Here is a 54,860-nt window from a genome sequence, read left to right as displayed (position 1 = left end):
ATCGCACAGCAGCACGAACGACTTCTCGTAGAGATCCAGGGTTGACACGCGATGGCCGTCCCGGCCGAGCCACATGTGCGGTGCCCGCGTGCCGGGTTCGCCCGTCAGGCCCATGCCCTCGGGCACCACCGGAAGCGCCGGATCGACGCCCAGGACGGCGCCCCGTACATACCGGTAACCGAGGGCGACCGTGAGCATGCCGCCCTTGCGGCCGCCGCCGGCGGGGCCGGGCGAGCCGGCGTAGCCCGGATGGCTGTGCTCTCCGGAACGGGCCGACGCACGCGCACTCGTCGCCCTGGCCACCGGCAGCCGCTCCGCCTCGTACGTCCCGAGAAGCCCCGGCCCCGCAGCCTCGCCGATCACGGCGGCCAGCTTCCACGCCAGGTTGTGCGCGTCCTGGATGCCGGTGTTGGAGCCGAAGGCCCCGGTGGGGGACATCTCGTGAGCCGAGTCACCGGCAAGGAAGACCCGGCCGGAACCGTACCGTTCGGCGACCCGCTCGGCGGCGTGCCACGGGGCCTTGCCCGTGATCTCGACGTCCAGGTCCGGTGATCCGACCGCCCTGCGGATGTGCTCCGCGCACCGCTCGTCGGTGAAGTCCTCCAGCGTCTCGCCCCGGTCGGGCTGCCACGGCGCGTGGAACACCCACTGCTCCTCGTTGTCCACGGGCAGCAGGGCCCCGTCCGCCTCGGGGTTCGTCAGATAGCAGACGATGAAGCGCCGGTCACCCACCACGGAGGCGAGCCGCCGGGAGCGGAACGTGATACTCACGTTGTGGAACAGGTCGCCCGGACCCGTCCGGCCGATGCCCAGCTGCTCCCGGACGGGACTGCGGGGCCCGTCGGCCGCGACGAGGTAGTCGGCGCGCACCGAGGTGTGCTCCCCGGTCTCCCGGTCCTTCACCACGGCGGTGACCCCGCCCTCGTCCTGCTCGAACGTGAGCAGCTCGGTGGAGAACCGCAGCTCGCTGCCCTGCGCCCGCGCATGGGAGACGAGCACGGGTTCCAGGTCGTTCTGGCTGCACAGGCACCAGCCGCTCGGGCTGAACCGGGCGAGCCCGCCGCCCGGGTCGATCTCCTTGAACAGCCACTCCTGGTCGTCGCCGGTCAGCGACCCGGCCTGGAGGATGCCGTGATTGTCCGCCAGCACGGATGCGGCTTCCCTGATCAGCTGTTCCGCGCCCGCGGTCCTGAACACCTCCATCGTGCGGACGTTGTTGCCGCGTCCCCGCGGGTGGGTCGAGGTGCTGCTGTGCTTCTCCACGAGCAGGTGGCGGACCCCGAGCCGGCTCAGGAAGAGGGAAGCGGAGAGGCCCACCAGGGAGCCGCCCACGATGAGGACCGGTACGCGGAGATCGACGTTCTCGTTCATCAGTTGCTCCAGCTCGGACGCGTGACGGATGCAGTGTCCATGCCCTCGTAGGCGGGCTTCGGCCGGGCTTGTGCCGACGCCTCACCTGAACGGTTCATAAATCTCGCGCCGCCCGTTCCGGCGTTCCACGATCAGTCGCGGGAGCGATGCTCGCGCCGAGGGGGCGGACGTCACGCGCCGGCAGGCAGGGAACTGCGCCGCTTCCACCGAAACCGACGGATGACGAGGGGCCACAGGACGTGGCCGCCACACTGTCTCGAAGGAGAGCGCAAGATGGCAAACGTCTCGGAACGGATATCTCAGTCCGCCTTCGACGGTTCGAGGCTCCGGGTCATATTGATGATGGACCTGTACGACGGCGCCCAGAACGAGTTCCTCGAGGCGTACGAGCACATGCGCAACCAGGTGGCCTCGATCCCCGGACACATCAGCGACCAGCTGTGCCAGTCCATCGAGAACCCTTCGCAGTGGCTCATCACCAGCGAGTGGGAGAGCGCGCCGCCGTTCCTCGCCTGGGTGAACAGCGAGGAGCACGTGGCGACGGTGCAGCCGCTGCACAGCTGCGTACGCGACACCCGCTCCCTCCGCTTCAGCGTCCTCCGGGAGACCGGCGTCGCCTTCGAGAACACCTCGGGGAAGGCCAAGGGCGGCCTCCAGTCCGCCCCGCGCCTCGGCGACGGCGTCGTGCGTCACGCACTCACCTTCACCGTGAAGCCCGGCACGGAGGAGATGGTCGCGAAGATCCTCGCCGACTACGACTCACCGCAGCCCCGCGTCGACGAGAACACCCGGCTGCGTCGCACCTCGCTCTTCATGCACGGAAACCGTGTCGTGCGAGCGGTCGAGGTCGAGGGCGACCTCATGGCAGCGCTGCGCCACGTCTCCCGTCAGCCCGAGGTCCGGGCCGTCGAGGAGGCCATCAACCCCTACCTGGAGCAGCACCGCGACCTCAGTGACCCCGACTCCGCCCGGATGTTCTTCACCCGGGCCGCGCTTCCGACCGTCCACCACGTGACGGCCGGCCGCCACGCCCCCGAGGACGTCCAGCGGCACTCGCTGTTCTACCAGGCCAAGGAAGGCTGCGGAATGGCACTGGCCCGGCTGCTCGCCGGCCAGGACGAGGAAGCGGCGAACGACGCGTCGAGCCCCATCGAGAGCAGCACCATCTTCCAGCGCGACGACATCGTGGTGCGGCTCCTCGAGGTGCACGGCCCGCTCGGCGCACAGCCCACGCAGGCACTCGGCATCGGCGGCCACCGCAAGGCGGCCATGCTCGGCCGGCTGCTCGACGGCGGCGCCAACGGCATGCCGACGACCGACCAGGAGGCCGCGCGCTTCCTCGCGCAGGCCGAGATGAACCTGATCACCGACCGTCGGGCCACCGAGTCCTGACGCGCCACCGGCAACCGGGCCCCCACCCCGCACCGCCGACACACCGCACGAAGTGCCTGGAGGAGACCAGCCATGACCACCCACCGGCCTCGCATCGTGGACCTCAGCGAGACTCAGCCCAACCGCAGGCGCGGAGGCGACCTGCGCGCCCTGCTCACACCCACGGCGGTGGGCGCCACCAGCGGCTTCATGGGGCTGGCCATCGTCGACCCCGGTGACCGCATCGGCGAGCACTACCACCCGTACTCCGAGGAGTTCGTGTACGTCGTGGACGGGCTCCTCGAAGTGGACCTCGACGGCGAGACGCTCGCCATGCGGCCCGACCAGGGCCTGCTCATCCCGCCGCACGTCCGTCACCGCTTCCGCAACGTGGGCGACGTGGAAGCGCGCATGGTCTTCCACCTCGGTCCGCTCGCCCCGCGCCCGGAACTCGGGCACGTGGACACCGAGGTCACGGAAACCGCGGACCCCAGTGACGGCTACGCTCCGCCAGAACGAACGGGGGCAGCCTCATGACCCGGCGGCGCGTGGCCGTCACAGGGGTCGGCGTCGTCGCCCCCGGTGGCATCGGAGCCCCCGCCTTCTGGGACCTGCTCGCCAACGGCCGTACGGCGACACGAGGCATCACGCTGTTCGACCCGTCCGAGTTCCGCTCGCGCATCGCCGCAGAGTGCGACTTCGACCCCGTCGCCCACGGCCTGGACGCCGAACAGATCGCCCGTTCGGACCGGTACATCCAGTTCGCCCTGGTGGCGGCCAGGGAGGCGCTGGGCGACGCCGGACTCGACCTCGAGAAGGAGGACCCCTGGCGCATCGGGGTGTCCCTCGGAACCGCGGTCGGCGGCACCACCCGTCTGGAGCACGACTACGTCGCCGTCAGCGGCAGCGGGGCGCGCTGGGACGTCGACCCCCGGCCCGCGGGCGCCCACCTCGAGCGGGCGTTCGCTCCCAGCACCCTCGCCTCCGCGGTCGCGGAGGAGGTCGGCGCCCACGGGCCCGTGCAGACGGTCTCGACGGGCTGCACCTCCGGCCTCGACGCGATCGGGTACGCCTTCCACTCCGTCGAGGAGGGCCGGGTCGACATCTGTGTCGCCGGCGCCTCCGACACGCCGATCACCCCCATCACGGTGGCGTGCTTCGACGCGATCAAGGCGACCTCGGCGAACAACGACGACCCGGAGCACGCCTCCAGGCCGTTCGACGCCCGCAGGGACGGTTTCGTCATGGGCGAGGGCGGCGCCGTCCTCATCCTCGAGGACCTGGAGCACGCCCGGGCCCGCGGCGCGACCGTCTACTGCGAGATATCGGGCTACGCCACATTCGGCAACGCGTACCACATGACCGGGCTCACCACGGAAGGGCTGGAGATGGCCGAGGCCATCAACACCGCCCTCGCGCACGCCCGCCTCGACGGCTCGCAGGTCGACTACGTCAACGCGCACGGCTCGGGCACCAAACAGAACGACCGGCACGAGACGGCAGCGGTGAAGCGGGCGCTCGGCGCGCACGCGTACGAAGTGCCGATGAGTTCGATCAAGTCGATGGTCGGTCACTCCCTCGGCGCCATCGGAGCGATCGAGATCGCCGCCTGCGTCCTGGCCCTCAAACACCAGACGGTGCCGCCGACGGCCAACTACGAGACCGCGGACCCCGAATGCGATCTCGACTACGTACCCCGCACCGCGCGGCCGCTCAAGCTGCGCAGCGTGCTCTCGGTCGGCAGTGGCTTCGGCGGATTCCAGTCCGCCGTCGCCATGACCCGATCAGGCGGGAGGACTCCATGAACAACCCGGCAACCCCGGCACGCCGCAGTTCCGTCATCACGGGGATCGGTGTCGTCGCCCCCAACGGGACCGGCGCCGGCGCCTTCTGGAAGCAGACCCAGGAAGGCGTCAGCGTCCTCGACCTGGTATCCCGCGAGGGCTGCGAGAACCTCCCGCTACGGGTCGCGGGGGAGGTCAGGGACTTCGACCCGGTGGCGTTCATCGAGGAGCGCTACCTCGTCCAGACCGACCGCTTCACGCACTACGCGATGGCGGCGGCCGACCTCGCCCTGGACGACGCCCGGCTCGGGCGCGCCGACTACGAGGGTGCGCCGTTCAAGGTGGGCGTGGTCACCGCCGCCGGATCCGGCGGCGGTGAGTTCGGCCAGCGCGAGCTGCAGCGGCTCTGGGGGCAGGGCTCCCGCTTCGTCGGTCCCTACCAGTCCATCGCCTGGTTCTACGCGGCCAGCACCGGCCAGATCTCGATCCGGGGCGGCTTCAAGGGGCCGTGCGCCGTTGTCGCCAGCGACGAGGCCGGCGGCCTGGACGCGCTCATGCACGCGGCGCGCTCCATCCGCGGCGGCACCGACGCCGTCGTCGTCGGCGCGGCCGAAGCGCCTCTCGCGCCGTACTCCGTCGTCTGCCAGCTCGGTTACGACGAACTCAGTCTGAGCGACGAACCCACGCGCGCCTACCGGCCGTTCACCGCGGACGCCTGCGGGTTCGTGCCGGCCGAGGGCGGCGCCATGCTGGTGGTGGAGGAGGAGACGGCGGCCCGCGACCGAGGCGCCAGGATCCGGGCCGAACTGGCCGGACACGCCGCCACCTTCACCGGAGCCGCACGGTGGGAGGAATCCCGTGCGGGGCTGGCCAAGGCGATCGAGGGCGCTCTGCGCGAAGCCGGCTGCGCGCCCGAGGAGGTCGACGTGGTCTTCGCGGACGCACTGGGTGTGCCCTCGGCGGACCGTGCCGAGGCACTGGCGATCGCCGACGCCCTCGGCCCGCACGGACGGCGCGTACCCGTCACGGCGCCCAAGACCGGCATCGGGCGGGCCTACTGCGGAGCGCCCGTGCTGGACACGTCCGCCGCCGTACTCGCCATGGAACACGGCCTCATCCCCCCGACGCCCAACGTCTTCGACGTGTGCCACGACCTCGACGTGGTCACCGATCGCGCGCGTCCCGCAGAACTGCGCACGGCGCTCGTGCTGAGCCGCGGGCTGATGGGCTCGAACTCGGCTCTGGTGCTGCGGCACCGCACCGACACCCCGCTGTGAGAAGGAGTACTCCCACATGACCGCTCAGCTGACGTACGAAGAGCTGGCCACGCTGATGAAGAACGGCGCCGGCCTCACCGTGGACCCGTCGGAGATGTCGAGCCGTCCCGGCTCGGCCTTCGACGAGTACGGCCTGGACTCGCTCGGCCTCCTCGGCATCGTCGCCGCGCTCGAGAACCGGTACGGCCACCCGCTGCCCGTCGACGCCGACCGGTGCAAGACGCCCGGCGAGTTCCTCGACCTCGTGAACAACACCCTCGTGACAGGAGCCTGAAGTGTCCGGACACACCGAGAACGAGATCACCATCGCCGCACCCCTGGACCTCGTGTGGGACATGACGAACGATCTCGAGAACTGGCCGCAGCTGTTCAGCGAGTACGCGGCCGTCGAGGTGATGAAGCGGGAGGGCCAGAAGACGACCTTCCGCCTCACCATGAAGCCCGACGACAACGGCAAGGTCTGGAGCTGGGTCTCGGAGCGCACCACGGACCGTCAGGGCCGCAACGTGCGCGCCCGGCGGGTCGAGCCCGGCCCCTTCCAGCACATGGACATCCGGTGGGAGTACTCGGAGGTCCCCGGCGGCACGCGGATGCACTGGCGCCAGGACTTCGCGATGCGCCCCGACGCACCGGTCGACGACGCGTGGATGACGGACAACATCAACCGCAACTCGCGCGTCCAGCTGGAGCTCATCCGCGACAAGATCGAGCAGCGCGACCGGGAACGCCGCTCCGCCTCGGTCCCCGCCAACTGATGCCCCGAAAGGCAGCCAGATGCACCACGCACTGATCGTCGCCCGGATGGCACCCGAATCCGCGCCCGACATCGCGAAGCTGTTCGCGGCCTCGGACGACACCGACCTGCCGCACCTCGTCGGCGTGAACAGGCGCACCCTGTTCCAGTTCGGCGACGTGTACCTGCACCTGATCGAGTCCGACCGGCCCCCGGGCCCGGAGATCGCCAAGGTGATGGAGCACCCGGAGTTCAAGGCCATCAGCGACCGGCTCACCGCGTTCGTCAGCCCTTACGACCCGCAGACCTGGCGCGGTCCGAAGGACGCGATGGCGCAGCAGTTCTACCGGTGGCAGAGCGACGGCGCCGCCTGACACACGGACGAGCGCCCCGGGTCCGGCACCTGAGTGCCGGACCCGGGGCGATCTCTGTGCGGGCCGTACTACGGCACGACACACTCGAAGGCGTGCAGGTACGCGTTGACGGGGTGGATCTCACCCACCCGCAGGCCGGCGTCGGACATCCGCCCGACCAGGCTCTCCCTGGTGTGCTTGGCGCCCCCGACGTTGAGCAGGAGCAGCAGGTCCATGGCGGTGGTGAACCTCATCGACGGGGTGTCGTCCACGAGATTCTCGATGATCACCACACGCGCGCCCGGGCGGGCCGCGGCGACCACGTTGGCGAGGGTCCTGCGGGTGCTCTCGTCGTCCCATTCGAGGATGTTCTTGATGATGTACAGATCCACCTCGAACGGGATGTCCTCGCGGCAGTCCCCGGGCACGATCCGGACCCGGTCGGCGAACCGGCCGCCCTCCCGCAGCCGCGCGTCCGCGCGTGCCACGACGCCCGGCAGGTCCAGGAGGGTTCCGCGCACCGAGGGGTGCTTCTCCAGCAGACTCGCGAGAACGTGCCCCTGGCCGCCGCCGATGTCGGCTACCGAGGACACCCCGGTGAGATCCAGCAGATCGGCCACATCCTGCGCGGACTGCACGCTGGAGGTGGTCATCGCCCGGTTGAACACCTGGGCGGAGTCACCCGCGTCCTGGTGGAGGTAGTCGAAGAAGCCCTTGCCGAACGTCTCCGGGAAGACGCTCGTGCCGGAGCGCACCGCGTCGTCGAGACGCGGCCAGACCTCCCAGGTCCAGGGCTCCGTGCACCACAGGGAGATGTACTTCAGGCTGTTCGGGTCGTCCTCACGCAGCAGCCGGGACATGTCCGAGTGCACGAACTTCCCCTCGGCCGTCTCGCTGAAGATCCCGTAGCAGCACAGTGCGCGCAGCAGCCGTTGCAGAGGCACCGGCTCGGCGTCCACGACCAGCGCGAGCTCCGCTGCCGATGCCGGTGTCCCGCCCAGCGCGTCGGCGACGCCCAGCCTGGCCGCCGCGCGTACGGCCGCGGCACACGCCGCCCCGAACGCGAGCTCCCGGAGCCGCATGGACGGAGGCGGGTTCTGGTCGGCGGAAACCTGAGGCGTGGTGGCAGGGGGTGTGACGGGTGTCGTGTCGGGGGTGGGGCTCACGGTGGTCATACCGTCTCGATTCTCCTCGTGCGACTGGCGCGGCGCTGAGCCGTCATCGGGCACACATCCCGGCCGGGACGGAAGTCCCGCACGTGTTGCTGACGAACGTGTTGCCGGTGCCAGAGGTGTCGCGGTTGGCGAGGTCTGCCGGCTTGTTTCCGCGCACGAGGTTGTCGCTGATGGTGTTGTCGGTGTTCAGCGCGCCCACGAAGCTCTTGAACAGCAGGATTCCGCCGGAGAGCGGCGTGGAGCCCACGTTGCCCCGGATGATGTTGGAATGTACGTTCGTGGCCTCGCTGCCGGTGAGGACGATGCCGGATCCCTGGATCGCGGACAGGCGCGGTGTCGCCGGGCAGAACTTGTTGTTCCGGACGATCCGGTTGCCGCTGATCGTCATCGCCCCGGCCGCGGGCTTCGACTCGTCACCCACGACGAACACGCCGCTGCAGTTGCCCGTCAGGGTGTTGCCGTCGATCACGAGGTTCCTGACCCGCCGGGCGGTGACGCCGATGCGGTTCCCGCGCACGGAGTTGTCCACGACCAGGGTCCCGCCGGTGTCGGTCGCTCCGCCCTCCTCGCTGACCGAGTTGGCGACGAAGATGCCCGCGTCGCCGTTGCCGGTAGCGGTGTTGTGCCGGAAGTCGCCGCGGGTGGACCGCTCCTGGGCGATGCCCCAGGTGCCGTTCTTCAGGGCGGACACCCCGCGGACGGAGAGCCCGTCGGTCCAGGACGCCCAGATACCGCTCTTGTCGAAGCCGGAGACGGTCAGCGAGCGGACGCGGACATCGTCGACCGTGCGGCCCTTCGTCCCGATGACGCAGAGGCCGTTCCCGCCCGTGGCGCAGGCGTTGGCGGCCCTGGCGCCCTTCGCGGCCGCCGGTGTGATCACCGTCCGCTCGCCCGTTCCGCGCAGGGTCAGGCCGGGCTTGGTGATCAGGACGCTCTCACGGTACGTGCCGGGCAGCACGACGACGGTGTCGCCGGGTCGCGCGGCGTCGACCGCGCGCTGGATCGATTCGCCCGGGTGCACCACAAGATCACGGTGTCCGGACGCGGCGGAGGGAACCGCCGCGAGGCCCAGGGTGGTGGCCGTGGCGAGAGTGATGCCCGCCAGGCTTTTCATGTGTTTTCTTCTCATGAGCCGAAGCTAGGGGCGATCAACCGCCGGTGCCACGCACGGTGAGCGTATGGATACATGGCGTGCCTGAATGGCTTACTGATGCCTGTGCCCCGCCGCGTCCGCCCTCCGCGTGGCCGTAGCGTGGCCGCATGACGGGTGAGCGCGATCTTCGAACACTGCTGCACGGCATGCGGCCGGAGCTGAAGCCTGGCCGCTACGTCTATACGACCCTGCCCGGCGGTGAGGTCCCCGCCGGCGTCACTCCAGTGGTCACCGTCTCCGAGCAGGAAGGACTGACCCTCGTCGTCCCCGAGGCGCAAGCCGTGGCGTCAGGGCTCGGCTACCACTTCGTAGCCGGCTGGATCACACTCCGTGTGCACTCGGCACTGGACGCCGTCGGACTGACCGCGGCGGTCGCCCTGGCCCTCACCGACGCGGGGATCAGCTGCAACGTCGTCGCCGGATTCCACCACGACCACCTGTTCGTGCCGCACGAGCGCGCGGCCGGCGCGGTCCGGGTGCTCGAAGCGCTTGCCGCGGAGTCCGGGTAGCCGTGCCCGGCTCCGCGACGTGAGCCGGGACACGTACCATGGCCTTCATGTCCTTCCTCCGCCGCCGTAGCGCCGCCACACCCGCGGGCCCGGACTTCGACGTCCTGGCCATGGACCCGGGGGACTGGCCCGGCAACCTCGGCGCCGGTCTGCTGCCCGCCCCCGACGGGAGCTGTCAGGGCGTCTTCCTGCGCTACGACCTGTTCGGCGGCCGCGGCCCCGCGATGATCATCGGCAATCTGCCGGAGGGATCACCGGCCCGCGAGACGGAGGAGGGCCAGGTCCCCTTCGAGGTCGCGCAGCTCCTCCTCGCGCTCGAGAACGACGAACCCGTCGAAGTGACCGGCACCGAGGACGTGCCCGTCATGCAGGGCGACAGCCTGCTGATCGTGCGCCGGATCAAGCTCTCCGAGAGCCGGATCTCCTGCGTCCAGTTCGACCGGAGCGACGGCGTGCTCGTCACCATCGCCAGCTGGGACCGGCCGATCACGGACGACCTGTACGCCCTGCTGAAGCCACTTCCCGCGGAGCTGTTCCAACAGGGCTGAAACGTCCCTGCGCCGTCAACAGCCGCGTCACTCGTGCTGCCGACGTCCCGAACCCCGTGGGGCCGCTGATGTGCCACGGGGTCCCGCTGCCCCGCCGCAGATCCTCCTCGCGGTAGCGCCGGCAGCCCCGGTGCCAGATCAGGATGCCCGCCATCCAGTGCTGGAGCTCCACGACGTAACCCGCCAGGACCTCCCTGGCCTCGGCGTCCAGACCGAAGTCGTCGTACAGCACCGGGAGCTCCCGCTCGGCGACGTGCTGGAACTGGCGCATCCGCGCATTCATCAGGTCGTCCACGATCGCGACTCCCGTCGGATAGTCGACCCCGAAGAAGTTCTGCACGACCAGGACGCCGTTGTGCACCTCACCCTCGTACTCGATCTCCTTCTGGTACGAGAACACGTCGTTCAGCAGGCACGCGTAGTCCGCGGCCGCGTTCTCCAGGGAACGCATCGGGCCGCTGCGGTAGACCGCCTCCGGAACCTTCCTGCCGTGACCCAGTCGGCACAGGCTCATCGTGAGATCCGAACCGAACGTCGCCCGCCGCATCTCCATGTAGTCCACCGGATCGGGAATCCGGTTCTGCGCCTGGTTAGCCAGCTCCCACAGCCAGCTCGCCGTCATCGATTCGACCGCTTCCCGGAACGTACGGCGCGCGGCCCCGTCCATCGGCCCGGCCGTGCGCTGCCAGAGGTCACCGAGCCCCCGCTCCAGCGCGTTGACCGGCTCGGGCACCGGCGAACCGTCCAGTGGCATGAACAGAGACAGCCGCTCGTTGGCCAGCCGGGCCCCGGCCAGATCACGCGTCCGGCCGTGGACCACCGGGAACCAGTCGTCGCCGTAGGTCCCCCAGGTCAGCCAGCCCGAGGACAGATCGAGCTCGTCGGGAGTCGCGTCGGGGTGCAACCCGGCCGCGCACAGTGGCAGATCGGTCGCGACGAGCCGATCCTCGTCCCAGATGTGCGAGCCCGGCACGCCCGGCTGCGCCTGCAGCAGTCCCATCCGGTGCGACCACTCCACGATCCGCACGCGCGCGCCGTCCAGGTGCGGGCTCAGCGTCGTGCTGAACGGCATGTCGAAGTCCGGCAGCAGGGAAGGGCCGACACGCTGATGGGGAACGTGGGTGTGGCTGCGCCGTCGCAGGGACTCGGAACGCGGGGTGAGGCGGAGCGAGGCCGCGGCCATACCGAGACCGGGCACGCTCTCGCCCGCACCGCCGCCGTTCATGTAGCGGCTGGAGCGCATGTGCCACTCATGGCCACCGGACTGCCAGTCCTGAAGCCCCTTCACGTACCCGAGGACGGCCGCCGTCTCGTCCGCGCTCAGCCCTTTCTCCGCGCACAGCGGCCCGAGTTCGGTGAGCGCGGTGTTCTCGAACTGCTGCAGGCGTGATGTCAGCAGATCATTGACCGTCTCGGCCGCCTCCTGGGTCGAGCAGCCCAGGAACCTCTCGAGAACCAGCACGCCGTTGCTGTTCTCGCCCTCGTCCTCCACCTCACGCTGGTAGGAGAACAGGTCGTTGCGCAGATGCACACCATCGGAGAACGCGTCGCTCAGCACCCGCAACGCGCGCGCGCCGGCAACCGAGGCGGGCACCTCGGCGCCGACGGCGTACTCCACCAGCCCTGCCGACCACGGAGCTCCACCCACCTTGCGGCGCATCTCGATGTACTCGACGGGGTTGGCGATGCGGCCCTCGTCGATGTTCGCGAGTTCCCACAGGGATTCGTTGAGGAGGTTCTCCGTCGCCTCGGCGAACCTCGCCCGCCAGGCGTCCGACATGCCCGGCACGGTCCTGGCCCAGAGGTCGGCGAGCCCCGCCTCCACGGGATTGGCGGGTTCCGGCGTGGAAGCGCCGCGCTTCATCGGCATGAAGGCGGGAAGCCGGTCCAGATAGCGTTTGCCGCCCTCGCGGTCCCGCGTGCGCTTGAACAGCTCCAGGAAGTGGTCGTCGAAGAAGAAGACCCACACATACCAGTCGGTGACGAGGGACAGCGCCTCGGCGGAGCAGTCGGGATGGGTGTACGCACAGAGCAGTGCGTAGTCGTGGGACTCCAGGTCCTTCTCCTCCCAGACGCCCGACCCCTCCAGCATTCCCATTCCGCGTGCCCACTCCCGGGTATGGCTCCGGGCCGCATCCAGATGCGCGTTGAGACGCGCGGGGTACGGCACGTAGAAGTCCGGCAGGGTGAAGGGCTGTGCCATGTGTGCGGCCTTTCCGAGAACTCCGCGCGGTACACGCGGACCGGTCCTGTCGCGCCAGCACTACCCTTCGGCCATCCGGGGCACGCACAGCCCGAAATAGTCGTACAAGCTCAGGCGTGGCTGCACGCTGCACTCTTGACTCCTCAACACCCTGCGCCACAGAGTGTGCGCCGACGAACGAACGCGGGCGCCTCCGGGAGCCCGCTCCGCCACCGCCCGGCCCCAGAAGGGTTGTCATGACGCCGAAGCAGAGGTTCAGACTCGCGCTCGCACTCACCACGGCGGGGGCGCTGAGCGTGGCGCTCCTCTCCCCGGCAGCGGCCGGCGCGGACACCGTACGACCGGAGTGCCCGCGCAACCTGACCTGCGACTGGATCCCCGCGGCCTACCAGCAGACCGGCGACCCTGCGGACAAAGAGACCTACGGCAACTACGACACGGCGAACCGGCCCGACAGCAACGCTGTGAAGTTCATCGTCCTGCACGACACCGAGGTCGACTACGCCACCACCCTGAAGATCTTCCAGAACCCGGCCAACCAGAGCTCCGCCCACTACGTGGTGCGTTCGTCCGACGGCCACGTCACGCAGATGGTGAAGAACAAGGACGTCGCCTGGCAGGCGGGCAACTGGTACCTCAACACCCACTCCATCGGCATCGAGCAGGAGGGCGTCGCAGCCGAGGGCGCCAAGTGGTACACCCCCGAGATGTACCGCTCGACCGCACGACTGGTGCGTCACCTGGCGGCGAAATACGACATCCCGCTCGACCGGCAGCACATCCTCGGCCACGACGGCGTCCCGCCCACCAGTGCGGCCGGCACGAAGAACATGCACTGGGACCCGGGACCTTACTGGGACTGGAACCGCTTCATGGCGCTGCTCGGCAGGCCCACGGTGCCGAGCGCACCCAGGAGCAGCGAACTGGTCACCGTCAGCGCGGACTTCACGAAGAACCAGCAGGAGTTCCGCGACTGCGAGAAGGGCGTCGACCTGCCCCGGCAGGGCAGCAGCGCGGTCCCGCTGCGCACAGGGCCGTCCGCGGACTCGCCGCTGTTCTCCGACCCGGGACTGCACCCGGACGGCTCGCCGGGAACGAACTGCGCCGCTGACTGGGGCAGCAAGATCAGTGCCACCCAACAGGCCGTCGTCGCCGGCAGGGCGCCCGGCTGGACGGCGATCTGGTGGTACGGGGAGAAGGCGTGGTTCCGCACCCCCTCGGGGACCCGGGTCATCAGCCCCACGTCCGGTCGGGTCGTGCGGCCCAAGGCGGGTAAGGCGGAGGTGCCGGTCTACGGCGTCGCCTACCCGGAGAAGGCCGAGTACCCCACGGACTTCGTCAAACCGACCGTGGGAAGTCCCCTCGTCTACACCATCAAGGCGGGGCAGGCGTTTCCCGGTGGCGGCGAGGCACCCACCGGTTACTACTACGCACCGACGATCGACGCCTCGAAGCCGTACGACCACACGTACTTCCGCGGGACTCAGAAGTACGTGACAGTTCAGATCGGCCACAGGATCGGCTTCGTGAAGGCCTCCGACGTCGACATCGTGCGAGCCGGCTCATGACGAGCGGCTGACACCGCGCACAGCGCGCTGCGGGACCCATGTGTCGGCACCGGTCCCGCAGCGCACCTACCCCGTTCGTCAGGCAGTCCGCTCCGGCCGGGTCAGCGTGTGCCCACCGCCGCGCGCACGGCCCGCCGGGCCATCGCGCAGTCGTCGTGCAGCCGGCGCAGCAACAGCCGCTGCTCCTCGCCGGAGGACAGTGCGCCCTGCCGGGCCTGGCCGCCCCCCACCGGTGCGCCCTCGCGCATGGCACGCTGGACGGCCGTCTCGTACGTACGGATCTCCCGGGTCAGCACGATCATGAGGTTGACCAGGAAGGCGTCGCGGGCAGCGGGGCCTGCGGCCTGCGCCAGCTGGCTGATCTGACGTCGCGCGGCCGGTGCGTCACCGAGCACGGCCCAGAGCGTTGCCAGGTCGTAGCCCGGCAGATACCAGCCCGCGTGCTCCCAGTCGACCAGCACCGGCCCGGTGGGCGGCAGCAGGATGTTCGAGAGCAGGGCGTCGCCATGGCAGAACTGCCCCATGCCCTGACGGCCGCCCGCAAGGGAAAGACCGTGCAGCAGCATCTGCAGGTCCCCCAGATCACGATCGGTGAAAAGGCCCAACTCGTGATAGCGGGCGATGCGTGAGGCGTAGTCCAGCGGTGCGTCGAACAGGCCGGCCGGCGGCCGCCAGGCATTGACCCGGCTGACCGCTCCGAGAACGGCTCTCATGTCCGCCCGGGGCGGCGCCTCCGCCGGGTGCCTCGTCAGCGCCGCGACGCGGCCGGGCATCCGCTCGATCACCAGGGTGCAGTTCTCCGGGTCGGCCGCGATGAGCCGCGGTGCCCGGACCGGTGGGCGGTGCCTGACGAAGGCCCGGTATGCCGCTATTTCGTGCCGGAACCGCTCCGTCCACGCGGGGGAGTGATCGAGTAAACACTTGGCCACCGCGGTCGCGCGGCCCGTAGTGCCCACGATGAGCACCGAGCGTCCGCTGCGGCGCAGCACCTGCACCGGGTTGAACTCGGGACAGATGCGGTGCACCGATGCGATGGCCATCCGCAGCTGCGCGCCCTGGGCGCCGGACAAGTCCAGTCGTCCACTGAGAGGTTGGGAGCCCGGCCTCGCCGCCCGCCGGGTCCGACCCGTGGCGGACGCCGGTGACGCGGCGCGGGGGTCGAGGTACGGCCCGCCGCCGGTCCCCACGGGACGAAGCGGCCGGGGCGGCGCGGACACGGAGGACGATGCTGTGTACATGAGCGAGACAGATCCCTTCGTGCGCCGACAAGTTGCGTGCGCCGCCCCGCCCGGCGGCCGTTCGGCACCCTGGGGAGCACCTAGGGCTGCCGGGCGGGGTGGCGCTTTCCTACCTGACACCGACCCGCGGGTGGCACAACATCTGGCGCCCCCTGGCGAACCCTGGCGAATATTCGCCCGGCATCAGCCGGGGGGCTAGGGTCAAGTCAGCCGAGAACCTGGGGGCTTGACGTGACCGGAGAACCCAACACCCGTCTATCGGACCTGTTCGGCCTGGCCGGCTGGTCCAAGGGCGAACTCGCGAGAATGGTGAACAGGCAGGCGGCGGCCATGGGCCACCTCCAACTGGCCACCGACACCTCACGGGTCCGGCGCTGGATCGACATGGGGGAGTGCCCCCGCGACCCGGTGCCCGAAGTGCTGGCAGCTCTGTTCACCGAGCGGCTCGGCCGTGTCGTGACCATCGAGGACCTCGGGTTCGGCCGGCGCGGGCGTGTGGGGAAGCGGCGAAAAGCCGGGACGGAAGACAATCCCGACGGTTTGCCGTGGGCGCCCGAACGGACGGCAGCGGTCCTCACCGAATTCACCGGAATGGACCTCATGCTCAACCGACGCGGCTTGGTGGGCGCGGGCGCCGCGCTCACCGCCGGCTCAGCTCTCACCGGCGCCATGCACGACTGGCTGCACTCAGAGCCACATCCGGCCCGGGGCTCCCGCCTCAACGGCCCCCTGTACGCCGACAACGCCGGCTTCGACCTGTACGAGGCGGCCCCCGTCGGCTCCGAGGAGATCGAGGCCCTCGAGCGTTCGGTCGAGGTGTTCCGGGCCTGGGACGCCTCCAGAGGCGGCGGGCTCCAGCGCAAGGCCGTCGTGGGCCAGCTCAACGAAGTGGGCGGCATGCTCGCCTACCACCACCCCGATCACCTGCAGCGCCGCCTCTGGGGCGTCGCCGCCAACCTCGCGGTGCTCGCCGGGTGGATGTCCCACGACGTCGGCCTCGAGCCCACCGCCCAGAAGTACTTCGTGATCGCTGCCCACGCGGCGCGCGAGGGAGGTGACCGTCCACGCGCGGGAGAGGCACTCTCCCGCGCCGCACGCCAGATGGTCCACCTGGGCCGGCCGGACGACGCCCTGGACCTGATGAAGCTGGCCAAGTCCGGTTCCGGGGAGGAGACACTGCCGCGCACCCGGGCGATGCTGCACACCATCGAGGCCTGGGCGCAGGCGGCGATGGGGCGCGGGCAGGCCATGCGGCGCACGCTCGGCGAGGCCGAGGAGCTCTTCGTCTCGGACAAGGGAGATGTACCGCCGCCGAGCTGGATGCAGATGTTCGACGAGGCGGACATGCACGGGATGCAGGCCCTGGCCTTCCGCACGCTGGCCGAGCACGATCCGGTTGCGGCCTCCACCGCTCAGCGCCACGCCAAGCGGGCACTCGATCTGCGTATAAACGGCCGTCAGCGGTCCAAGATTTTCGACTACATCTCACTCGCCTCGGCGTGCTTCATCGCCGATGACCCGGAGCAGGCGGACCGCTACGCACGGCTCGCTCTGGTGTCGATGGGGGAGACCTCTTCGCACCGGACGTGGGACCGGCTGCGCGAGATGTACCGGCTCACCGGGCAGTTCGCGGGCTACGCCAAGATCGAGGATCTGCGCGAGGAGATCGAGAGCGCCCTGCCGCCACGCACCTCAAGCAAGAAGGTCAAGGGCTCCCGGATCTGACCCGGGAACACAGCCGCCGACCGCAGGACGACATACCGTCACGCGGGCGAAAGGTCCGCGGCGTGAGCGGCCGTCCACGGGCACGGATCCGTACATCACCACGCAGTAGTCCCCAGCGTCTACGGGGGCTCACCACGAAGCGGCCTCACTCCTCGACGCAGGCCACCAACACACAGGCACCATCATCGAGCCGTTCGTCAGATTCGAGCTCCTCGAGCACGGTGCGTACACAGTCCTGCGCCGTGCGGGCCCGGGCGAACCGCGAGGCCAGTCCCAAAAGCAGGTCCGGGCCGGCGTCCCGGCGGCTCTGCCGTGTCAGTCCGTCGGTGTGCAGTACCAGCACGTCGCCCGGCAGCAGGGCCACCTGGTCCTGCTCGTAGGTGACTCCGGAGGCCGCCCCGAGCAACACCCCGTCCGGTGTGGGCAGGGGGTGCCCCACTCCGTTGCGGAACAGCAGCGGCGCAGGATGCCCGGCCTGCGCCCAGACGAGCGTGCCGGCCTCCGGATCGAAGCGGCAGCACACGGCACTGCCCAGGGCGGGCTGCGCCGAGCACTCGATCAGCTGGTTCAGGTGGCCCAGGACCGCCCCCGGGTCCACGCCTGCCACGGCCATGCCGCGCAGCGCGCCGATCAGCGTCGCCATGGCCGAAGTGGCGGGAATGCCGTGGCCGGTGAGGTCCCCGACCGTGAGGAGGGTCTTTCCGTCCGGGAGCGGCAGTGCGTCGTACCACTCGCCACCGATCAGGTCGCTCGACCCCGGCGGCAGACAATGGGCGGCGACGTCCAGGCCGCTCGTGCCCCTGCCCGGTTCCTGCAGTGAGTCACGCCAGGTGGGAAGGACGGCCGCCCGGAGTTCCGCCGCCATCCGGTGCTCGGTCCGGGCCGTCTGCTCCTGGCGTCGCAACGTCTCCCGTGTTCTCCCCATCATGTGCTGACTGCGCCGCAGCCTGCTGACATCGCGCAGGACCGCCCACATGGAGGCCGTGCAGCCGTCCCCGTCGAGTACGGGCTCGCCCATCATGTGCAGGGTGCGCATCCCGCCGTCGGGCAGCAGGATCCGGAATTCGCCGTCTATCGGCCTGCCGTCCACCAGGCAGTCGGTCACCATCGAGGTCAGGAGCGGCTGGTCCTCCGCGATGAGCACGGAAGGCAGCTCGTCCAGGGACAGCGCTCCCGCCCCCGGGGGCCTGCCGAAGATCTGATACAGCTCGTCGGACCAGCTGACCTCGTCGGTCAGCAGGTTCCACTCGGCGCTTCCCACCCTGCTGAGAAGCGAGTCCGTCGGCGGCCCGGCGGGCGTCGTCGTGGTGGCCTCCTCCGTCGGCTCCTCGGCCATGGGGTGGGGAATGCCGTCCCTCAGCTGCCCCAGATGCTCGCCGAGGTCATCGAGCTGGTGGACGGCGAGCTCACAGAGTGCCCGCTGCCAGCGCAGCTGAGGATTGTCGTCGTCGATCACGGAAGTGTCGCGCCGCACGGCATCAACGTCGCCGCGAAGCAGCCGGGTCCGGTTGATCAGGGCGTCGACGGCATCCCGCTCGGGCGGCTGTGGGGCGGGGCGGTCCGCAGACAGATGGGACGGCATCTGGTACTCCGATACAGGGGGTACGGCCGGTTCGTGGGGGTGGACCGCATACGACTGTTGCACAGGCCGGAGCACCCTGTAAGGGGTTTGGCAACACTCGATGCGTTCTTGCTTCCGGCATATGCCATCGGCCGGGTGGATCGCAGTCCTACCGAACACCCTTGCCCTTCTTGGGGTGTTGGCGCAAGTCACCCGGTCTGAGCGACTCGGCATACGCCCGCCTGCGCCGACCAGGGATCAGCGCACACGCGGAGTCCCCGAGAAGTCGTGCGGCCATGGAGGGCGCCGCCGATCGTGTCGTGGGCCCCTGGTGCTCCGTGGCGGGAATGGTGACGGGCCGGCGTGCGTTGTGGGGACCAGAGATGAAAACGACACCCGTTGCCATTTCGTCAACGGGTCGGAATCCCTGTCTGGAGGCCCCATGGTGCGCAGTGAGACCAGGTCCGTCGTCCTGCTTCGGTCCACAGCCGGAACCGGCCACACCTACGTGACGCGCAAGAACCGGCGCAACCATCCCGACCGGCTGGAACTGCGGAAGTTCGACCCGGCCGCGGGGCGGCACGTCGTGTTCCGCGAGGCACGCTGACGATCGCCCGGGTCCCTTCCGTCGCGGAGCGCCGGTCATGGTGTGGATCACATGGTAGGGGCGAGTTGACGGGAATGACGGCTGGTGGTTTATCGTTCACCTATACGTGGGAGTGAGCGGCCGGAGCCTGCGAGGCAGCCAAGGCAGTGATCCGCTTCCGCGAACGAGCCGCCCCGGCTGGATTCCCCCGATCCGGCCGGGGCTCCCCCCTTTTCCGGCGCGCGTCTCCTGCGCGAGACGCAAGCGGCCTGTGACCGGACGGCCCGCGCTCACATGGTCCGCGTGAGATCCGCTGCGTAGTGCTCGATGGCGGGCCGGTACCGGCGAACTCGAGGACTGTCGCTCGTAGTCGCCACCAGCCGCAGCAGGAGCTGCATGGCCTCGTGATGCTCACCCGTGTTGAACAGGGCCATGGACAGGAAGGTGCGCAGCGCTCCGTCGTCCGGGAATTCCGACACGCCGCGCCGGAGCGTCTCGACCGCCTGTCCGAACCGGCCCAGGACACGGTACGTGCTGCCCAGTCCCAGCAGTGCTCCTCGGCGGTCCTCATCCGTGAGGCCGTCGCCTTGCAGACACCGTTCGTAGTACGGCACGGCTTCCGCCTCCAGGCCGAGCACGTCGTGGACCCATGCGGTCTGGTAGGCGACGTCGGCGGCCTCGGGGAAGGCCGCGGTGAGGGAGAGCAGGCTTTCCCTGGCCTGTTCGGGATGGCCCTGCTCCCGCAGCCGGACGGCCTCCGCCAGTAGCTCTTCCTTCTGCAGTGCGCTCATGCCCACATGGTCGCACCCGGTCAGGGGTGTGGCCGCGAGGGTTGGGGGCATCAGTTCCGCCATGACAGCAGAGGCGAATGCCGGTTCACGACGTAAGAGCATGGGACGGCTACTGCTGCGCGCAGCAGTGCTGGTCGCGGCCTTCCTTGCGCTCGTTGCGTTTTCCGTGGTCCTGGCGAAGGTGACGCTCACCCCGTCGCCTGCGTCGGAGGACATCGTTACGTCCAATTTGAAACCGGGGCGGTCTCTGCGACAGTACGCCGAGGACTACACGTTCCTCGCCGCCTGCAAGCAGGCGGGCGGAAATATTCTGCTCGGTACACCGTTCGGTGTACTGCTTCCGCTTCTGGTTCCGCGCCGGCTCCGCATGATCAGGATGACCTTGCTGACCGTGCTGGTCATGGCGGTCGTCGAGCTGACTCAGGGCGCGCTCGTGGCGGGGCGGGCCTTCGACATCGACGACGTCATCCTCAACACGTCCGGTGCGCTGCTGGGATACGCGCTGGTGGGACGGCGGATCAGCCACCGCTACCACGTTCTTGCGGACGGTCCGGCGGCAGCGGACCCGGCGAAGCCGGGTGCGGAACCGAAGTCAGGGAGCAAGGCGAAGCCTGCCACCCCGGCGAAGGCGGGAGCCAAGGCCAGGTCCGGCACCAAGTCGAAGCCCACCGCGACGACGAAGTCGGGCACCAAGCCGAAGCCCTCTGCCACGGCGAAGACCGCGGTCAAGGCGAAGCCCGGCAGCGGGTCCAAGGCCGAGCCGGGGCGCCGGAGCGCGTCCGCGCCGGAGACTCGCGGACGCGCTCTGTTCGACAAGTTGCGCACCCGTCGGCAGGGCCCGGGCGACGGGACGCCCGGAGCCCGCCGACGTGGAGCCTAGAGCGCCGGGTAGGCGTTCTTCATGAGCTCCTGGAACTGGGCGGAGAACCACTTCCCGGAGACCGGGGCGTCGCCCAGCGCCCCGGACATGTTGTTGTTGTTGCGGGCGTTACCGGTGTACGTGGGGTCGCACATCCGGTCGAATCCCTTGCCCTCGTCGTTCGGGATCTCCTTGCTGGAGCCGTCCGACTCCCCCGGGGGCTTCATCCACACGTACGCGTCGATCCCCGCTTCCGGAGCCGCCTGCGGCCGCTCGCCCAGGCCGGCTCCGGACTGGTTGCACCAGTTGCCCAGGTGGATGCGCCGGTCGTAACGCCCGCCGTCCACATAGGTGTCGACGCTCGTGGAGGCACCCGGGCCGCTCGGCCTGTTCGCACCGCCCCAGCCGTTGCGCGAGGTGTCGATGAGCATGCCGATGCCGGAGTTGAAGCCGACCGAGACCAGCTCGTTGCGGAACGCCTGGGCGAACGACAGCTCGTCCGTGTACCGGTTCCAGTCGACCCACTTGGACTGCCGCACGGAGGTTCCGTTCACGGCGTCGTCGATGGCGAAGTTCTCCTCCTTCAGCGCGCTGTAGTTGGCCGTGTTGGTGATGAAACCCTGCACGTCGTTGACGGTCGCGCCCTCGGCGGTCGCCGCCTCGTGGAAGATGTCGGCGGAGGCGCCGAAGTTGTCGTCCCAGCCGATCCAGCCGTGGTGTCCCGCGTCGATGTAGTTGTAGACGTTCGGCGCGTCGCCGAGCTTGTTCAGCGCGTAGCCGACGCCCTTGACGTAGTTGCCGTTGGCCTTCATCACGTCACAGGCGGGCGTGGCTGTGGGCCGGCCACCCGCGTTGGTCACGAGGTTCGGCAGGGAGTCGATCTCGACGGTGGTGACGATGCGCAGGCCCGCGTACTTCTCATCCGCCAGGATGGCCGCGATCGGGTCTATGTACTCGCTCTTGTAACGGCCGATCTCGGTCGGGCCGAGCTCACCGTTGGAGGCGAGCGCCGCGCAGTCGCGCCCGGGCAGGTTGTAGATGACGAGCTGGACGACGAGTTCGCCGGAGCCCTTCTGGGTCAGCGCCTCGTCCAGGTGGTCACGCAGGCCCATCCCGCCGTTGGCACCCTCGATGGCGGCGATGCGGTCGAGCCACACACCCGTCGGCTGGTCGGCGATCCGGCTGCCGCCCGCTTCGGCGGCGGCGTTGGCCGACCACTCCGGGTTCACGTAGACCTCGGCGCCCTGGTACGGGTTGTCGGCCCTGTCGCCCGCAGGCGGGTCGGTCGGGTCCGGCGGGTCGGTCGGGCCCGTCGTGTCACCGTTGCAGGTGACCCCGTTCAGCTTGAAGGTCGCGGGGACAGCACTGTTGCCGTTGCCCGTCGCGTTGAAGCCGAAGGACGCCGAAGCTCCGGTGGCGAGAGCGCCGTTGTAGGAGAGGTTCTTCGCGGTGACGGCGGCGCCGCTCTGCGAGACCGCCGCGTTCCAGCCCTGGCTGATCTTCTCGCTGCCGGTGAACGACCACTCCAGCTGCCAGGCGGACACGGCGGCACCCGTGTTCGTGACGCTCACCGCGGCGGTGAGACCGCCGTTCCACTGATTCTGGATCTTGTAGTCGACTGTGCAGCCCGCCGCCGCCGCGGCGGAGGATCCGAAGGGGGCCGCCGCGGCGGCGGAACCCGCGGCTGCGGCGACAAGTGCTCCCGCGGCTATGAGCGCCATTCGGGATCGGCGCATGGTGGTGCGGCTCGTGCGGCTCATGCGAATTCCGTTTCCTCAGCTGTCGAGGGCGCGCAAGTGATCGCGCAGCCCGATTCCGTACGGGGTGGGGATACCGTCGTAGTCGCTGATCAAGGACAGGGCCATGAGCGGTCACAGGTGCTCGAGGCCCGTCCGAGGAGTTCCTGGTCGTCGAATCCTGCGCCACCCGGCCGGCGAAGCCGGTGAGTACAGGCGTTCCGGCCGATCTCGCCTGCGGCGAGGGGGACTTCGGCCCGACCGATGCGAGCGGGAGGCCCTTGCGGACCCCGTTCGCACAGGTGGTGCGGTCGTGGAGATGTCATACGCCGGCGGGCGATTCCGCGTGCCCGCGGACTTGGTGGCCGATGCCGTCGGCGTGCGCATCGGAGCGGTCGTCGGGATCGCCGGCGTGCTTGAGCTCAGGTCCCTTGCTCCGCTGCCGGGGAGCCCGTGCCAGGGCGTCGCAACCGGGCACCCTGCTCCAGCGGGATGGTGGTCCTTCTCGTCCGCGGATCGCGGATTCTTGGTGTTCAGGCCAAGCCGGTACTCCTCGTTCGGGGGCACGGAGGGATCCACCGGACCGGTGGAGCCGGTCGGATCCATCGGTCCGGAGTGTGCTTTCGAGCCCGGACTCACCGGGTGCGGGGTCCCGTCCCGCCCCGAAGGCCAGGAAGCGCTCCCGCAGAGCCCGCACCGTTCGAACATGCCCAGTCCGGGCTGTCGCGGCCGCGGATTCCCACGGCCGCGACGAGGGCCGCTGCGTGCTGCGGCCATGCCGGGCACTGCTCCGGGGAGCAGCCTGAACACGTGCGACAAGTGCGGGAGGTGACACATGAGCGACTCCTTGCAGATCGGGCGTGCCCCCTACGGCACGTCGACTGTGGAACCGCTCCCACTGGTGTGGCTTGACGGTAGAGCGTCAAGTGGTGTCGGTCAACACACCAGTTCGCATCTCTTGCTGTCGAAATAATTCGACTCTTCAAGTGTCTTGACTCCCTTTTTCCTCCTCCTCATGCTGGGAGCGCTCCCACTGGTTCAAGGCTTGTGCTCAACCCCGCACACCCCCATGTCGCCGAGCCGCGAGGAGGTACTGCGCATGCCATCGGGACGCGCACGAAGAACATGGTTACCGGGGAGGCCCGGCAGAACCGGAGCCGGAAGAAGGCTGCTGTGGACGGCCCTCGTGGCCGCACTGGCCCTCCCTCTGGGAATGACCGCCGCAGCCGGCACGCCGGCCCAGGCGGCCGCCGTCCAATGCAGCGTCGACTACAGGACCAATGACTGGGGCTCGGGCTTCAGCGCGGAACTGACCGTCACCAACAGGAGCTCCGCCGCGATCGACGGCTGGACCCTCACCTACGCCTACACCGGCAGCCAGCAGCTGGCCAACGGCTGGAACGGGACCTGGTCACAGTCGGGCAGGAACATCACCGTCAAGAACGCCGCGTGGAACGGCTCCATCGCCGCCGGGGCAGCTGTCACGACGGGCGCGCAGTTCACCTACAGCGGCACCAACACCGCACCGGCCGCCTTCGCCGTCAACGGCACGGCATGCGTGGGTGCCCATCAGCCGCCGATCACCGTCCTCACCAGTCCGGCGGCGGGCGCCGTCTTCTCCGCCGGAGACCCTGTGCCCCTGGCAGCCACCGCAGCGGCCGCCGACGGGGCGGGGATCAGCAAGGTCGAGTTCTACGACGACACGAAGCTGCTCGGCACGGACACCACGTCCCCGTACACCTACGAGGCCCAAGGGCTGTCCGCCGGCGGCCACTCCGTGTATGCCAGGGCATACGACAGCCTCGGCGCGTCGGCGGAGTCGACCCCGGCGGGCATCACCGTCGTCGCGGGTCCGGCAGTCGTCGCCACACCCGCCCAACTGGGAGTGCAGCAGGGCAAGTCGGGCACTTTCGACGTCTCGCTGTCCACCGCGCCCGCCTCGTCGGTCACCGTCACGGTGGCGCGGAGCGCGGGCAACTCCGGGCTGAGCGTCACCGGGGGAGCGAGCCTCACCTTCACTCCCTCGAACTGGTCGACACCCCAGAAGGTCACCGTCTCGGCCGACGGATCCGGCACGGGCGCCGCGACCTTCACCGTCACGGCCCCCGGCCACAGCAAGTCCGAGGTCACGGTCACCCAGCTCGCCGGGGCGAAGGAGTACGACGCCCGCTTCCTCGACCTGTACGGGAAGATAACCGACCCCGCGAACGGCTACTTCTCCTCGGAGGGCATCCCCTACCACTCCGTCGAGACCCTGATCGTCGAGGCACCCGACCAGGGACACGAGACGACGTCGGAGGCGTACAGCTACCTGATCTGGCTGCAGGCGATGTACGGGAAGATCACCGGGGACTGGACGAAGTTCAACGGTGCGTGGGAAACCATGGAGACCTACATGATCCCCACGCACGCCGACCAGTCCACGAACTCCTTCTACAATGCGTCGAAGCCCGCGACCTACGCCCCCGAGCACGACACCCCGAACGAGTACCCGGCCGTCCTCGACGGATCGGCAGCTTCCGGGCAGGACCCGATCGCCGCCGAACTGAAGAGCGCGTACGGTACCGACGACATCTACGGGATGCACTGGATCCAGGACGTCGACAACGTCTACGGATACGGCAATACGCCCGGTAAGTGCTCGGCCGGCCCCACCGAGACCGGGCCCTCCTACATCAACACCTTCCAGCGCGGTTCGCAGGAGTCGGTCTGGGAGACCGTCACCCACCCGACCTGCGACAACTTCACCTACGGCGGGGACAACGGCTACCTGGACCTGTTCACCGGGGACGCCTCCTACGCGAAGCAGTGGAAGTTCACCAACGCCCCCGACGCCGACGCCCGTGCCGTACAGGCGGCCTACTGGGCCGATGTCTGGGCCAAGGAGCAGGGCAAGTCGGGCGAGGTCTCGGCGACCGTCGGCAAGGCCGCGAAGATGGGCGACTATCTCCGCTACTCCATGTTCGACAAGTACTTCAAGAAGGTCGGCAACTGTGTGGGACCGACCACCTGCCCCGCCGGCAGCGGCAAGGACAGCGCGCACTACCTGATGTCCTGGTACTACGCCTGGGGCGGCGCCACCGACACCTCGGCGGGCTGGTCCTGGCGCATCGGATCCAGCCACGCCCACGGCGGCTACCAGAACCCGATGGCGGCCTACGCCCTGAGTTCCGTGGCGGGCCTCAAGCCCAAGTCGGCCACGGGACAGCAGGACTGGGCCAAGAGCCTCGACCGGCAGATGGAGTTCTATCAGTGGCTCCAGTCCGACGAGGGTGCCATCGCGGGCGGTGCGACCAACAGCTGGAAGGGCAGCTACGCCCAGCCTCCGGCCGGTACACCGACGTTCCACGGCATGTACTACGACGAGAAGCCCGTCTACCACGACCCGCCGTCGAACCAGTGGTTCGGCTTCCAGGCGTGGTCCATGGAGCGCGTCGCCGAGTACTACCACGAGTCGGGTGACGCCCAGGCCAAGGCCGTGCTCGACAAGTGGGTCGACTGGGCCCTGTCCGAGACGACCATCAACCCGGACGGCACCTATCTCATGCCGTCGACCCTCAAGTGGTCCGGTGCGCCCGACACATGGAATGCGTCGAACCCCGGGGCGAACTCCGGACTCCACGTCACGGTCGCCGACTACACCAACGACGTCGGTGTCGCCGGTGCCTATGCCAGGACGCTGACCTACTACGCCGCCAAGTCCGGTGACGCCGAGGCGAAGGCCACGGCCGAGGGACTGCTCGACGGCATGTGGAGCCACCACCAGGACGACGCGGGGGTCGCGGTTCCCGAGACCCGCGCCGACTACAACAGGTTCGACGACCCGGTGTACGTCCCGAACGGCTGGACGGGTGCGATGCCCAACGGCGACACCGTCGACAACGACTCGACGTTCCTCTCCATCCGCTCGTTCTACGAGGACGACCCGAACTGGCCCAAGGTTCAGGCGTATCTGGACGGAGGGGCCGCCCCGGTCTTCACCTACCACCGGTTCTGGGCACAGACCGACGTCGCTCTGGCCCTGGGGGCGTATGCCGATCTGCTGGAGTGAGTGACCGCAGCACCCGGAGCCCTGCCGCCGGCCGGCCGGCGGCAGGGCTTCCGTCCTCCAACCAGGCCCGCGCCCACCGGCCGGCGGGAGGCATGATCATGCGATGACATGGACAGCTCCCGAAGTCACCCGTCCCACCGGATCGCTCATCGGCGGCGAGCGCGAGACACTGACCGGTTTCCTGACGTTCTACCGCAGCACACTTCTGCAGAAATGCGCGGGTCTGACGGGCCAACAACTTGCCGAGCAGACAGTCGCCCCGTCCAACCTCACCCTGCTGGGCCTCGTCCGGCACATGGCCAAGGTGGAACGCATATGGTTCCGCGAGGGTTTCGAGGGCCTGTCCCTGCCCCCGATGTACGACCCGGAGAAGGGCAAGGACGCGGACTTCGAGGACTGCTCGCCCGACCACGCGCCCGACGACTACGCCCGTCTCGTCGAGGAGATCCGCCTTGCCGACGACGCGGTGGCGGGCGCCTCGCTCGATTCGACCTTCATCCGGCGCGGCTCGGTCTACTCGCTGCGCACGGTGCATGTCCACATGATCGCCGAATACGCCCGGCACATCGGCCACGCCGACCTGCTGAGAGAAAGGCTGGACGGCACGACCGGCGCCTGACCCCCACCCACCGGCACCCGACCCCAGCCAGAAGCCGGTTCGTGTAACGGATTTGCCGTAACCGGCCGTTGGGCGGACTGAAAACGCCGGGCCGGGTCACATGGAAGGAATGACGTCCACTGACGTAAGGACAGACAGCGCCGGTGACCCCGGCCACGGCAGCACACAGCCCCGCCGCTCCCGCACGCGAGGATGCCTGCCATTCGCCGGGGTCTGCGCGGTGGCGCTGGTCCTGCTGTTCCTGGGCAGCAGGCTCAGCCTGCTGCCGGGGTTCGGTGACCTCTTCGGCGAAAAGACCACGGACCGCTCGGGCCCCGCAGTGCTCAAGTCCATCCAGGACATGAGCGAGTACGAGGCCGCCGCCGGTAATTTCCAGGTGGTCGTCGACCTGGAGAAGGACGCCGAATACCTGCCCGACGCCATCCGGGGCACCCGGACCCTGTACGTCGGCGCCGGCACCGTCGGAGCCTCCGTCGACCTCGGTAAGGTCGGCGCCGGGGGAGTGACCGTCAACGAGGACCGCACCACGGCCGAAATCGTGCTGCCCCACGCCGTACTGGGCAAGCCTGCCCTCGACCCGGACCGCTCCTACCCCGTGTCCAAGCAGCGCGGTCTCCTCGACCGGCTCGGCGACTTCTTCTCCGACAACCCCGGCAGCGAGCAGGCGGTCAACAAGCTGGCGGCGCAGCACATCGGGGAGGCCGCGAAGGAGAGCGGCCTCACGAAGCGGGCGGAGAAGAACACCACCTCCATGCTCCAGGGTCTGCTCGGCTCGCTCGGATTCGAGAAGGTCACCGTCCGCTACGGTGACCGGCCCGGCTGACCCGCCTTCACCGGCCCGGCCGCCCTGCGCCACACTCACCGCAGTGAACGGTCACCCCATCGACCGTCAGTAGCCCGGGAGTGATGACCATGACCACCGGAACCACGCAGCGCTTCAGGTCCGCCGTCGAGAAGGGGGATCAGGCGGCACTGGAGGAACTGTTCACCGAGGACGTCCGCCTCTTCAGCCCGGTGAAGTTCACGCCCTTCGAGGGCAGGCCGGCGGTGCTCGCCCTCTTCGGCGTCCTCATGCGCACGTTCGAGGACTTCCGATACGTCGGACACTTCGAGGGCGAGGCGTCCACCAGCGCGGAGGAAGACCAGGAAGCCTCGGAAATTCTCCTGTTCAGGGCCACGGTGAACGGCAAGGCGATCCACGGGATCGACCTGCTCCAGTTCGGCCAGGACGGCCGGATCAAGGAGTTCACCGTGATGGTCCGCCCGATGTCCGCGGTCCAGGCGCTGGGTGAGGCCGTCCTGCAGGGGCTGGCCGCGGACGGCCTCGTGCCGGACGGCTCGGCGCACTGAGACGACGGTGCCCTTGCCGGGAGGCGCCCGGCCGGGCGCCTCCCGGCAAGGCGCGGCTGGACGGCGTCCGGGCGGGAGGCGCGTACCAGTGCGGCAGGTGCGAGGCGATCGCCCGGACCAGGACGAGGCGGCGGGGCGCTTCCTTCTGCGGCTGCTTGGGCCGGCCGGCCCCGCGGGTTGCCGTAACGGCAAGTTCGCTTGGCCGTTGATGCCGCGCCGCCGAATGATTGGTCGCGCGGACCGGTCGCGCGGACCGGCCACAGGAGTCCGAGGAGACACATGACGCAGCCCGCCCCCGCCGCCCGGCCCTCCGCAACAGTCCCCGGGGCGGTCCACCGGCTGGTGGACGTCCCCGGCGGCCGGATCCATCTCCTGGAACAGGGGACCGGCCCCCTCGTCCTCATGATCCACGGCTTCCCCGAGACGTCGTACTCCTGGCGGCACCAGCTGTCCGCCGTCGCCGCGGCGGGCTTCCGCGCGGTCGCCGTCGACGTGCGCGGCTACGGGCGTTCCTCGGCCCCAAGCTCGGCGGACGCCTACCGGATGACGGCCCTCGTCGGCGACAACGTCGGTGTCGTGCACGCCCTGGGGGAGGAGACCGCGACCGTCATCGGCCACGACGTGGGCTCGGCCATCGCCGCCGACAGCGCGCTGCTGCGGCCCGACATGTTCACAGCCGTCGCCCTGCTCAGTGTTCCCTACGCTCCCTGGAACGCGGCTGTCCGTCCTACCGACGGTTTCGCACGAGTCGGCGGGAGCGAGGAGTTCTACGTCAGCTACTTCCAGCAGGCCGGCCGCGCCGAGGCGGAGATCGGACCGGACGTACGCGGATGGCTGGCAGGGTTCTACACCTCGCTCTCCGGCGACACGATGCCGCCGCCGGGCACGGACAGCCCCTTCTTCGTCCCCGCCGGCGGGTCCATGCGCGAGCGCTTCACCGGCGGCGCCCTGCCGTCCTGGCTCACGGAGGCCGAACTGGACCTCTGCAGCGCCGAGTTCGAGAGGACCGGTCTGACCGGCGCCCTCAACCGCTACCGGAACCTCGACCGGGACTGGGAGGACCTGGCCGCTTGGGACAGGGCCCGCCTCACCTGCCCCGCCCTCTTCGTCGGAGGCGCCCTCGACTCGTCCACCACCTGGATGGCCGACGCCATCGCCGACTACCCCACGACGCTTCCGGGCCTGGTGTCCTCGCACATCCTGGACGGGTGCGGACACTGGATCCAGCAGGAGCGTCCCGCCGAGGTCAACGCAATCCTGACGAAATGGCTGCGGACCGTGCACCCGTGACGTCCGCGTGTCGAAGTCAGGGCCCCGTCCGCGGACCGGCCATGGTGGTCGAATGAACAGTGCAGGCATTCTCGCCGATGCGTTCGAACGCATCCACGAAGCGGTGCACGCCGCAGTCGAGGGGCTCCCGCCCGAAGACCTCAACGCCAGACTCGACGACGACGCGAATTCCATCGCCTGGCTCGTATGGCACCTCACACGCGTCCAGGACGACCACGTCGCCGACGCCGCCGCGACCGAGCAGATCTGGTTCGCGAAGGACTGGGCCTCCCGCTTCGAGCTTCCCCTCGATGCGGGTTCGACCGGCTACGGCCACAGCAGCGCGCAAGTGGGTTCCGTCAAGGTGGCCTCGGGTGACCTCCTTCTCGGCTACTTCGACGCCGTGAACGAACAGACCCTCGAATTCGTCCGGGGACTCGACGGCCGGGCCCTGGACGGTGTCGTGGACGACGCCTGGTCGCCACCGGTGACCCTCGGGGTGCGGCTGGTCAGCGTCATCGCCGACGACCTGCAGCACGCCGGTCAGGCGGCGTTCGTGCGCGGCGCGCTGGAGCGCCGTACAGCCTCGGACCCGGCGCGCGCGTAATGGCCCGGGCTCGTACCGACCACGCGCCTGAAGTGCCGGGAGAAGTGGGACTGGTCGTAGAACCCGGCTGAAGCCGCCACCTCCGGCGCGCGCATCCCACCGAGCAGCAGACGCCTGGCGAGATCGACCCGACGGCCCGTCAGGTACTGGTGCGGTGCCATGCCGAACTCCCGGCTGAAGGCCCGAACCAGGTGCGTGTGATGGCTGTGCAGCCGCTCCGCCGCCTCGCGGAGCGTCAGCCCTTCGATGAAACGCTCGTCGAGGAGATCCCGCAGGGCGAACGCCACCCGGCGGTCGGGCACCCGCGGGGCGGCCGTCTCGTCGCGCAGGTGGCGCGCGAGATGTTCGGAGACGAGGGCGAGACGGCTCTGCGCCTCCAGTTCGTCCCCGGGGCGCTCGAGCGTCCGGTGGAGCTGGTCGACACGGTGCCGCAGCCGGGGATCGCGCAGCACGGGCCTGTCCACAGCGCGCCCGACCAGATCCGCGTCGATCTGAGTGGTGCTGAGATACAGGACCCGCTTGCGGAACCCCCCAGGAGTTGCCGCGCCGCCGTTGTGCGGGACGTGTGGAGGCAGCAGCGTCACCACCGAGCTGGGCGCCCCGTGCTCATGGCGGTCCAGGTCGTAGCGGACCGTTCCCTCGTCGACGATCAGCAGCGTCCACGCGTCGTGCGTGTGCATGGGATAGGCGTGGTCGGCGAAGCGGGCGTGGAAGACCTCGTCGATGCCCTCGACGTCCGGGCGCCACGCGGTGATGTCCGGTCGTGCACCCATGCGGAGAAGCGTACAAGACCGTCACGGCCGCCTCGGCACGCAAACTTCGTACAAGACGGCAGGCCGCCGGGCTCGGCAGACTCCTCGTATGACCGACCACAACGCACCCGTACGCTTCGACACCAAGATCGCCGTGCTGCTCCGGGACGACCTGGAGACCTGGCAGCGACTCAACGTCACCGCCTTCCTGGTGAGCGGCCTCGGCACACAGGTACCCGAGGTGATCGGCGAACCGTACGCCGACGCCGACGACACCCCGTACCTGCCGATGTTCCGGCAGCCCGTCCTCGTGTTCGCCGGGTCCAAGGAGCTGCTGACCACCGCGCACACCAGGGCGGTCGGCCGGGGCGTCGCCCTGGCCGTCTTCACCTCCGACCTGTTCGCGACCGGCCACGACGAGGCGAACCGGGCGGCTGTCCGGGCGGTGCGGAGGGACGGGATGGACCTCGTGGGTCTGGCCGTGTACGGGCCGCGCAACCCCGTCGACAAGATCCTCAAGGGCGCGTCGATGCACGGCTGACCGACGCCTCGGCGTCACCGAACGGATACTCACGGACACACCCGTGCGAGTGATGGTCCCCGGTGCCATAATCGACACAAGTCCGCTAGACAGGCTTGTCATCGTCCCGAAAGGCGACGCGTCATGAACTGGGCATCGTGGACCACCCTCGGTGTCTTCGCGGGAACCGGCGGAGTGCGCACCGTAGAGGTAGGTGTCGTGAGCGGTGATCTGACCGTACACACGACGTGGACCGAGGAGCAGGCCGAGGTCGCTGTGCAGTACAGCGGGGCCTCGGACTGGTTCACACTGGCCGGCAGTCCGGTGCCGTGCCCCTCAGAGGAAGCGAGCAGATCCCTCCATCAGAGCGTCGTCGAGGCGGTACGCGCCGGCGGTGGAGCCACGGTTCCGGCTCCGCACGCGGTGAACTGATCCCCGACGGCGGCACGGCAGCTGTTCAGTCTGCCGCGAAACGCTTCACATAACGCCGCTGCCAGGGTGTCTCCACAGCTTTGGGGTGGTAGTTCCGGCGTACATAGGTGACGGCTGCGTCCGACGCGACCCCGTCCAGCACTGCCAGGCAGGCCAGAGCCGTACCGGTCCGCCCGCGGCCACCTGCGCACGCGACCTCGACGCGTTCGTGCGCGGTGCGGCTCCATGCTTCCGTCAGCACCGCGCGTGCCTCCCGGCTGTCGGCGGGGAGACGGAAGTCCGGCCAGCGAAGCCACCGCGACTCCCAGGCGACCGTCGGGGGCGGGCCGCCCAGCAGGTGGACCGAGAAGGTGGGCTCGGGCCCGTCGGGAAGCGGGCGCCTCAGACCGCGGCCACGGACCAGACGGCCCGACGGCAGCCGCAGTACGCCCTCACCCGCCGGATCCCATGTCTCCGTCACGCTCAGTCCTTCCCGTCGGGGTCCTCGGACAGTACGCCGACCAGTGCGTCGACCGCATCCGGCGCACCTTCGCCCACGGCCGACAGCACCAGCAGGTCGCCGTGCTGAGCTGCCAGTGCGAGTACCGAGAGCATGCTGCGGGCGTCGACCGGACTGCCGCCCTCCCGGGCGATGGTGACGGGGACCGGCTGGCGCATCGCGGCCTGGACGAAGAGCGATGCGGGACGGGCGTGCAGGCCGCTGCGGGAGCCGACGGTGACGGTGCGCTGGTACAAGGGTTCACTCCTGGGTGGCGAGAATGTCTGCGGTGCGAAGGAGGACAGGGGTCAGGCGGCCACGGCGACGCCGGCCCCCTCGGCGGCGGGAGCGGTGACATCCGGGCTCCGGCGCGTTCCCTTCAGAAGAACGACCAGGGCGGTGGACACCGCGGTGCCGGCGGCGATCGCCAGCAGGTAGAGGAACGGCTGACCGATCAGCGGGACGACGAACACGCCGCCGTGCGGGGCACGGAGCGTGCAGCCGAACGCCATGGACAGCGCGCCGGTGACCGCCCCGCCGGCCATCACGGACGGGATCACCCGCAGAGGGTCCGCGGCGGCGAACGGGATCGCGCCCTCCGTGATGAACGAGGCGCCCAGCACCCACGCAGCCCTGCCGTTCTCCCGTTCGGTCCGGGTGAAAAGGCTGCGGCGTACGGTCGTGGCGAGGGCCATCGCCAGCGGGGGCACCATGCCGGCAGCCATCACTGCGGCCATGACCTTGAGACTGCCGGGCGTCGGATCGGCCAGACCACCGACGGCGAACGCGTACGCCACCTTGTTCAGCGGGCCACCCATGTCGAAGCACATCATCAGGCCGAGCACGATGCCGAGGATGACCGCGTTGGAGCCCGAGAGTCCGTTCAGCCAGTCGGTGAGGGCGTTCTGGAGGGAGGCGATCGGCTTGCCGACCACGATGAACATCAGGAAGCCGACCGCGATCGACGCGAGCAGGGGGATCACCAGAACCGGCATGATGCCGCGCAGCGTGGTATGCACCTTCACCCGCTGGATCGCCATCACCGCCGCACCGGCCAGCAGCCCCGCGACCAGACCACCGAGGAAGCCCGCGTCGACGGTGAGCGCGATGGCGCCGCCGACGAATCCGGGGACGAGCGCCGGACGGTCCGCCATCCCGTAGGCGATGTACCCCGCCAGCACCGGGACCAGGAAGCCGAAGGCGGCCGTCCCGATCTGGTTGAGCAGCGCAGCCCAGCTGTCCGCCTCGCCCCAGACGAAGTGGTCGGCCACCGACTTCGCGCTCGCGATCTCGTAACCCCCGATGGCGAACGAGAGGGCGATGAGCAGTCCCCCGGCCGCGACGAAGGGCACCATGTAGCTGACGCCGGACATCAGATACGTCCGCAGCCGGACGCCGAAGTGTCCGGACGCCACCGCTGAACCGCCCGCACCGCCACCCGGTTCGTCGCGCGCGTCGGCAATTCTGCTGGTCTCGCCCCGCTCGGCCTTGCGCCGGGCCTCGGCGATGAGCTCGGCGGGCCGGTTGATGCCTGCCTTCACACCTGCGTCGACCACCGGCTTGCCGCCGAACCGTGCCTTCTCGCGTACGTCGACGTCATGCGCCCAGATGACCGCGTCCGCCGCCGCGATCACCGCCGGGTCCAGCCGTTCGAAGCCGGCCGAGCCCTGCGTCTCGACGCGTAGTTCGACACCCTGTGCGCGCGCGGCAGCTTCCAGCGACTCCGCGGCCATGTAGGTGTGCGCGATGCCGGTCGGACAGGAGGTGACGGCGACGATACGGAACGGCTCGGCCGTCTCCGCGTCCGCCGCGGCCTCCTCCGGCTCCGGAAGCGCTTGGGGTATCTCTTCGCCGCGGATCAGTGCCGCAGCGACCGCCGGATCGTCCGCAGCCCGCAGCGCACCGGTGAACCCGGGGTCCATGAGCCGCCGTGCCAGACTCGAAAGAATGGTGAGGTGGTCGTCGTCCGCGCCCGCGGGAGCGGCTATCAGGAAGACTAGGTCCGCGGGGCCGTCGGCAGCGCCGAAGTCGATGCCCCTCGTGCTGCGGCCGAAGGCCAGCGTCGGCGCGGCGACATGCTCGCTCCGGCAGTGCGGAATCCCGATGCCACCGTCCAGCCCGGTCGGCATCTGGGCCTCACGGGCCGCCACATCGGCGAGAAAGCCGTCGAGATCGGTGACGCGGCCGGCCGCGACCATCCGTCCGGCCAGTGAACGGGCGGCCGCGCTCTTCGTCTCGGCGGACAGATCGAGATCGACCAGTTCCGCGGTGATCAGCTCACTCATCGCGGTGCTCCTTGCTCGTGGACCGCCCTGGGGACGGCGCGGGGGGGACAGGGCGTCAAACGGTTGAACAGGGTTACGGCGGTCATGAGGCATGCTCCGTGAGGGGCAGGTCCACGGGGACGGCGTCGGTGATGACCACAGATGCCGGATCGAGGTCGGCCGGCGTCGGCATGACACTTCCTGGCAGGCGCACGGCAGCGGCGCCGTGCGCCACAGCGGCTGACAACGCCGCCCGGCCCGTGCCCCCCGCGGACAGAAACCCCGCGAGCGAGGCGTCACCCGCACCGACGTCGCTCCGGACGGCATCCACGCGCGCACCCGCGAAACAGGCTCCGGACTCTTCCACCAGAAGCTGTCCGACGGCACCCAGGCTGGCGAGCACCGAGCGTGCCCCGAGTTCGCACAGTTCCTGTGCCGCCTCGAGCGCGTCACCGACCGTCGCGAGCGGACGGCCCACGGCCTCGGCGAGCTCATGCGTGTTCGGTTTGATCACGTCCGGGCGCTCACGCAACGCGGCGACGAGCGCGGCGCCGGAGGTGTCGAGAGCGATCCGGACGCCGGCACGGTGGCTGCCCGCGACGAGTTCGGCGTACCACTGCGGCGGCAGTCCGCGCGGCAGGCTTCCGCAGCAGGCGATCCAGTCCGCTCCCGCGGACCGGGCCCTGACGGTGTCCAGCAGACGTCCGGCCTCCGCAGCGGTGATCTCGGGCCCCGCAGCATTGACCTTGGTGAGTGTGCCATCGGGTTCGACGAGGGTGATGTTGACACGGGTGCTGCCCGCGATCGGCACCCCGGCGGCCTCGATGTTGTGCTCTCCGAGCAGCCGCGCCAGCAACGCGCCCTCGGGTCCGCCCAGAGGCGCGACGGCCACGGTGCGGTGCCCGGCGGCGGCGACCGCACGGGAGACGTTGACACCCTTGCCGCCGGGGTCGACACGGTCCGCGGCGGCTCGCAGAACGGCGCCCCGGCTGAGCCCCGGAAGTTCGTAGGTGCGGTCCAGGCTCGGATTGGGGGTGACGGTCAGGATCATGCGCGTACCACTTCCGTGCCCCGGCCCTCGATGGCCCGGGCGTCCTCGGGGCTCAGCCCCGTATCGGTGATCAGCAGGTCGACGTGGGAGAGATCGCCGAAGCGCGCGAAGTGCTCCTGACCGAACTTGCCCGAGTCGGCGAGGAGCACCACCCTGCGTGAAGCCGCGATCACGGCCCGCTTCACGGCTGCCTCGGCCAGATCCGGGGTGGTCAGGCCGCCCGTGGGAGAGAAGCCGTTCGCGGCGAGGAAGACGACATCGGCTTTGATCTCGGCGTAGGCGCTGAGCGCCCACGCGTCGACGGCCGCGCGGGTACGGTGGCGGACCCTCCCGCCGACCAGATGCAACGTGATCCCCGGGTGATCGCAGAGACGTGCGGCCACCGGCAGGGCATGGGTGACCACGGTGAGGTTCGAGTCGACCGGAACGGCTGCCGACAGCCTGACGGTAGTCGTCCCGGCATCGATGATGACGTTTCCCTCGGCCGGGAGTTCACTCAGGGCTGCGGCGGCGATGCGGTCCTTCTCGTCGGCCGCCACGGTGTCGCGTTCGGCGAGATCCGGCTCGAAACCGAGCCGGCCGGCCGGAATCGCACCGCCGTGCACTCTGCGCAGGAGCCCCGCACGGTCGAGAGCCTTCAGATCACGCCGCACCGTCTCCGCCGTCACCTGGAACTGCTCGGCCAGGGACAGCACGTCGACGCGCCCGCTCTCGCCGGCGATGCGGAGGATCTCCTGCTGCCGCTCCGGTGCGTACATGTGGTTACGTATCCGTTTCATGCCCGGGTCTGTGGTTTCACCGGCAGAATACGGTCGTGCCACGAGAAAGTAAACACATTCGGGCGCACAGTGGGCATGAACGGACTTCGGACTGGCCGCGCGAGGGGCCGGAACGCCTCAGTCGGTGCCGTGGGCGGGCGTCCGCGGTGTGAGCGGTCGCACCAGCAGAGGCGCGCCCAGGACCTGATGGCCTCCGCTCGCCTGCATACGGACTTCGCCCCGATCGCTGATCTCGGCGCGCACGATGCCGGTCTCGTCCTCGTAGACCGGATAACCACCGGCGCCGGAGCGCGCCGTGAGGTGTACGACGACCACGTCGTCCTCGGCGCCGCCCGCCTGGAATATGAGCTCGTAAGTTTCCGGGTAATCCATTGCCGACCTCCCGACCGGACGGCAGAGCTGCTCGCCGTCACGTCCATTGTTTCCCACCGGGCCTCGCTGCGCTTCGCGGGCGGGACCTGGTGACCTTCCGTGATTGCGGATGCGAAATGGGTGAGGCGGGGCGACCATCATCTGCAAGGGACCGGCGCGTGCTGTCGGCTTCGCACGGCCGCCCGTGACGCCAGGCGCTGTCGCCGGCGCGATCGGACTTCGTCGGCGCGGGGCCCGCGGGCTCCCGGCCGCCCTGTTGAGAGGAACTGCCGTGCTGATGGCCAATCCCGCAACGCTGCGGAATCTCGTCAAGCGCTACGAGACACTGCGAAGCACACATGCACGGCTGGGCACGTCCGAGAGCAGCCGTCAACTCGAAGACATCTCCTACACGCTCTGCGTCACGACGGGTACGAGGACCGTGCCCGACGCCCTGGCCGCGGCGGCAGCGCAGTTGCACACCCTCCGGTCGGCCGGAGCGCCGGCCCAGGTGTCCGGGCCGGCCGAGGTGCAGCTGACCGCTTGACGAAGTCGCGGGATTCCAGCGGATGGCGCCGGTTGTGCAGAACCCGCGCCATTCGTCCGTGTCAGCGGTAGCAGGGCGCCGGAGCGCGCGACACGCCGAATGGGCGGACACCGCCGTCGAACGGGTGACACCCGCCGGTCGGACAACATGACTGATCGCGGAGGCGGCTAGGCATGCAGGTATGAGATTTGAGCCCCGTCGAAACAAGACCGCTTCCCCGCGTACCCGCCGGCTCCGCGTCACAGGCGGTGCCCTGTGTGCCGCCGCGCTCGCCGCCACACTCGTGACCGGCTGCGGTCAGGGCAGCGGTGACGAGACAGCCGCGGAGACCTCTGAGGCTGCGAAGGTGCTTCCGAACCAGACGACCAGCCCCTCCGAGAGTGTTTCGGGCAGCCCTTCCGGGACGGCGCAGCTGACCAAGGAGCAGGCCGAGCGCAAGGAACTGCTGTCGACCGTCAAGGTCACCTTCGACAAGGCCGCCACGACTGCCGTCGGCGAGGTTTCCGGTGGCAAGCTGACCGATCTGGACCTCGAGGGCCTCGACGACGACGCGAGCGGCAGCCCCAGCCCGACCGGCAGTGCCAGCGCGAGCCCCGAGGCCAGCGGGAGCCCGAGCGACACGGGCAGCCCCAGCCCGAGCGGCAGCGCGGGCAGCCCGAAGTGGGTCGCGGAGGTCGTGGAGGAGGATGGCACCGCGCACAACGTGACCATCGACGCCGTCTCCGGCGATGTCATCGATTCCGCACCGGACGCCGACCAGAGCGACGCCGACAAGCAGGAGCTGGCGGACCAGGTCTCCAAGGCGACGCAGACCCCCGAGCAGGCCGCCAAGGTCGCCACGGACAAGCAGGACGGCTGGGTCACTTCGATCGCTCTCGACGAGAACGACAGCCAGGTCCTGGTCTGGCAGGTCGACGTCGTCTCCAAGGACTGGAACAAGACGACCTTCGACGTGGATGCGGCCAAGGGCACGATCACGGACGAGCAGGTCGACGACAACTGACCACGGGGAGACCGGACTCGCCGGTGGCGGACCGCATGGCGGTGCGCCACCGACGAGCGTCTTGGGCGTACATGGGCCTCGGCGACGGTCGGCCGGGCCCGGCGGAAACGCCCTCGAGCGCATCGAGCGGAACAGGCGCGTGACCCGGGCGAGGGCGTGGGAGGGCAGTCGTGCGGCGACGGTGCCCAGCCGATGCGGAGGGCACGCGCGACGCGGCTCCGGGCGTGGCGGTGCACCGGGCTGAAGCGGATGCCCTGCCCGGATGGTTCACGCGGGAGCGTCATGAAGCCTGGATCGGCTGCTGTCGGCCACCCGTGATCGTACGCCAGTACGAGCGGTAACTTCGGCTCCTTTCGCGCGTTGTAGATGTCGTGCCTTCTTCCTCGTCCAACTCGCCTTCCGCCGCGGCCGCAACGACAGTGCAGCCGAAACCCTTCCTGCTGACGCCCTGCCAGGGCGAAGCTGCCCGCGCGCTCCTGGCCTACGTGGGCTCGCTGCCGCTGAGGGGAGCCGACGCACGCCTCCTGGCAGTCGTCGTCTCCATCCGGGCGGCCCGGAGCGGGATCGGCAACCTCACCGGCCAGGACGTGCGTTCGCTCCGCCTGGCCGATGTCGAGGGAGCCGTCGCCGCCTTCGCCGCTCTGGGCTGGCAGGGACAGGAGGCCCTGCTCGGCGAGGACCTCGTCACCCCTGTGGGCGTCACCGTGCCGGACCTGGGCCTACAGCCCGGCTCCCGGCTCCCCTTCGGCAAGGTGATGCGGTCCAAGGTGTCGGGCTGGACGACCCGGACCCTGTCCGCCAAGCCGGTGAAGAAGACCTCGTCCGCCGCGCGACTGGCCGCGCTCTTTCTGGCCGCCCACGGACCGGCCGACGAGCCGGGCACGCTGCCCGCCGGCCTTCCCGACGACTGCCGGGCCGCCCTGCCCGAACTGCTCGCCAAGGGATTCCTGCGGGAACTGGACGGCGACCGGTATCTGCTGGCCGAAGCCGTGCGGCATCTGGCGGGAATGCGCCCACTGCCCGACGCCCTGGCCGGCGCGCGCGACGAGCCGGAGGCGGAACGCCTGACCTGGGACGAGTGGAAGGGGCGGGCAAGCGTGGCCCTGCGGCGGCACGTCGAAGCCGTTGAAGGCTGCCCCGAGTGTTCCCTGTCCACGGCCAGGGTGTCGGAGGCCTTCATGCGTACGGCGGTTCCTGCACAGTTCGAGGAGAAGGTGCTCAAGGCCTACGGCGCCTGGGAGGCCAGGTATCCCGACCAGGGGCCTGCTGCCGCCGAATTCGCCGCGGCGTTCCGGGCAGGGCACGGCCACGGCCCGTCCGTGAGGCAGTTCTGCAAGGGGATGGGCTGGGGGAAGATGTCGCGGGAACTGCGGATCCTCGTCATCCGCCGACTGATCGCCGACGGGTGGCTGACGAACACGGGTCCCGTGCCGTGGACCCTGCGCCCGGGCAAGGCTGTCCAGGCCGGCGCCGCGGCCTCCACCGCCGCGGCCGGACGCCCGCGCTGAGTGGGCGGCCGGTGAGCGTGCCGCTCCCGCGCGCCCGGCACCTGACGTCACGTCGGCCGGTCCTGAATGCAGTTGTGTCCCCGCCGGAGGGTGCTCCGGCCTGACCGATGCCGCCATCACGGTTCCGAACGAGGTGTGCCCGTAGGGTTCAAGGCTGTTGCTATGGGCATGTCAGGCGTAGCGCGCGTGCCACCCCCCCACAGCCACGCGCCGACCGGGAGGACGCAGTGAACAGCAGCGCACCGATCCGCAGGGCCGCACTCGTCGTGACCAGTGCCATCGCTCTGGTCATCGCCACCGCAAGCACCGCGCTCGCCGCCCCACCGGCCGCGCTTCCCGCGAACGCGGACGCGCTGGAGCAGACTTTCCAGCCGGCGTACGACTACGACACGGACGGCTGCTACCCCACACCGGCGATCGGTCCCGACGGATCCATCGCCGCCGGCCTCAACACCACCGGTGCGGTCAACGGCAGTTGCCGTGACGCAGTGGATCTGGACAACACCAACGGCTACGCCCGCTCCAAATGCAACAACGGGTGGTGCGCGGTCATGTACGGGCTCTACTTCGAGAAGGACCAAGCGGTCGCCGGCAGCGGGCTGGGTGGGCACCGGCACGACTGGGAGCACGTCGTGGTGTGGGTCCAGAACAACGAGGCCCGCTTCGTCTCGACCTCCGCCCACGGTGACTTCGACGTCTACGCCGGTGACCGGATCCGGTGGGACGGAACGCATCCGAAGATCGTTTACCACAAGGACGGGCCCGGCACGCACTGCTTCCGGCCTGCCAACTCCAACGACGAGCCGCCGGAGAACCACTACCACCAGTGGCGGTTCCCCGCTCTCGTCGGCTGGAACGGCTACCCGGCCGGACTCCGGGACAAGCTGGTCCAGGCGGACTTCGGCAGCGCGGTGTTCGGCCTCAAGGACGGCAACTTCGCGGGCCACCTGGAGAAGGCCCTACCTGCCGGCATCCCCTTCGACCCCCACGCCTGACGTTTGAGGGCGAGCGGCGGCGTCACCCGCCCCAGTACGCGGGGCGGGTGGAGGTCCGACGCCGCCACGGCGAGGTGTCAGCGGGCCGAGAGTTCCGAGGGCGCCTCCTGCACCACCCATCCATTGCCGTCCGGATCGGCGAAGGACATGAACGAATTCCAGGTGGCGCCCTTGCCCTCCTCCCAGCCCGTCGCGCCCACATGACGGATCGGGGAGACCTCCACACCCCGGCCCACCAATTCCTCGCGTGCCGCCTCGATGTCCGTCACACAGACCTGGAGACCATGCAGTGAGCCTGGCGCCATCACCTTCTCCCCGGGAAACGGCGGCATCCCCTGGAGCATGGCGATCGAACACCGTGAGCCCGGCGGTGTGACCTGGATGATGCGCATACCGGGGGCGACCTCGTCGTCCAGGTCCAGCTTGAAGCCCGCCTTCTCGGTGTAGAACGCCTTCGCGCGGTCCATGTCGGTGACGGGGACCGGGATGACCTCAAGTGTCCAGTTCATGGGACCTCCTCAGCAGAGCCAGTGCGCCTGGCTGATCGGATCGTCCTCGGCGAAGCCGGGACGGCAGGGGCGCCACGACGAATTCCGAAGGGCTCCAACCGTCGCGCACGAAGGAGCCCCATCACCCGCCGCAACGCCAGCAGGGCCTGCACTTCCACCATTTACCTTGCCGGAGGGCCCTGAACTGTGCCCGGAGAGACCGCTGTGGCCTCGTGTTCGTACGCCTCACCGGCCGCGGCACTCGGCCCGCGTGGAGGGTCCGGTCCGCACCCTCCACGCGTCGGCCACCGGGACGCCGCGGGTGACGTCCGGCTGATCCGGGCGCGCAGTCCAGGGCCTCTCGTTTGGATCATGCTGGGCTCGCGTGCCCTGGCACCGCACCTCGCAGCGTTGTCGTCAGTCCTCCCCAAGCTCTCGGCTTCGCTCGGCAGGGGAGACCCCAACCGCTCCGCGTGGGCTCCCTTCTCCGCCTCGCGATGCACGGCGCCAGGCCCCGCTCCCTGATCCAGCCTGATCCGAACGAAAGACCCTAAGTCGCTGCCTGGTCGCTGTCCCGGAAGCCACCCCAACCGTGCCAGCGGTCGATCTCGATCCACGCGTTGACCCGGCCGCGGTCGCGGTCCGCGTACGGCTGGCCGAGGTACTGCTGTGACAGCCGGTCGATGCCGGCCAGGCCCTCGTCGTCGCTCATCTCGACCACGCGCCCGATCAGCGTCACATGGGTGTACCAGTCGGAGTCGTCGAGCACGGTCAGGGTGACACGTGGGTCCCGGCGGACGTGGTCGAGGCGCTTGCGGCCCTCGTCCATGTTGACCAGCACCCGGCCGTCGTCCCAGAGGTACCAGGTGGCCGTGGACACCGGCTGCCCGTCCGATCGAAGTGTGGCGATCACTGCCGGGTTGGGCTTGCGGAGCATAGCGACCGCGGCGTCGGGAAGCGGCGGCTTCGACATGTTCTCTCCTCTTTCTCGTGCTGTGCCCTTCCTGGGGCGGAGAACCACACCGGGTGGTTCACAGGGCGTGCCTCCACGCTGCCACACGAGGGGTGTGGCGTCCGGGACCATCCCGGCGCTGCGCGTCCGGGGCCTCCAAGCGTCGGCTCGCGGAGGGGGATTGTCGGTGGTGGCTGTGATGCTGGGGACATGGACGAACTGATGAGACGCCGCGTCTACGGCGCCGACCACGACGACCCCGATCCGGGGCCCCGGCCCGGGCACGTCTACGTGGAGCTGGTGGGGGGTCCGCTGGACGGCCTCCTCCTGGACGTGACCGGCTGGCCCGAGGAGCGCCTGGCCGTAGGCGCGGCGCTCGGCACGGAGCTCGGCAAATTCGGTGCGGGAGGACGTGCTGTGTACGGGCCCGTGATGACCGACCCGAAGCGCTGGGCCTGGGAGGCGGACAGCCCGTGATCTGTCCGCCCTCACCCGTCCGGAAGTCCCGTGCCGGGCGGGGCGGCGTTCATCTGCCCGGGCGACGCCGCGCGGTCGGCGCAACTCCTACGATGCGGAGTTGTGTTCCGGAAGCGCCTGCGGTCCCACCGAGGCCATGCCGGCCCGGGCACCGTGAGGTCCGTCTTCCGGGCCCATTTGGTCATCGCCCTCGTTATCATCGGCTGCATGACCGCTGAGCCCTCGCAACCCGTCCCCCTGCGCGCTTCCGACGCGGACCGCGAAGCGGTGGTGGCGGAGCTGCAGGAGGCCGCGGCCGACGGCCGCATCGACCTCGACGAGCTGGGCACCCGACTGGAAGTGGCCCTGGCCGCAAGGACACACGCCGAACTGGCGCCGCTCACCGCCGATCTGCTGCCCGTGATGCCTCCGGCTCAGCCGCTGCTGGTCAAAGGGGGAATGGCAGGCGCGGTGCGGGACGGGATCTGGCGCGTACCGGCGCAGATCAGAGCCTACGGAGGGCTGGGCGGCGTCAAGATCGACTTCACGCGGGTCGAGTGCAGACTGCGGGTGGTCGAGGTCGAGGTGAACGGTGGGGCCGGAGGCGTCGAGATCGTCGTCCCCGACGGCTGGGTGGTGGAAACGGGGGAGGTGGACCCCGGCCTGGCCGGCCTGCGGAACAGGACGACCGCCGAGAGGCTGCCGGGCTCGCCTCTGATTCGCTTGTCCGGCGACTGCGGGATGGGCGGTGTGACGGTCCGTCACCCCGAGCGCGGTGAACGCCGCAAGTTGCAGCGCGAGAGCCGTTGACCCTGGACGTCAGACACTACGCAGCCGAGGCCGGGCCGAACGGCGGTGGGTTCGGACGGGTCGGTGTGCCGGCCCCAGGTCTGATCCACGCAGGCGGGGGCACACGTGTTCCAACTACAAAAGGAGCTACGTCATGCTTGGGATAGCCGCGGCAGTACTGTTCTTCATCGCCTTCCTGATCAACGCCGCCGATATTGCGACGAACGACATCTTCGCATCGACGAACGTCATGCTGATCGGCCTGATCCTGCTCGCCTTGCACGTGGCGGGCATCGGTAACGGGCGGCGGGTCGGCCGGCGCTGACCGTCCCCGTCCGCCAAGCCGGGCGCACCGGACCGGCCGGCGTGGGCGGTGCCGTCGAGCGCGCGATGCTGGAAGTTCCGGGCCGCGCGACCCATGAGGTGCAGTTCCTCCCCACCGTCGTCCGCCAGTCGCCCCGGAACACGTCCGGGGCAGCGGGGTGGGTGCGCGGTCAGGAGCAGGGCGACGGCTGCGTGGGCGGCCGGCGCCGGTCGACCTGCTGAAGTCGATGTGCGATGCCGGTCTCCTTTGGGTGCTGGGAGGCGCTGCCACCCGGAATCAATTCAACTGTCGGAATCGTACGGATGCCCGATCATGGAGCGATGAGCGAGACGTCTCCCCGGCAGGGCTTGGGTCTGGATGCACTGTCGGCCCTCTGGGAACAGCGATCGCCCGCCCTCCCGGAGGGTCTTCAGATGCGGCATGTCCACCCCGATCGGTGGGTGCGCTTCCACAGCCTCCCCGGGGCCAAGCGGTACCCCGAAAGCGACGGCGAGTACGCAATCATGCTTGATCGTCATCACACCGTGTTGAACGAGCTGGGGCCTACGAGCTGTATGGGGTCACCCGGGAATGAACCGGGAACGCCGAACCCAGCGCGCGCATGCCCCAACTGCGGCAGGCCGACCCGGATGCCCGGCACTGGGGCAGCCATGTCCACGACGATGATTTCCCGGATAACGTCATCCACGACGAATACGTCAGCGTCCGCCCCCGGACCAGGTAGGCGCTTGACCCGCTGCTGAGGCTGGTCGCTGATGAGGTGATTGCGGGAGTCACGCCGGCACCGCTCGATCTTCGCCGGCCGTACCACCCGTATGACGTTGGTGGGGATGTGTTCGCCCCCAGCGCCGGCGTCACCGCCCTCAAGGCAGCACATCCCGACTGGCTCTCCACTCACCCGAGCGGCATGTGAGGCTGCTTCGACGCAGATGCTGGGGGAGCGCACGGCCTCGCAAGATCCGCGCTCGGCGTCTCGGATTCTCAGAGAAGAGATTCACGCGACACCGATGATTCCGCTTCGGGGCGGAGGTCTTCCCTTCGGCGCCGGGACACGGGTGTCGCCTGCTCCGGGCCGGGCCCGGAGCAGAGCACGGTTCGCGACAGAGGGGCATGCAGGATGACTGGTTCGAGAACAGCAGCACGCGGTAGGCGAGGGGAAGAGATCTGGCAACTGATCCACTTCGAGCGAGCGGTGCTGGCGACCGATCTCGCATACCTGTCCGAAGAGCAGTGGTCCACGTCTTCACTGTGCAGCGAACTGACGGTGCGTGAAGTGCTGGCGCATCTCACCGCCGGGGCGAGCCTCGACTCCGTGCGATGGCTGGCAGGTGTGCTCCGCTGCCGGTTCGACTTCGACCAACAGGTAGCCATGCGTCTGGCCGAGCAACTGGGTGCATCCCCAGCTGAGACGCTCGAACGATTCCGGCATGTCGTCGCGAGCACGACGAAGCCGCCGCTCCCTGTCATCGCCATGCTCGGAGAGACGATCGTGCACGGGGAGGACATCCGGCGCCCGCTGGGCATCCACCGGGACTACCCGATCGGGACGGTTACGCAGGTAGCCGACCACTACCGGGACTCGGACCTGGTGGTGCTTGCCAAAGGACGCGTCCGTGGCCTGCGACTCGTGGCTCGTGACGGTCCCTTCACGTCCGGTGCCGGGCCGCTCGTGTCCGGCACCACCGTCGCTCTGGTGATGGCAATGACCGGTCGTGCGTCCTACCTGGACGACCTGGAAGGTGACGGAGTCGACCTTCTCCGCAGGCGTTGCGGAACGGGAACGGCGTGACCTGTTCAGCCGCGTTCAACTGTGTAAGCCGCACAGACGCATCGGAGCAGGCGACCCCGGGGTCCTCCGATGCGAAGAACCCCGAGCAGGAGATGCCCTCCGGGCATCAGTAACCGACGGAACAACGTAGCCGCCGTCCGGGTCCGCGGCCCAGCTTTGCAAGGGCCCCGGCCAGAGGTCGGCGCAGCGCACGGGCGACAGCGTCATGGCATCCGGCGTGGTGAGAAGTCGCAAGGAGGACTCAGCCCCAGGCAGGGGGATACTGCGTGCTCCATCGTGCCGGGGCCCGTCCTGCCGAGGTCCACGCGGCGGCAGTCCGCCCGCCCGGGCGGCCCGGCACATCGACGTTCGGCAGGACCATGCCGCGCCGCCAGGACGGCAGCCGGATCCCGTCGCTGATTCACCGGAACTCACCAGAACGAATGAAAAAAAGGGACATGGCAGAATACGAGATCACGACCGCCGGCATCCGTGAGATGACGACATTCCTGGAGTGGGCAGCCGACGAACAGTGGAACCCGGGGAAGATGGACCATCTCGCCTTCCATGCGGCCGACCCGCACGGCTTCCTCCTGGGAAAACTGGACGAAGAACCCGTCGCCACCGTCTCCGCCGTGCGTTACGGGACAGATTTCGGTTTCATCGGGTTCTACATCGCACGTCCCCCGTTCCGGGGCCAGGGGTACGGAATCCAGGCATGGCAGGCCGCCATGCAGCATCTGTACGGCCGGAACGTGGGCCTCGACGGCGTGGTCGACCAGCAGGACAACTACCGCAAGTCCGGGTTCCGCACAGCCTGGAACCATGTGCGGTACGCGGGAGTGCCGGAGGGCGAGGCACCCTCAGGGGACATCACGGTGGCCGACGCCGGAACCGTTCCCTTCGGCATGCTCGCTTCCTACGACCGACGCTTCTTTCCAGCCCGGCGTGACGCCTTCCTCTCCCTGTGGGTGGGAGCGCCAGGTCACACGGCTCTCGTCGCGCTCCAGGATGGTGAGTTGAAGGGCTTCGGGGTCGTGCGCCCGGCCCGGTCCGGCGCTCGTGTCGGCCCCCTGTATGCCGAGACGGACGACATCGCCCACATCCTGCTGAACAGCCTGTCGGCAACCCAGCGGGGAGCGCCCGTGGCCCTGGACGTACCCGATGCGAATGTGCCCGCGATCAGGCTGATGGAGCGGCTGGGACTCGAACCGACCTTCGAGTGCGCCCGGATGTACACCAGGGACGCACCCGATATCGACATGGCCGGCCTCTTCGCCGCGACCACCATCGAACTGGGATAGCGCCGAGCCGACCACCGTGCGGGGGTGCCACCCGGGAAACGACCGCTGCCGGGGCTGCGCCCGCGAGCGCCCGGTTCCTAACGGTGCGCGAGTGGCATCGCCTCGGCGACCGGGGGATAACCGCAACGCCCACCTCGCCCCGTCCCATCAGGCCTGAGGCCGGATCAGTGCACTGTCCGCACGGTGCGCCGCCGTCCATGCCCCGCGGACTGTCGGCTACAGCTCGTCGGCGAACGCCCCTGCCAGCTCACGCCATTCGGCCAGCGGAAGGCCGCTGCCACCCTCGTCGGCGGTGAGGATCTGGAGCGCCACGTGGTCCGCGCCGGCGTCGAGGAATTCCCGAGTCCGGACCTTCACACGCTCGGCATCACCCAGGGCGAAGAGCGCATCCAGGAGACGGACGCTGCCACCGCCGGCGAAGTCGCTCTCGGCGAACCCCAGACGCAACAGGTTCGCCGTGTAGTTCGGTAGCTGCAGGTACATGGCCAGCATGTTCCGCGCCGTGGTACGGGCCCGGTCGGTGTCGGTGTCGAGGACGACCGACAGTTCCGGTGCGAGGATCGCGCCGGGACCCAGCGCCGTACGTGCCTCCGCGGTGTGCTCTGCGGTGACGAGGTACGGGTGCGCGCCCAGCGCACGGCCGGTGGCGAGATTCAGCATCTTCGGCCCGAGCGCGGCGAGGACCCGGTGTCCCGGTTCCACCGGCTGTGCCGCGGCGTCGAGTGCGTCGAGATAGGCGACCATGGCGCTGTACGGCTTCGCGTACTGCGCCACCATCGGGCCGTGGCTCACGCCCAGGCCGAGCACGAGTCGCCCGCGTGCGCTCATGTCGATGGCGGCGATCTCCGCCGCCACCTCCTCGGCCGTGTGCTCCCAGATGCTCAGGATGCCGGTGGCGACGGTGACCGTGCGGGTGGCGGCCACGACGGCTGCGGCGTCCCCGACCGAGGGATTGCCTCCGATCCAGAGCGTGCCGTACTTCAGCTCTTCGAGCTCGGCGGCTGCTTCCGCGATCGCGTGTCTGCCCGCGTCGTCCGTCCGCGACCCGTGCAGGGCACTGCTCCAGATGCCGATCCGTCCGAATGTCTCACGCGTCACAGAGGTCATGGTGGGATCAACAGCGATCCGTGCCCACTATTCCCTGCCGGGCGGGCTTCATCCGATTGCCGCCGACGGTGTCGTCGGACCGGCGATGGCGCGCTGAGGAGAGCTCCGCGGTCCGCACCCAGCGGCTGACCGCGTAGCCGGTGAGCTTCGTCCTGTCCGGACCTCCGCCATGTTGCCGGTATCCCTCCTGGGGTGTCGTTTCGCGGACGTTCATGATGTCCTCACTCCGGGGCTTGGCGTCAGCCGAATCCCCGGGATTGGCTTCGCGAGGTCCAGTTCGACGAAACAGACGAGGCAAACATGTCCCTGAGGCTCGCGGTCGCCGGCCTGGCACTTCTTCCTGCGCTCGCTGTTCCGGCGACCGCGCATGCGTCCCTGACACCTGCTGACGGGCCAGAGCCGGTGCGCAGGACGGTGTTCGACCTGCAAGCCCACCGCGGCGGCCTCGGGCTGACCACGGAGCAGTCCCTCGAGGGCTTCGGCAAGGCGATACGTCTGGGCGTCAGCACTCTGGAACTCGATACCCAGATCACCAAGGACCTGAGAGTGGTCGTGACTCACGACCGTCAGGTCAGCGCCCAGAAGTGCAAGGACACCGGTCCGCTGACCTCGGGCGATCCGATGTACCCGTATGTCGGAAAATACATCAAGAACCTGACGCTCGCGCAGATCAAGTCCATGGACTGCGGCTATCAGCAACTGCCCGGCTTCCCGGAGCAGGAGCAGATCAAGGGCTTCCGCCTCGTCGAACTGAGGGACGTGTTCGGCCTGGTGAAGAGCTACGGTGCCAAGCGGGTCAAGCTGAACATCGAGACCAAGGTCGAGGCCGGTGCGCCCGAGCAGACCGCGCCGCGCGAACTGTTCGTGCGGCGCGTCTTCGAGGAGATCCGCCGCTCCGGCATGCAGAAACAGGTGTCCGTCCAGTCATTCGACTGGGGGGCGTTGAGGGAGATGCACAAGCTCGCGCCCACCTACCCTCTGGTGGCCCTGACGAACTACGACTTCCTCCAGGTGGGGAAGCCCGGAGCCTCTCCCTGGCTCGGCGGGATCGATGCCGATGACTACGACGGGGACTTCGTGAGGGCTGCTGCTTCCATCCCCGGCGTGAGCGCACTGTCCCCGAACTACGGCTTCCCGCAGAACGGCACGATCGCGGACCCCGGCTTCCGGTTCTACCCCGACCGGAAGATGATCCACGACGCACACCGGCGCGGGCTGAAAGTCATCCCCTGGACCTGTGACGATCCCGCCACCGTCGAGGCGCTCATGGACATGGGTGTCGACGGAATCATCACCGACTACCCCGACCGTGTGCGGGACATCATGGCCGCCAGAGGCATGCCTCTGCCCGTGTCGTACCCGCGACCGCGTCACTGACGAACTGCACGCCTCCCGGGGCCGTGCTCATCGGCGATGGTTCCTCAGCGCCCCGGCCGGCGGGAGCTTTTCCCACCCAGCCCAACTGGGACGTCGATGCCGACCATATCCAGGTCGTGGTCGACCATCTCAGTGCCGCACTGAGGACGCCGGCCCTGCAACACGACGCGACCTTCCTGGACACCCACTCCCTCGGCGTAGGCCATGATTCGTGCACGGCACCCGCCGACCGGTACACCGTGGGCCTCGTCCCCACCCGCATCGTGACCCCGCTGCATCCCGACGCGGGTGGGTCCAAGGCCGTCGGCCGCTCACTCGCCGACGCCATTCGCACCTACGAACACCATCCGAACCCGGGCCCAGCGTGACTCCGGCCTGCCGGGCCGCCGGTCGCGGTGGAGCTGAGGCGACCGGCCCCGTGCATCACGCGTGCGCGTGGGTGACCGACGACCTGGACGACCCCCTTGTGGAACTGGCCGAGAGGACACTCCGTTCCCGGAAGCCCACTTCGTTGCGCGCGCAGTGACCCCAGTCAGTCGTCTGCAACGCACCTGCGTCGAAGGCGCACAGTGATGCGGCCGAAGGTGCCGGGACGAGCCCCGCGATCAGGAGGTACTTCTAGCGACGAAGACTGCGGCGACCGCCCCGCACGCCACTGGAGCCCGCAGTCCTGCCGGTCCGGACGATTCGACATGGTCTTGAGTCAGACTGTGTCAGAGGGATCCGCTGTTCGTGCCCTGCAGTTACTCCGCGGGTGCCGTGGCTGCGCTCGCGACCGAGACGGGGCTGTAGTAGACGGACCGTCCTTGCTTGGAACGCTCCAGCAGCCCGTGTGCGACCCCATGCTCCAGCGTGTTGCGCACCACGGCTACCTGTGTCGCGCGCTGCGGGTGGGCTTCGGTCAGGGCGGCGGTCACCTCGGCGGCGGACTTCGGTTCCTTCTGATCTGCGAGGTATCCGGTGACCAGGGCGCGCCAGGTCGGTTCGCCGGCAGCCTTGGGGGCTGCGGTCGCGTCGGTCGAAGCCTGCGCCTTCTGGCCGGCGCGAGCCCGGGGCTTCGCACCGTCTCCGCCCTTGCCCGACTCCGTCCTGCCCTTGGCGCGACGCGCGGCCGGCACGGACACTGCCGCCTTGCGGCCCTTGCCCTTGCCCGTGGCCGGCTTTCCGGTGCCCCCCAGAACCACTTGCATCTTGACCAGGATCTGCTCACCCTCCTCCAGCTGAATGAGCTCGTCCTGCAGTCGGGTCAGCTCGGCACGCGCCCGCTCCTGCTCGCTTCGGTTCGCAGCGAGATCATCTGTGATCCGCTGCGCATAGTCTGCGCTGATGCCGGATGTAGGAGTGTTTTCGGACATGCAGTCCTCGTCTTTCGCCGTGTCTTGAACGTGTATGGCGGCTGATGCTACCGACATCAACGAAAGTAGCGCCCAGTGGATACCGATTCACCACAGACGCGGGCATCTTTTCGACACACGATCGTGTGGCGCCGGTGCCCGTTGCCTCGCGCAGCGCCCGCCGTAACACCACAGTCTCTCCGCGATATTGGCGCGAAATCATGCATTCACGACCGTGTGGGACCGGGCCTCGTCGGGCGTTCGTGTCCTCTGCGCGAGCAATGTCATGGCTTGCACGGCTCTCTGCGATGAGGACGGAACCCTCGTGCACAGCACCCGACTTCGTGTCATCGCTGCGGGAGGTTTAACCCGTATGCGTGATGCCTGCGAAGGGGACTCGCCGCTTCGGTCCGCGCACCGCGCCACAGCGTTCCCGTCGCGAGAATCCGCGGAGCGTCATCCGCGGTCCACGCGTAGGCCGTGCCGTCGGAGTGAGCCGAGCCCACCGGACGTACACATAGCGTCGTTGCTCTCTGGTGGGTGGCGGTTTCGCCATGTAGCGTCACTGCCAGATGTCGTGGTTCGCCGTACCAGCCCGCGCTTCGGTGCGGGCATTTTGCTGTGCCGGTGCGGGCCATGACGTCCCCGGGGCCGCGCGGTGCGGGTCCGGATATCAACGGGAAGGCACGAGCATGGCCAGCGGAACCGTCAAGTGGTTCAACGCGGAAAAGGGTTTCGGCTTCATCCAGCAGGACGGCGGCGGGCCGGACGTCTTCGCGCATTACTCCGCCATCAACGCCACTGGCTTCCGTGAGCTCCAGGAAGGCCAGGCCGTCACCTTCGACGTGACCCAGGGGCAGAAGGGCCCGCAGGCGGAGAACATCACAGCCGCCTGACCCCGCAGCCGAAGTCGCCCAGGCCCCCGGGAAGCATGATCCGAGGGCCTGGGCACCGGCACCAGCCGCTCCGACCGTCGGCAGGGAGATGCGGACGGGCCGGCGGCGGCCCATTGGCGGGACCCCGGGCGGTGCGCCGGCCCGTCTCGCACACAGCGTGAGCAGCCACGGCGCGTTCCGACGGAACGACGGCCTCCTGGCGACCATGCCTCGATCCTGACGGATACTGCGTCGGCGGTATGGCATGACAGCCGACGCCGGCAGCCCGCGTACGTCTTCGCCACCCACCCTTGGGGGTGCTCCCGGCTCGAGCCGGGTAGGTGTTCGATGAGCAGGCCCCTCTGCGGGCCTGCGGGACGGTCCGCAATACCGGCGATACGTCGGATTTCCCGGTCAGCCCCTCTCATCGAGGAGCAGCAAGTGCAGCCAGACGCAGAGATGGGTACGGACGACCACCAGACGCAGGTGATCGTGGTGGGCGCGGGGCCGGCAGGCTCGGCCGCGGCACTGTTCCTTGCGCGGGCAGGCGTGGACGTACTGCTGCTCGAGAAGGGCACCTTTCCCCGGGACAAGGTGTGCGGGGACGGCCTCACCCCGCGAGGCGTCCAGCAACTGGTGCGCATGGGCGTCGACATCGATGCTCCGGGCTGGACGCGCACCAAGGGCATGCGGTGGGTGTGCGGAGGGCGCCAGGTACACATCGACTGGCCCCGCTCGGGCAGCAACCCGGACTTCGGACTCACCCGCTCCCGGCACGACTTCGACGACATCCTGGCACGGCAGGCCGTGGCTGCCGGAGCGCGGTTGTGCCTGGAGACGAAGGCAACAGGACCCCTGACCGACCGTGCCGGACGCATCGTAGGCGTGAGCGCCGTGACGGGAGCCGACAGGCAGCCGAAGAACTACCGCGCCCCCGTGGTGATCGCCGCCGACGGTGCCTCCGCACGCACCGCGCTGGCCATGGGGCTGGAGCGGGACCCGGGCAAGCCTATGGCCACCGCCGCCCGGCGCTACTACCGCAGTGAGACGCGCACCCACGACCCCTACCTCGAGCTCTGGGCCGATCTGCTCTGTTCCCGCACCGGCCGTGACCTGCCGGGATACGGATGGATCTTTCCGCTCGGGGACGGCCGCGTGAATGTGGGCCTGGGCGCCCTGCCGCACCGAGGTCACGGATCGGTCGATCTGAGGGCCACCATGGACCAGTGGCTGGCCCGGATGCCTCCGCACTGGGAGCTGCGGGAGGAGAATGCCGACTCGCCGCTGCGCAGCGCCGCCCTTCCCATGGGTTTCAACCGCAGGCCGCAGTACCGTCGCGGGCTGCTCCTGGTCGGTGACAGCGGCGGCATGGTCAGCCCCTGGAGCGGTGAAGGCATCGTTCAGGCCATGGAGGCGGGTGAGATCGCCGCCGAGACAGTTGCCCTCGCTCTGCACCGCCCCGCCGGCCCCGGGCGTGAGCAGGCTCTGCATCAGTACGTGAGCGAGGTGAACCGCCGCTGGGGGCGCTACTACCGGCTCGGCAACACCATCGCCGACCTGGTGTTCGCCCGCTACGGTTACCGACCGCTCCTCAACCGCCGCGTCATGGCCTCGCCCGCTCTGGTGCACACACTCGCCCGACTGCTGACGCACGGAACCGACGCACCGTCCGACGACCTGATCGACACCGTCGTGCGCGGCCTCGTCCGTATGGTTCCCGCGCCGAGACGGCGGGTCCGCGGCCTGGACGCGCATCGTCGTTGACCCTCGCGAGGATGCGCTGCTGCGACCGATCCGTCCGGGAACCACGTACACCCGCAGGAGGCGGCAGACCCTCCCGGGACAACGTCTGCCGCGTCCTGCGGGGGAGCGCACCGCCGTACCAGAATCCCGCCGCCCGCAACCCCATTGGATGACGTCTCCGCCCCTGCACTACCACTGCACAGTCAGTCCTGCTGTTCCGAGAGCCGTGAAGCGGTCTGCAAGGCCGCCATATCGAGCAGGAGCATGGCGTCGTGGTCGGGGCGTCGGGATCGTTCGCGGCCGGTGCGCGGAGCCGGGCGACGCACCCGCGGATCTGATTGCCTCAATCGGTGAAGACGTCGCGGGCGGCGGGGTGCAGAAAGAGGTAGTGGGCCAGATTGCGCTGCCGGACCGGCCCGTCGGCGATTCCGGCGTACAGGGCGAGTCCGCCGGGGTTGTGGGCGAGGATGTCCATACTGCCGCTAACGACGTGGGCGGGATTGGGCCGCACCGTCTCCAGCAGCAGCTTCAGATGCCGGGGCACCGTACGGTTCGGAGCAGGCGTCGGCCGTGCCACGGTGCCGCACTCACACCGAACGCACGCACCTCGGAATCGACTTTGGCACCACCGACGTCGTGGCCGAACGCGGCGAAGAGGGTATCGCCAAGGTCCGCGAGCTGACCGGCGGCCACGGCACCCGTGCCGTACTCGAAGCGGTCGGGCACATGCCCGCGTACGACATGGCCATCGGTACCGTCCGCCCCGGCGGTGTGGTGAACCGCGTAAAAGTCCCTCAGTACGAGGACGCCCCCGTCGGCTTCGGCAGTCTCTTGGGCCCGAACATCACCCTCACGGGAGGGCCCGCTCCCGTCCGCGCCTACGTCGAGAGACTGCTTCCCGCCGTCCTGGACGGCACCGTCGGTCTGGAGCGGACTGCCGAGGGCTACCACGCCATGGATCGGCCCCGAGGCGCTCAAGGTCCTCATCACTCCCTGATCGTGACTGGACAGGTCGAACTCAAAGGGACAGTGATGGCATGTCCTACATGGAGGTGAGCAGGAGCAACGAGCAACTACGCCTGCGATGTGCGTCCATGCGGAAGTATCCAAAGGCGTGCGAATGAACACGAGCGACAGCCTGACCTTTGGATGTGATGCGAAACGCCACGGCAGGGAAGGACGCCGTCACGCGCTTGGGGTGGCGGAGGGCGGGAGCGGCGGGTAC

At 69.3% G+C, this 54,860-nt stretch carries 56 protein-coding genes and 1 pseudogene (1 of these 57 running past the window's edge); 37 read left to right on the top strand and 20 right to left on the bottom strand.

The annotated features are described in order from the left end of the window. A protein-coding gene (locus BFF76_RS20515; protein ID WP_065848779.1) for an FAD-dependent oxidoreductase crosses the window boundary here: on the bottom strand, positions 1-1,371 show its 5' portion. It extends 267 nt beyond the left edge of the window; the window shows 1,371 of its 1,638 coding nt (coding positions 1-1,371); it begins with the start codon at positions 1,369-1,371; its stop codon lies beyond the left edge, outside the window. 273 nt (positions 1,372-1,644) lie between these two features. Between BFF76_RS20515 and BFF76_RS20510 the strand changes: the two genes are divergently transcribed. The 7 genes from BFF76_RS20510 (at position 1,645) to BFF76_RS20480 (ending at position 6,910) form a co-directional block, all read left to right on the top strand. Next, entirely contained in the window at positions 1,645-2,763 is a 1,119-nt protein-coding gene (locus tag BFF76_RS20510) for a TcmI family type II polyketide cyclase (RefSeq protein WP_031095946.1), read from the top strand. Positions 2,764-2,835: 72 nt separating this feature from the next. After that, the gene (locus BFF76_RS20505) at positions 2,836-3,279 is read left to right on the top strand and encodes a cupin domain-containing protein (protein WP_031095947.1); all 444 of its coding nucleotides are present in this window, start codon (positions 2,836-2,838) and stop codon (positions 3,277-3,279) included. Continuing rightward, entirely contained in the window at positions 3,276-4,547 is a 1,272-nt protein-coding gene (locus BFF76_RS20500; protein ID WP_031095948.1) for a beta-ketoacyl-[acyl-carrier-protein] synthase family protein, read from the top strand. Before BFF76_RS20505 ends, BFF76_RS20500 begins: the two co-directional genes overlap by 4 nt. Continuing rightward, the gene (locus BFF76_RS20495) at positions 4,544-5,803 is read left to right on the top strand and encodes a ketosynthase chain-length factor (protein ID WP_053930101.1); all 1,260 of its coding nucleotides are present in this window, start codon (positions 4,544-4,546) and stop codon (positions 5,801-5,803) included. Before BFF76_RS20500 ends, BFF76_RS20495 begins: the two co-directional genes overlap by 4 nt. 16 nt (positions 5,804-5,819) lie before the next feature. Further along, positions 5,820-6,077 carry an acyl carrier protein gene (locus BFF76_RS20490; protein ID WP_031095952.1) on the top strand — a complete coding sequence of 86 codons (258 nt, stop codon included), beginning with the start codon at positions 5,820-5,822 and terminating at the stop codon, positions 6,075-6,077. Position 6,078: 1 nt separating this feature from the next. Further along, entirely contained in the window at positions 6,079-6,558 is a 480-nt protein-coding gene (locus BFF76_RS20485) for an SRPBCC family protein (protein WP_031095953.1), read from the top strand. A 19-nt stretch (positions 6,559-6,577) separates the two neighbouring features. After that, positions 6,578-6,910 carry a TcmI family type II polyketide cyclase gene (locus tag BFF76_RS20480; RefSeq protein ID WP_031095955.1) on the top strand — a complete coding sequence of 111 codons (333 nt, stop codon included), beginning with the start codon at positions 6,578-6,580 and terminating at the stop codon, positions 6,908-6,910. Positions 6,911-6,978: 68 nt separating this feature from the next. Here BFF76_RS20480 and BFF76_RS20475 read toward each other — a convergent pair whose 3' ends face one another. Then, positions 6,979-8,064, bottom strand: coding sequence for a methyltransferase (locus BFF76_RS20475; RefSeq protein WP_065848778.1), 1,086 nt, complete (start codon positions 8,062-8,064; stop codon positions 6,979-6,981). Positions 8,065-8,107: 43 nt separating this feature from the next. Further along, positions 8,108-9,178 carry a right-handed parallel beta-helix repeat-containing protein gene (locus BFF76_RS20470; RefSeq protein ID WP_031095960.1) on the bottom strand — a complete coding sequence of 357 codons (1,071 nt, stop codon included), beginning with the start codon at positions 9,176-9,178 and terminating at the stop codon, positions 8,108-8,110. 146 nt (positions 9,179-9,324) lie between these two features. On the opposite strand from BFF76_RS20470, the gene BFF76_RS20465 reads away from it, so the two are divergent. Continuing rightward, positions 9,325-9,726, top strand: a complete 402-nt coding sequence (locus BFF76_RS20465) for an ACT domain-containing protein (RefSeq protein WP_031095962.1) — start codon at positions 9,325-9,327, stop codon at positions 9,724-9,726. Between the two features lie 47 nt (positions 9,727-9,773). Beyond that, positions 9,774-10,274 (top strand): hypothetical protein, encoded by a 501-nt coding sequence (locus BFF76_RS20460; RefSeq protein WP_031095964.1) that lies wholly within the window; start codon positions 9,774-9,776, stop codon positions 10,272-10,274. Here BFF76_RS20460 and BFF76_RS20455 read toward each other — a convergent pair. Further along, entirely contained in the window at positions 10,213-12,477 is a 2,265-nt protein-coding gene (locus BFF76_RS20455) for a terpene synthase family protein (RefSeq protein ID WP_053930103.1), read from the bottom strand. The two genes, BFF76_RS20460 and BFF76_RS20455, sit on opposite strands and share 62 nt — an antisense overlap. Positions 12,478-12,713: 236 nt before the next feature. Here BFF76_RS20455 and BFF76_RS20450 point away from each other — a divergent pair, with 236 nt between their 5' ends. After that, positions 12,714-14,045: an N-acetylmuramoyl-L-alanine amidase gene (locus tag BFF76_RS20450; RefSeq protein WP_031095971.1), complete on the top strand. Its 1,332-nt coding sequence runs from the start codon at positions 12,714-12,716 to the stop codon at positions 14,043-14,045. 101 nt (positions 14,046-14,146) lie between these two features. On the opposite strand, the gene BFF76_RS20445 is transcribed toward BFF76_RS20450, so the two are convergent. Then, positions 14,147-15,283 carry an aminoglycoside phosphotransferase family protein gene (locus BFF76_RS20445; RefSeq protein ID WP_053930104.1) on the bottom strand — a complete coding sequence of 379 codons (1,137 nt, stop codon included), beginning with the start codon at positions 15,281-15,283 and terminating at the stop codon, positions 14,147-14,149. A 231-nt stretch (positions 15,284-15,514) separates the two neighbouring features. Here BFF76_RS20445 and BFF76_RS20440 point away from each other — a divergent pair, with 231 nt between their 5' ends. Then, the gene (locus tag BFF76_RS20440) at positions 15,515-17,008 is read left to right on the top strand and encodes a DNA-binding protein NsdB (RefSeq protein WP_031095977.1); all 1,494 of its coding nucleotides are present in this window, start codon (positions 15,515-15,517) and stop codon (positions 17,006-17,008) included. A gap of 145 nt (positions 17,009-17,153) precedes the next feature. Here the strand turns inward: BFF76_RS20440 and BFF76_RS20435 are convergent, their stop codons facing one another. Continuing rightward, complete coding sequence (locus BFF76_RS20435; RefSeq protein WP_065848777.1) at positions 17,154-18,590, bottom strand: PP2C family protein-serine/threonine phosphatase; 1,437 nt, start codon at positions 18,588-18,590, stop codon at positions 17,154-17,156. 421 nt (positions 18,591-19,011) lie between these two features. On the opposite strand from BFF76_RS20435, the gene rpmG reads away from it, so the two are divergent. Further along, positions 19,012-19,176 (top strand): 50S ribosomal protein L33, encoded by a 165-nt coding sequence (rpmG, locus tag BFF76_RS20430; RefSeq protein ID WP_065848776.1) that lies wholly within the window; start codon positions 19,012-19,014, stop codon positions 19,174-19,176. Between the two features lie 269 nt (positions 19,177-19,445). Here rpmG and BFF76_RS20425 read toward each other — a convergent pair whose 3' ends face one another. Then, complete coding sequence (locus BFF76_RS20425; protein ID WP_065848783.1) at positions 19,446-19,946, bottom strand: tetratricopeptide repeat protein; 501 nt, start codon at positions 19,944-19,946, stop codon at positions 19,446-19,448. Positions 19,947-20,046: 100 nt separating this feature from the next. Here BFF76_RS20425 and BFF76_RS20420 point away from each other — a divergent pair, with 100 nt between their 5' ends. Further along, complete coding sequence (locus BFF76_RS20420) at positions 20,047-20,826, top strand: VanZ family protein (RefSeq protein WP_244167310.1); 780 nt, start codon at positions 20,047-20,049, stop codon at positions 20,824-20,826. On the opposite strand, the gene BFF76_RS20415 is transcribed toward BFF76_RS20420, so the two are convergent. After that, positions 20,823-22,541: a glycoside hydrolase family 6 protein gene (locus BFF76_RS20415; RefSeq protein ID WP_053930132.1), complete on the bottom strand. Its 1,719-nt coding sequence runs from the start codon at positions 22,539-22,541 to the stop codon at positions 20,823-20,825. The two genes, BFF76_RS20420 and BFF76_RS20415, sit on opposite strands and share 4 nt — an antisense overlap. Positions 22,542-23,640: 1,099 nt before the next feature. Here BFF76_RS20415 and BFF76_RS20410 point away from each other — a divergent pair. The 6 genes from BFF76_RS20410 to BFF76_RS20385 all read left to right on the top strand — a co-directional run bounded on the left by BFF76_RS20410 (position 23,641) and on the right by BFF76_RS20385 (position 30,437). Then, a complete protein-coding gene (locus tag BFF76_RS20410) occupies positions 23,641-26,592 on the top strand; it encodes a glycoside hydrolase family 48 protein (RefSeq protein WP_107418459.1) in 2,952 nt (983 codons plus the stop codon). 103 nt (positions 26,593-26,695) lie between these two features. Continuing rightward, complete coding sequence (locus BFF76_RS20405; RefSeq protein ID WP_065848774.1) at positions 26,696-27,211, top strand: DinB family protein; 516 nt, start codon at positions 26,696-26,698, stop codon at positions 27,209-27,211. Positions 27,212-27,320: 109 nt separating this feature from the next. Continuing rightward, on the top strand, positions 27,321-28,034 hold the full coding sequence (locus BFF76_RS20400) for a DUF4230 domain-containing protein (protein WP_031095995.1): 714 nt from the start codon (positions 27,321-27,323) through the stop codon (positions 28,032-28,034). A gap of 89 nt (positions 28,035-28,123) precedes the next feature. After that, on the top strand, positions 28,124-28,561 hold the full coding sequence (locus BFF76_RS20395) for a nuclear transport factor 2 family protein (protein WP_031095997.1): 438 nt from the start codon (positions 28,124-28,126) through the stop codon (positions 28,559-28,561). A 279-nt stretch (positions 28,562-28,840) separates the two neighbouring features. Next, positions 28,841-29,851, top strand: a complete 1,011-nt coding sequence (locus BFF76_RS20390; RefSeq protein ID WP_031096000.1) for an alpha/beta fold hydrolase — start codon at positions 28,841-28,843, stop codon at positions 29,849-29,851. Between the two features lie 52 nt (positions 29,852-29,903). Further along, a complete protein-coding gene (locus BFF76_RS20385; RefSeq protein WP_031096002.1) occupies positions 29,904-30,437 on the top strand; it encodes a mycothiol transferase in 534 nt (177 codons plus the stop codon). On the opposite strand, the gene BFF76_RS20380 is transcribed toward BFF76_RS20385, so the two are convergent. Continuing rightward, positions 30,374-31,210 carry a helix-turn-helix transcriptional regulator gene (locus BFF76_RS20380; RefSeq protein ID WP_053930109.1) on the bottom strand — a complete coding sequence of 279 codons (837 nt, stop codon included), beginning with the start codon at positions 31,208-31,210 and terminating at the stop codon, positions 30,374-30,376. The two genes, BFF76_RS20385 and BFF76_RS20380, sit on opposite strands and share 64 nt — an antisense overlap. Positions 31,211-31,298: 88 nt before the next feature. Here BFF76_RS20380 and BFF76_RS20375 point away from each other — a divergent pair, with 88 nt between their 5' ends. Further along, on the top strand, positions 31,299-31,730 hold the full coding sequence (locus BFF76_RS20375) for a DUF2000 domain-containing protein (RefSeq protein ID WP_031096012.1): 432 nt from the start codon (positions 31,299-31,301) through the stop codon (positions 31,728-31,730). Positions 31,731-31,853: 123 nt separating this feature from the next. Next, positions 31,854-32,141 (top strand): hypothetical protein, encoded by a 288-nt coding sequence (locus BFF76_RS20370; RefSeq protein WP_031096013.1) that lies wholly within the window; start codon positions 31,854-31,856, stop codon positions 32,139-32,141. Positions 32,142-32,166: 25 nt separating this feature from the next. Here BFF76_RS20370 and BFF76_RS20365 read toward each other — a convergent pair whose 3' ends face one another. The 6 genes from BFF76_RS20365 to BFF76_RS20340 form a co-directional block, all read right to left on the bottom strand. Then, a complete protein-coding gene (locus BFF76_RS20365) occupies positions 32,167-32,601 on the bottom strand; it encodes a protein-tyrosine phosphatase family protein (protein ID WP_031096015.1) in 435 nt (144 codons plus the stop codon). A gap of 2 nt (positions 32,602-32,603) precedes the next feature. Continuing rightward, on the bottom strand, positions 32,604-32,876 hold the full coding sequence (locus tag BFF76_RS20360; RefSeq protein ID WP_031096016.1) for an HPr family phosphocarrier protein: 273 nt from the start codon (positions 32,874-32,876) through the stop codon (positions 32,604-32,606). Between the two features lie 51 nt (positions 32,877-32,927). Then, a complete protein-coding gene (locus BFF76_RS20355; protein ID WP_065848773.1) occupies positions 32,928-34,904 on the bottom strand; it encodes a PTS fructose transporter subunit IIABC in 1,977 nt (658 codons plus the stop codon). 82 nt (positions 34,905-34,986) lie between these two features. Beyond that, complete coding sequence (gene pfkB / locus BFF76_RS20350; RefSeq protein WP_053930110.1) at positions 34,987-35,934, bottom strand: 1-phosphofructokinase; 948 nt, start codon at positions 35,932-35,934, stop codon at positions 34,987-34,989. After that, entirely contained in the window at positions 35,931-36,692 is a 762-nt protein-coding gene (locus BFF76_RS20345) for a DeoR/GlpR family DNA-binding transcription regulator (protein ID WP_031096021.1), read from the bottom strand. The genes pfkB and BFF76_RS20345 overlap by 4 nt, the downstream gene beginning before the upstream one ends. Before the next feature lie 138 nt (positions 36,693-36,830). Beyond that, complete coding sequence (locus BFF76_RS20340) at positions 36,831-37,085, bottom strand: DUF6296 family protein (RefSeq protein ID WP_031096023.1); 255 nt, start codon at positions 37,083-37,085, stop codon at positions 36,831-36,833. 271 nt (positions 37,086-37,356) lie between these two features. Here BFF76_RS20340 and BFF76_RS20335 point away from each other — a divergent pair, with 271 nt between their 5' ends. From BFF76_RS20335 to BFF76_RS20320, 4 genes are all read left to right on the top strand, one after another. After that, complete coding sequence (locus BFF76_RS20335; RefSeq protein WP_031096025.1) at positions 37,357-37,611, top strand: DUF5133 domain-containing protein; 255 nt, start codon at positions 37,357-37,359, stop codon at positions 37,609-37,611. 181 nt (positions 37,612-37,792) lie between these two features. Further along, positions 37,793-38,614 (top strand): PepSY domain-containing protein, encoded by an 822-nt coding sequence (locus BFF76_RS20330; protein ID WP_053930111.1) that lies wholly within the window; start codon positions 37,793-37,795, stop codon positions 38,612-38,614. 419 nt (positions 38,615-39,033) lie between these two features. Continuing rightward, complete coding sequence (locus BFF76_RS20325) at positions 39,034-40,122, top strand: hypothetical protein (protein ID WP_051834663.1); 1,089 nt, start codon at positions 39,034-39,036, stop codon at positions 40,120-40,122. Between the two features lie 227 nt (positions 40,123-40,349). Next, positions 40,350-41,117, top strand: a complete 768-nt coding sequence (locus BFF76_RS20320; RefSeq protein WP_031096031.1) for an NPP1 family protein — start codon at positions 40,350-40,352, stop codon at positions 41,115-41,117. A gap of 77 nt (positions 41,118-41,194) precedes the next feature. Here the strand turns inward: BFF76_RS20320 and BFF76_RS20315 are convergent, their stop codons facing one another. Both BFF76_RS20315 and BFF76_RS20310 read right to left on the bottom strand, forming a co-directional pair. Further along, positions 41,195-41,626 (bottom strand): VOC family protein, encoded by a 432-nt coding sequence (locus tag BFF76_RS20315; RefSeq protein WP_031096032.1) that lies wholly within the window; start codon positions 41,624-41,626, stop codon positions 41,195-41,197. Between the two features lie 529 nt (positions 41,627-42,155). Next, positions 42,156-42,578 carry a PPOX class F420-dependent oxidoreductase gene (locus BFF76_RS20310; protein ID WP_031096034.1) on the bottom strand — a complete coding sequence of 141 codons (423 nt, stop codon included), beginning with the start codon at positions 42,576-42,578 and terminating at the stop codon, positions 42,156-42,158. A 189-nt stretch (positions 42,579-42,767) separates the two neighbouring features. Here BFF76_RS20310 and BFF76_RS20305 point away from each other — a divergent pair, with 189 nt between their 5' ends. The 7 genes from BFF76_RS20305 (at position 42,768) to BFF76_RS20280 (ending at position 47,199) form a co-directional block, all read left to right on the top strand. Then, complete coding sequence (locus BFF76_RS20305; protein ID WP_065848772.1) at positions 42,768-43,034, top strand: hypothetical protein; 267 nt, start codon at positions 42,768-42,770, stop codon at positions 43,032-43,034. Between the two features lie 207 nt (positions 43,035-43,241). Next, positions 43,242-43,823 (top strand): DUF1707 SHOCT-like domain-containing protein, encoded by a 582-nt coding sequence (locus tag BFF76_RS20300; RefSeq protein WP_065848782.1) that lies wholly within the window; start codon positions 43,242-43,244, stop codon positions 43,821-43,823. A gap of 133 nt (positions 43,824-43,956) precedes the next feature. After that, positions 43,957-44,127, top strand: a complete 171-nt coding sequence (locus tag BFF76_RS33045; RefSeq protein ID WP_167359515.1) for a hypothetical protein — start codon at positions 43,957-43,959, stop codon at positions 44,125-44,127. 233 nt (positions 44,128-44,360) lie between these two features. Beyond that, positions 44,361-44,870, top strand: a complete 510-nt coding sequence (locus BFF76_RS34720; RefSeq protein ID WP_420877217.1) for a DUF3885 domain-containing protein — start codon at positions 44,361-44,363, stop codon at positions 44,868-44,870. Beyond that, a complete protein-coding gene (locus BFF76_RS34715) occupies positions 44,864-45,040 on the top strand; it encodes a DUF3885 domain-containing protein (protein WP_420877220.1) in 177 nt (58 codons plus the stop codon). The genes BFF76_RS34720 and BFF76_RS34715 overlap by 7 nt, the downstream gene beginning before the upstream one ends. A 204-nt stretch (positions 45,041-45,244) precedes the next feature. Then, a complete protein-coding gene (locus tag BFF76_RS20285) occupies positions 45,245-45,916 on the top strand; it encodes a maleylpyruvate isomerase family mycothiol-dependent enzyme (RefSeq protein ID WP_053930113.1) in 672 nt (223 codons plus the stop codon). A gap of 437 nt (positions 45,917-46,353) precedes the next feature. Then, positions 46,354-47,199, top strand: a complete 846-nt coding sequence (locus BFF76_RS20280; protein WP_065848769.1) for a GNAT family N-acetyltransferase — start codon at positions 46,354-46,356, stop codon at positions 47,197-47,199. 216 nt (positions 47,200-47,415) lie between these two features. On the opposite strand, the gene BFF76_RS20275 is transcribed toward BFF76_RS20280, so the two are convergent. Beyond that, complete coding sequence (locus BFF76_RS20275) at positions 47,416-48,306, bottom strand: TIGR03620 family F420-dependent LLM class oxidoreductase (protein ID WP_065848768.1); 891 nt, start codon at positions 48,304-48,306, stop codon at positions 47,416-47,418. 300 nt (positions 48,307-48,606) lie between these two features. Here BFF76_RS20275 and BFF76_RS20270 point away from each other — a divergent pair, with 300 nt between their 5' ends. Both BFF76_RS20270 and BFF76_RS20265 read left to right on the top strand, forming a co-directional pair. Next, positions 48,607-49,683, top strand: a complete 1,077-nt coding sequence (locus BFF76_RS20270) for a glycerophosphodiester phosphodiesterase family protein (protein WP_031096046.1) — start codon at positions 48,607-48,609, stop codon at positions 49,681-49,683. Positions 49,684-49,799: 116 nt separating this feature from the next. Then, a complete protein-coding gene (locus tag BFF76_RS20265; protein WP_141695635.1) occupies positions 49,800-50,051 on the top strand; it encodes an SGNH/GDSL hydrolase family protein in 252 nt (83 codons plus the stop codon). 375 nt (positions 50,052-50,426) lie between these two features. On the opposite strand, the gene BFF76_RS20260 is transcribed toward BFF76_RS20265, so the two are convergent. Next, positions 50,427-51,038, bottom strand: a complete 612-nt coding sequence (locus tag BFF76_RS20260) for a hypothetical protein (RefSeq protein ID WP_031096049.1) — start codon at positions 51,036-51,038, stop codon at positions 50,427-50,429. Between the two features lie 671 nt (positions 51,039-51,709). Here BFF76_RS20260 and BFF76_RS20255 point away from each other — a divergent pair. Both BFF76_RS20255 and BFF76_RS20250 read left to right on the top strand, forming a co-directional pair. Further along, the gene (locus tag BFF76_RS20255; RefSeq protein ID WP_031096051.1) at positions 51,710-51,913 is read left to right on the top strand and encodes a cold-shock protein; all 204 of its coding nucleotides are present in this window, start codon (positions 51,710-51,712) and stop codon (positions 51,911-51,913) included. A gap of 438 nt (positions 51,914-52,351) precedes the next feature. Further along, on the top strand, positions 52,352-53,656 hold the full coding sequence (locus BFF76_RS20250) for a geranylgeranyl reductase family protein (protein ID WP_381823328.1): 1,305 nt from the start codon (positions 52,352-52,354) through the stop codon (positions 53,654-53,656). Between the two features lie 247 nt (positions 53,657-53,903). Here BFF76_RS20250 and BFF76_RS20245 read toward each other — a convergent pair. Further along, positions 53,904-54,203 (bottom strand): annotated as a pseudogene (locus BFF76_RS20245) (MmyB family transcriptional regulator); the annotation flags it as partial. 68 nt (positions 54,204-54,271) lie between these two features. On the opposite strand from BFF76_RS20245, the gene BFF76_RS31510 reads away from it, so the two are divergent. Further along, entirely contained in the window at positions 54,272-54,691 is a 420-nt protein-coding gene (locus tag BFF76_RS31510; protein ID WP_338058039.1) for an MDR/zinc-dependent alcohol dehydrogenase-like family protein, read from the top strand. Positions 54,692-54,860 lie beyond the last annotated feature (169 nt).

Source organism: Streptomyces mutomycini (assembly GCF_001700505.1).
GTDB lineage: Bacteria > Actinomycetota > Actinomycetes > Streptomycetales > Streptomycetaceae > Streptomyces > Streptomyces mutomycini.
Note: the sequence above shows the minus strand (reverse complement) of the source record. Positions and strands in the feature narration are given on the sequence as shown.

What these genes read in the sequence shown, in the direction of transcription:
- BFF76_RS20510 (WP_031095946.1), top strand. Translation starts at nt 1,645, where the DNA reads ATGGCAAACGTCTCGGAACGGATATCTCAGTCCGCCTTCGACGGTTCG.
- BFF76_RS20505 (WP_031095947.1), top strand. Translation starts at nt 2,836, where the DNA reads ATGACCACCCACCGGCCTCGCATCGTGGACCTCAGCGAGACTCAGCCC.
- BFF76_RS20500 (WP_031095948.1), top strand. Translation starts at nt 3,276, where the DNA reads ATGACCCGGCGGCGCGTGGCCGTCACAGGGGTCGGCGTCGTCGCCCCC.
- BFF76_RS20495 (WP_053930101.1), top strand. Translation starts at nt 4,544, where the DNA reads ATGAACAACCCGGCAACCCCGGCACGCCGCAGTTCCGTCATCACGGGG.
- BFF76_RS20490 (WP_031095952.1), top strand. Translation starts at nt 5,820, where the DNA reads ATGACCGCTCAGCTGACGTACGAAGAGCTGGCCACGCTGATGAAGAAC.
- BFF76_RS20480 (WP_031095955.1), top strand. Translation starts at nt 6,578, where the DNA reads ATGCACCACGCACTGATCGTCGCCCGGATGGCACCCGAATCCGCGCCC.
- BFF76_RS20475 (WP_065848778.1), bottom strand. Translation starts at nt 8,064, where the DNA reads ATGACCACCGTGAGCCCCACCCCCGACACGACACCCGTCACACCCCCT.
- BFF76_RS20470 (WP_031095960.1), bottom strand. Translation starts at nt 9,178, where the DNA reads ATGAAAAGCCTGGCGGGCATCACTCTCGCCACGGCCACCACCCTGGGC.
- BFF76_RS20465 (WP_031095962.1), top strand. Translation starts at nt 9,325, where the DNA reads ATGACGGGTGAGCGCGATCTTCGAACACTGCTGCACGGCATGCGGCCG.
- BFF76_RS20460 (WP_031095964.1), top strand. Translation starts at nt 9,774, where the DNA reads ATGTCCTTCCTCCGCCGCCGTAGCGCCGCCACACCCGCGGGCCCGGAC.
- BFF76_RS20455 (WP_053930103.1), bottom strand. Translation starts at nt 12,477, where the DNA reads ATGGCACAGCCCTTCACCCTGCCGGACTTCTACGTGCCGTACCCCGCG.
- BFF76_RS20450 (WP_031095971.1), top strand. Translation starts at nt 12,714, where the DNA reads ATGACGCCGAAGCAGAGGTTCAGACTCGCGCTCGCACTCACCACGGCG.
- BFF76_RS20445 (WP_053930104.1), bottom strand. Translation starts at nt 15,283, where the DNA reads ATGTACACAGCATCGTCCTCCGTGTCCGCGCCGCCCCGGCCGCTTCGT.
- BFF76_RS20435 (WP_065848777.1), bottom strand. Translation starts at nt 18,590, where the DNA reads ATGCCGTCCCATCTGTCTGCGGACCGCCCCGCCCCACAGCCGCCCGAG.
- rpmG (WP_065848776.1), top strand. Translation starts at nt 19,012, where the DNA reads ATGGTGCGCAGTGAGACCAGGTCCGTCGTCCTGCTTCGGTCCACAGCC.
- BFF76_RS20425 (WP_065848783.1), bottom strand. Translation starts at nt 19,946, where the DNA reads ATGAGCGCACTGCAGAAGGAAGAGCTACTGGCGGAGGCCGTCCGGCTG.
- BFF76_RS20420 (WP_244167310.1), top strand. Translation starts at nt 20,047, where the DNA reads ATGGGACGGCTACTGCTGCGCGCAGCAGTGCTGGTCGCGGCCTTCCTT.
- BFF76_RS20415 (WP_053930132.1), bottom strand. Translation starts at nt 22,541, where the DNA reads ATGCGCCGATCCCGAATGGCGCTCATAGCCGCGGGAGCACTTGTCGCC.
- BFF76_RS20410 (WP_107418459.1), top strand. Translation starts at nt 23,641, where the DNA reads ATGCCATCGGGACGCGCACGAAGAACATGGTTACCGGGGAGGCCCGGC.
- BFF76_RS20405 (WP_065848774.1), top strand. Translation starts at nt 26,696, where the DNA reads ATGACATGGACAGCTCCCGAAGTCACCCGTCCCACCGGATCGCTCATC.
- BFF76_RS20400 (WP_031095995.1), top strand. Translation starts at nt 27,321, where the DNA reads ATGACGTCCACTGACGTAAGGACAGACAGCGCCGGTGACCCCGGCCAC.
- BFF76_RS20395 (WP_031095997.1), top strand. Translation starts at nt 28,124, where the DNA reads ATGACCACCGGAACCACGCAGCGCTTCAGGTCCGCCGTCGAGAAGGGG.
- BFF76_RS20390 (WP_031096000.1), top strand. Translation starts at nt 28,841, where the DNA reads ATGACGCAGCCCGCCCCCGCCGCCCGGCCCTCCGCAACAGTCCCCGGG.
- BFF76_RS20385 (WP_031096002.1), top strand. Translation starts at nt 29,904, where the DNA reads ATGAACAGTGCAGGCATTCTCGCCGATGCGTTCGAACGCATCCACGAA.
- BFF76_RS20380 (WP_053930109.1), bottom strand. Translation starts at nt 31,210, where the DNA reads ATGGGTGCACGACCGGACATCACCGCGTGGCGCCCGGACGTCGAGGGC.
- BFF76_RS20375 (WP_031096012.1), top strand. Translation starts at nt 31,299, where the DNA reads ATGACCGACCACAACGCACCCGTACGCTTCGACACCAAGATCGCCGTG.
- BFF76_RS20370 (WP_031096013.1), top strand. Translation starts at nt 31,854, where the DNA reads ATGAACTGGGCATCGTGGACCACCCTCGGTGTCTTCGCGGGAACCGGC.
- BFF76_RS20355 (WP_065848773.1), bottom strand. Translation starts at nt 34,904, where the DNA reads ATGAGTGAGCTGATCACCGCGGAACTGGTCGATCTCGATCTGTCCGCC.
- pfkB (WP_053930110.1), bottom strand. Translation starts at nt 35,934, where the DNA reads ATGATCCTGACCGTCACCCCCAATCCGAGCCTGGACCGCACCTACGAA.
- BFF76_RS20345 (WP_031096021.1), bottom strand. Translation starts at nt 36,692, where the DNA reads ATGTACGCACCGGAGCGGCAGCAGGAGATCCTCCGCATCGCCGGCGAG.
- BFF76_RS20340 (WP_031096023.1), bottom strand. Translation starts at nt 37,085, where the DNA reads ATGGATTACCCGGAAACTTACGAGCTCATATTCCAGGCGGGCGGCGCC.
- BFF76_RS20330 (WP_053930111.1), top strand. Translation starts at nt 37,793, where the DNA reads ATGAGATTTGAGCCCCGTCGAAACAAGACCGCTTCCCCGCGTACCCGC.
- BFF76_RS20315 (WP_031096032.1), bottom strand. Translation starts at nt 41,626, where the DNA reads ATGAACTGGACACTTGAGGTCATCCCGGTCCCCGTCACCGACATGGAC.
- BFF76_RS20310 (WP_031096034.1), bottom strand. Translation starts at nt 42,578, where the DNA reads ATGTCGAAGCCGCCGCTTCCCGACGCCGCGGTCGCTATGCTCCGCAAG.
- BFF76_RS20305 (WP_065848772.1), top strand. Translation starts at nt 42,768, where the DNA reads ATGGACGAACTGATGAGACGCCGCGTCTACGGCGCCGACCACGACGAC.
- BFF76_RS20300 (WP_065848782.1), top strand. Translation starts at nt 43,242, where the DNA reads ATGACCGCTGAGCCCTCGCAACCCGTCCCCCTGCGCGCTTCCGACGCG.
- BFF76_RS33045 (WP_167359515.1), top strand. Translation starts at nt 43,957, where the DNA reads ATGCTTGGGATAGCCGCGGCAGTACTGTTCTTCATCGCCTTCCTGATC.
- BFF76_RS34720 (WP_420877217.1), top strand. Translation starts at nt 44,361, where the DNA reads ATGCCGGTCTCCTTTGGGTGCTGGGAGGCGCTGCCACCCGGAATCAAT.
- BFF76_RS20285 (WP_053930113.1), top strand. Translation starts at nt 45,245, where the DNA reads ATGACTGGTTCGAGAACAGCAGCACGCGGTAGGCGAGGGGAAGAGATC.
- BFF76_RS20280 (WP_065848769.1), top strand. Translation starts at nt 46,354, where the DNA reads ATGGCAGAATACGAGATCACGACCGCCGGCATCCGTGAGATGACGACA.
- BFF76_RS20275 (WP_065848768.1), bottom strand. Translation starts at nt 48,306, where the DNA reads ATGACCTCTGTGACGCGTGAGACATTCGGACGGATCGGCATCTGGAGC.
- BFF76_RS20270 (WP_031096046.1), top strand. Translation starts at nt 48,607, where the DNA reads ATGTCCCTGAGGCTCGCGGTCGCCGGCCTGGCACTTCTTCCTGCGCTC.
- BFF76_RS20260 (WP_031096049.1), bottom strand. Translation starts at nt 51,038, where the DNA reads ATGTCCGAAAACACTCCTACATCCGGCATCAGCGCAGACTATGCGCAG.
- BFF76_RS20255 (WP_031096051.1), top strand. Translation starts at nt 51,710, where the DNA reads ATGGCCAGCGGAACCGTCAAGTGGTTCAACGCGGAAAAGGGTTTCGGC.
- BFF76_RS20250 (WP_381823328.1), top strand. Translation starts at nt 52,352, where the DNA reads ATGGGTACGGACGACCACCAGACGCAGGTGATCGTGGTGGGCGCGGGG.